Origin of the sequence: Mucilaginibacter flavus (assembly GCF_030409315.1) — a bacterium.
GTDB lineage: Bacteria > Bacteroidota > Bacteroidia > Sphingobacteriales > Sphingobacteriaceae > Mucilaginibacter > Mucilaginibacter flavus.
In genome coordinates this window covers 230,686-288,356 of record NZ_JAUFPS010000041.1, presented here as the reverse complement: position 1 = coordinate 288,356, position 57,671 = coordinate 230,686, and the positions used below count along the sequence as shown (strand labels likewise).

Sequence of the window (57,671 nt, the reverse complement as noted above, 5' to 3'; positions counted from 1 at the left end):
CCGGTTTTTGTAGTTAAAAATTCTATGGAAACCAAAATATCGCCCGAAACGAGGACATGGTAAGCAGAGAGATCAACACTTACTTCCTGAATTTCTGACTTATTATATTTCCCGATAAATCCCGTAATCTGTTCTTTAACCAGGTTAGAGTCAATAGGCAATTTGCCGCCCATGTGATAAACATTCACCTTAAAGGCAATACTATCACTGGCGCGGTTTTTACAATGAAAAGTAAGTTTAAGTAACTCAACCTTTTTATGACCGGCATTCATGCGGATACCAACCTGGGCACCCTTTACGGCATCAAACGAAGTATTGGTTGATCCTTCCCGCGATTTATTACCAATGGTTTTGGTTTTATCTTGTGCGAAAGCACCTGTTATAACAAAGGCAAGCAAACAGGTGATGAATATTTTAAAAGCACAGGCTTTAATTTGATGGTAAAAATGATTTTTCATAAGGCTATATGTAATAATATGATATCTAATTAACTGGAAGACGATGCTTTACCAAAATTGGTTGCATCGCAAATCAATAATTAGTTTATAGCCTTTTTAGCATCTATTTTTTTACCATTTTAAAATGTTTGATGCCCGCTTCTTCAAACTCAGCACCTTCGGTTTCAAAACCAAATCTTTTATAAAGTGATACCGCCGGCGTTTGCGCGTGAAGGTATACATAAGTCGCATCGGCAGGTAAATCATCAAGCACGGTTTGCACCATGGCCTGCCCTACGCCAAATCCCCTGAATTTGCTGAGCACCGCAAAACGCTCCAGTTTGTAGCCTTTATCCGTTTTTCTCCAGCGGCATGCGCCTGCCGGTTCACCATCAACGGTAGCTAAAAAATGAGTTGATACATCCTCATTTTCCCATTCCAGTTCAGGCGGGCAATTTTGTTCAACAACAAAAACTTCGCGCCTTAGTGCAAATACAACGTCAAGGTCGGCTTGGATATTAACTTTTCTTACTATGGTTTTTGCGGGCATTTACGTAGTGTGGTTTTGAATTCAGGTGATCTAATTTACTGATATGGTTCGCCTCCGCGGCATCTATAGAGTGTGTACAGGTGATATCATCCTCTTCCTCGGCCAGTTCTGATAATTGCACATAAAATTTGTGCAGCTGGTCAAGTTCTTTCTCGTTCAGATCCTCAATATCAACCATACGATTACTCGCACCCTGATGTGAAGCCAGCAACTCATTCAGCTTTAAATGTATCGCTTTTGAATCCTTGTTTTGCGATTTCTGAATCAAAAACACCATCAGGAAAGTAACAATGGTGGTGCCGGTATTAATAATTAACTGCCAGGTATCGGAATATTTAAATATGGGCCCGGTTATACCCCATACAATAATGATACCTATGGCAATTAAAAACGCCGCCGAACTACCGGTAGCTATGGTTGCCCAGTTGGCAAAGCGTTCAAATAAATTCTTTTTTTTCTTAACGTTGTCTGCCATTTTACAATTATTAGTGGTGTGGGTTACGCTAAGTTATAAACAACAAAGCGCCGTTACAACAAATGTAACGGCGCTTTGTTAGTTTTTGATGAATATTACAATTTGCTGTTCACATCAACGCAGTTAAGGTCTTCAAAAGCAGCAGCTAACCTTTTTACAAAAGTTTCTTCGCCTTTGCGTAACCATACGCGTGGGTCATAGTATTTTTTGTTTGGAGAATCTTCCCCCTCTGGGTTACCAATCTGGTGTTGCAGGTAAGCTTCTTTTGAAACGTAATAATCTTTAATACCTTCCCAGTATGCCCATTGCATATCGGTATCTATATTCATTTTAATTGCACCGTATGAAATCGCTTCACGGATTTCTTCCTGGCTCGAACCTGAACCACCATGGAATACAAAGTTGATAGGTTTATCGGCAGTTAAACCAAATTTTTGTTTTACATACTCTTGTGAGTTATGCAAAATAACAGGCTGTAATTTTACGTTACCTGGTTTGTAAACGCCATGCACGTTACCAAAAGCAGCAGCCACTGTAAAACGGTGACTAACTTTTGAAAGGTGCTCATAAGAATATGAAACCTCTTCTGGCTGGGTGTATAAACGCGAGCTATCAACATCAGAGTTGTCAACACCATCTTCTTCACCACCTGTAACGCCCAATTCAATTTCAAGTGTCATGCCCATTTTGGCCATACGCTCCAAATATTTAGCGCTGATCTCGATATTTTCTTCAAGAGGCTCTTCAGAAAGATCAAGCATGTGCGAAGAGAACAACGGTTTACCGGTTTCTGCAAAGAATTTTTCGCCATGATCAAGCAAGCCATCAATCCACGGTAAAAACTTCATCGCGGCGTGGTCTGTATGTAATATAACAGCAACACCATAGTGCTCTGCCAATAAATGAACGTGCTTAGCTGCAGAAACGGCACCTAAAATACAGGCCAGCAGTTTTGAATTATCTAATGATTTGCCGGCGTAAAACTGCGCGCCGCCATTTGAAAGCTGAATAATTACCGGTGAGTTTACCTTTTTTGCGGTTTCCATAACTGCATTAATGGTATTTGTACCAATAACATTTACTGCCGGTAAAGCAAACTGATGCTTTTTGGCCGCTTCAAATAGTTCTTGCACCTGATCGCCGTGCAGAACACCTTTATAGTTTTTTAAATCCATGAGCTTTTATTTGGGCCTCAAAGCTATAAAAATTCTTGGTTTTTGGTAAGAAATGATTGAATATTAACATTTTGTTCAGCAAAATTGGCAAATGTATATTAAAACGGTAGTGAAAATAGGATAAACGGCATATTTTAATCCATTTTAATAAATAAAGGCCACCTTTTTTACAAATTTCATATAAAACCATCACTTAGGTTTTTTGTTAAATAATTTTAGCGAGTAAGTTTTTTTATCTGTTAGTACTTGTTTTAATATTTTTCGTTTCTTTGTAGTCAATTGAAAGAGTTAGACATAGATATGGCGTGGTTTAAACGAGAGTTGAAAGGGATAATTACGACTACTGAGGAAAAGAAGGAAGCCCCCGATGGCATCTGGAATAAATGCCCCAATTGTAAAAAACCTTTACACTATTCTGAGCAGGTTGAAAATCAATATGTTTGCCATTACTGTGGCTTTCATCTGCGTATAGGTTCGAAAGAATATTTTTCTGTTTTATTTGATAATAACGAGTTTACCGAGTTATTCCCTGATCTTACATCCGGTGATCCACTACACTTTGAGGATACCAAAAAATATGTAGACAGGCTTAAAGAAACCCAATCAAAAACTGGTTTAAAGGATGCTATCCGCGCCGCTGTTGGTAAAATAGACGGACAAGACATTGTTATAGCCTGTATGGATTTTAATTTCATAGGTGGCTCGATGGGATCTGTAGTAGGCGAAAAAATAGCCCGCTCTATTGATCATAGCATTGCTAATAAGATGCCTTTTATGATGATCTCCAAATCTGGGGGTGCCCGTATGATGGAGGCCGCGTTTTCATTAATGCAGATGGCCAAAACATCGGCTAAGCTGGCTTTACTGGCGCAGGCTAAGATTCCGTACATCTCTTTATTAACAGATCCTACAACAGGTGGTGTTACTGCCTCATATGCCATGCTTGGCGATATCAACATTGCCGAGCCAGGTGCATTAATTGGCTTTGCAGGCCCAAGGGTTATTAAAGAAACTATTAAAAAAGATCTTCCTAAAGGTTTCCAAACTGCCGAATTTGTCCAGGAACACGGTTTCCTTGACTTTATCGTCGACCGCAGGGAAATGAAAGAAAAATTAGCCTCATTTTTAAAAATGATGAAGAACTAAGTATTTCATCAAGATATTATAAAGAAGGCTACCCGGTTGAGGTAGCCTTTCTTATTTAGAAATTATCAAGCAGCGAGTTGACTGAGATGATCATTTAGATCATCAATGCGCTTAACATCATTGAAAAAATTTATATTCCTTCGGTGCCTGGCTCATGGCCTACCATACGCCCGGTAGTTCTACCTTGTGGGCGACTTGCAAAATCTGTTTTGGCAGGACCTACAGAAGGAAATTCATGTTTGTTTGGCGGGGTTACATCGGTCTGTTCGCTATATGAAGCATCCGCGCTCCTATCGGGCTGATCTACCTCTGCCTGGCTATGTTTGCCAATGCCTTCTTTCCTTGTTTTGCGTTCTTCAGGAGTTTCGTTTGGATGTTCGTCTGTTACTTCAAACTCTTCATCCAAATCGTCGTCATCATCTTCCAAATCTGCTTTTCTTCTATTGGCGTTACTACTGTTCTCTGAAAATGAATTGGTATTTTCAAAATTACTGTCCCGGTTTTCCCAGGTTTCATTATGCATATTCATAGGTTTTAATTTTAGTTGTTAATTAAATAACCTATAAAAACACCTTATTGTTTTCTAATTAAGAAAATAACTTTCAGTTAAATGTGCAGATATGCAGATTTAAAATGTGCAGATGATTTCTTTTAGATGAAAAATAAGGGGGAAAAGGAATAAAAAAAGGAGGATGAGAAGCCTAAAGAAGCTTACGAAGTTTAAAAAACTTCGTAAGCTTCTTTAGTAGAATTACTATACATTTACCAGGCAAAGTTCTTTTACCTTGGCAACAGTAAAATCCACTTCCTCTTTGGTATTGTATTTAGAGAATGAAAACCTTACCGATGGGCGTGATGAGCTTGCGCCAATAGCAGTAAGCACGTGCGAACCAATATCGGTACCAGAGCTGCAGGCGCTGCCTCCTGAAGCCGAGATGCCGGCAATATCTAAGTTAAACAACAACATATCGGCCATTTCCATTTCCGGGAAGGCTACATTCAATACAGTATACAAGCTTTTGTCGGCATCAGTTTCTCCATTGAAAGCAACGCCGGGAATCTCGTGTGTTAGTTTACCTAACATGTATGATTTTAAGCCCTGAATATGAGCCTGGTGCTGTTCCATTTCGGCGTAAGCTAACTCAAGTGCTTTGGCCAGGCCAACAATGCCGTAAATATTTTCGGTACCACCACGCATGTTGCGTTCTTGTGATCCACCGTAAATAAATGGTTTAATTTTAATTTTATGGTTGATGTGCAGGAAACCCACACCTTTAGGTCCGTGTAATTTATGACCGGCGCAAACTAAAAAGTGAGTTTTCAATTTACTTAAATCATGTTGGTAATGCCCCATAGTTTGCACCGTATCGCAATGATAAATAGCGTTATAAGCCTCACAAAGATCCCCAATACGGCTCATGTCTGATAACGTACCTATCTCGTTATTGGCATGCATGATAGATACCAGGCTGCGCTCATTATCTTTTAGCAAAGTTTCCAGGTGATCGTAATCAACATTGCCTTTGCTATCAATATTAACAAAACTCAATTTGATAACTCCCGATTTTTCTAATGCCTCCAGCGTGTGGAGCACGGCGTGGTGTTCAATATGGCTGGTTATTGCGTGTGTAAGTTTATGATCGGCGATACTACATCGAATGGCAGTATTATCGGCTTCAGTACCGCTTGAGGTAAAGAAAATCTCGGCAGGCGAAGTATGCAATAGGTTAGCAATCGTTTTGCGCGATCTTTCAATCAGCGTACGTGCCTCGCGCCCATGCGAGTGAATTGATGACGGATTACCATAATGGTTTTCCATCACTTTATACATTTCCTTTAAAACTTCGGGGTCGAGCGGCGTTGTAGCAGCATTATCAAAATAAACACGCATCGTTTGGCAATTAATGAATTATAGAATTATTGAGTTACTGAATTAAATTGATCCTCCTCAAATCAATAATTCAGCAACTCAATAATTCAACAAATGGGTCAGTTAACTTGTAAAAACTACTATTGAATTTATAACTTAAATATTGGGTTATCCTCTAACTCAATAAGTCATTAAATCAATAACTAATTTAAAATCTCTTTAATATCAGCGATTATTTTATTCGCCAGGCCGTTTGCAACTGTTTCTGAATTGCCTTCGGAGTAAATACGAATAATCGGTTCAGTATTTGAACGGCGCAAATGTACCCATTCTTTATCAAATTCTATCTTCAGGCCGTCAATTGTTGAGTGTGGCTGCTTCATGTATTTCTGCTCTACCTTGGTTAAAAGAGCATCTATATCCATTTCTGGTGTTAAAGTTATTTTGTTTTTGGAGATAAAATAACCCGGGTATGACTTACGCAAGGTTGAAACGGACTTACCGTATTTGGCCAGGTGGGTTAAAAACAAGGCTATACCCACCAATGCATCACGGCCGTAATGTATTTCAGGATAAATAATGCCACCGTTGCCTTCACCACCAATAACCGCGTTAACGGCTTTCATCTGGTTAACCACATTAACCTCTCCTACTGCTGATGCATGATATTCGCCACCAGCGTTTTCGGTAACATCACGAAGCGCGCGGGTTGATGACAAGTTTGATACGGTGTTACCTAAATTATTTTGCAATACATAATCAGCAACGGCAACTAAAGTGTACTCTTCACCAAACATGTTACCATCTTCACAAACAAAGCAAAGACGATCCACATCCGGATCGACAGCTATACCCAAATGCGCCCGCTTATTTAAAACTTCTTTTGAAAGCGCGGTCAGGTTTTCTGGTAACGGCTCCGGATTGTGCGGAAAATTGCCATCCGGCTCACAATACAATTCGTGAACAGTTTTAACGCCTAAAGCTTTCAATAAAGCTGGCACAAAAATACCGCCTGTTGAATTTACACAATCAATAACTACACTAAAATCTGCTTTTTTAATGGCCTCCACATCAACCAGCGGCAAAGCCAATACTAAATCGATATGTTTTTGAAGCCAGCTATTATCCTGGGTTACTTTACCCAGATCATTTACATCGGCATATTTAAAATCGCTGCTTTCGGCAATTTCTAAAACTTCTTTACCATCGGCGTCACTTATAAATTCGCCATCGGCATTAAGTAGTTTCAGGGCGTTCCATTGTTTTGGATTGTGACTGGCAGTAAGGATAATACCACCACCGGCTTGCTCCCCGGTAACTGCCACTTCAACCGTAGGGGTAGTTGATAAACCAAGATCAATCACATCAATACCCAAACCCTGCAGCGTACCAATAACCAGGTTATTAACCATTGTGCCCGAAATACGCGCATCACGGCCGACTACGATCTTTTTGATCCCCGATTTTTTAACCGCCCAGGCGCCATAGGCCGAAGTGAATTTTACAATATCTAAAGGTGTTAAACCATCACCAACAGCACCACCAATGGTACCACGTATGCCCGAAATTGATTTTATAAGTGTCAAAGTTCTTATTGTTTTTTGTACCGCAAAAATAAACTATTAAACCAATAGCGATGTACTAAATGTGGAGTTTCTGCAAACGTTTGCTCATTAAAAGGCCACAAAAAGCAACTGATTATCGCTGCCTTTTTATAACAGTGGCAGCATTGTTTTATTACTACAGCAATTAAATAATCATTAAGCTGTAATAACTGCATGGTTGTAAAAGTTGTTTTAAAGGAATTGATAACTTTGGGCAGAAATCATACTTATTTAAATTACATCGATGCCAGAATTTATTTTAAACCTCGACCGGCATTTATTTTATTTCATTAATCACGACCTTACCAATCCGTTTTTTGATGTGGTGATGCCTTATCTGCGCAACCCCAAATTCTGGATTCCGTTATACATTTTCATTATCGGCTTTTGTTTATGGCGATACGGTAAAACCGGGGCAATCATCATCATCTTGTTAGCAACCACGGCGGGCTTTGCCGATTTTACCAGCGCCAGCATCATTAAGTATAACGTAAAACGGTTGCGCCCTTGTCGTGATCCTATTGTGAGCCAAACCGACATTGCTCGCGTGCCCTGCGGAACGGGATATAGTTTCCCATCAACTCATGCTACAGATCACTTTGCTATGGCTATATTCATGTGTATGCTGTTTGGCAAAAAATGGCGGTGGATTTGGTTTTGGGCTATCCTCTGGGCCGGTCTTATCAGCTTTGCGCAGGTATACGTTGGCGTGCATTTCCCGGTAGATGTAACCTGTGGAGCTATTTACGGCTCACTGGTGGGCATCTTATTTGCTTATCTGTTTAAAAAAATACAACCTGCTTTTTAATGGAGCTTTGGAAAGTTTTAATCCTGTTTTTCAGCGCATCGCTTGGTGGGCTATCAGTGTTCTTTTTTAAGGGCGACAATCATAAAATGCTAAAACTGGTTTTGTCCTTTAGCGGCGCTTACTTATTCGGCATTACCGTGTTGCACTTAATCCCGGATGCTTACCACGGTAACGACAATTATGTTGGCGTATTTATATTGATTGGTTTCCTGTTCCAGATTGTGTTAGAACAATTTTCTGACAGGATTGAGCACGGCCATATGCACAAGCACGTGCATGATGTAGCAGTTTTCCCTATCGGGATTATGGCAAGCCTTTGTCTCCACGCTTTTTTGGAAGGAATGCCGCTTGCACAAGGCGGCCAGGATCAGTTGGTTTACGGCATTGCCTTGCATCATATCCCCGCGGCGTTCGCTTTGGGTACAGTGCTGTTAACTAATAAACAGGGCAAACAAAAAACGATATTTTTTATCCTTCTTTTCGCGATAATGGCCCCCGCAGGGTACTTTTTCAGCAACGCGTTAAGCCGGGGTGATATTGGTAACCTGCAACACTATTTCAACAGGATCATGGGAATTGTAATCGGTATTTTTCTGCACATATCAACCACTATCCTGTTTGAATCAAGCTCTGACCATAAATTCAATATGCGAAAAATGATTGCGGTGTTGCTTGGCGTAGGGATAGCATTACTGACATTCCTGGGCGAGTTATAAGCCCAGCCCCCTATAAAAAAGCATAATAGAAAACTATTATGCTTTTAGATCATGCAAATCAAAAGTCCTCTCCTTTGGAGAGGATTTAGGTGAGGCTTATACTCTCCAGCATCTTAATATACAATTCAACCCCCTCCCTGATCTCATCAACATATACAAACTCATCGGCGGTATGTGAACGCGCCGAATCGCCGGGGCCAACTTTGATAGATGGGATATCCAGTAACGATTGATCTGAAGTAGTTGGCGAACCATAGGTTGTTCTGCCCAAAGCGATACCGGCCTGAACAATGGGGTGCTCTTTAGGTATCGAAGACGGTTTCAGGCGAATAGATCGTGGTTTAACATCGCTGCTTACATGCTCACGGATAATCTCTAAAACTTCTTCATTACGATAGGCATCAGTTACCCGCACATCAACCGTAAACACACAACTTGCAGGTACCACATTATGCTGCGAACCGGCGTTTATGATAGTAACCGACATTTTTATCGGCCCAAAAACTTCCGATTCTTTAGGGAATTTAAAGCTGCGGAACCATTCAATATCGGTTAAAGCTTTGTAAATGGCATTTTCGCCTTCTTCACGTGCAGCATGCCCTGCCCTGCCATGAGCTGTACAATCTAACACCATTAAGCCACGTTCGGCAATGGCTAACTGCATCAGGGTAGGCTCTCCTACTATGCCAAAATCCAATTTACCGAGGTCGGGAATGATCAGTTCAAGACCGTTAACGCCCGAAATTTCTTCTTCGGCAGTTGTAGCCAGGCAAAAGTTGTATTTAAGGCCTTCACGGTCATGAAAGTAAAGAAATACCGCTATAAGTGATACCAGGCAACCACCTGCATCATTGCTTCCTAAGCCAAATAGTTTACCATCCTCTATTTTAGCATCATAAGGATCGCGGGTATAACCAGAGTTTGGTTTTACAGTATCATGGTGCGAGTTAAGCAATATAGTTGGTTTAGCCGGATCAAAGTGTTTGTTCCAGGCCCAGATGTTGTTAAGCTTGCGATGCGTGGTTACGCCATGCTCCTTTAACAACTGATCAATAACGTCTGCAGTTCGGTCTTCCTCTTTGCTAAAAGAAGGTATAGCTATCAGTTGCTGTAGTAAGGTAACGGCCAGCTGGAAAAGATTATTAGTATCGGTCATAGATGTTGGGTCAGTCTACCCATTAGTTTAGCAGGCAAAATTAATAACTTTTTATAGATGTGCAGATATGCAGATTTCAAATGTGCAAATGTGCGGATTTTAAATGTGTAAATTTCAGATGTGCAGATGAATTTTGTCTGAACCGGAATTAAGCAGATTTTTTCGATTGACAGGATTTTGATTTGGACACAAATTGCCGCTTGCAAATCAAAATCCAAAAAATCTGAGTAATCTGCTTAATCCCGGTTCAGACAACATCATTTTCAAATCCTCAAATTTTCAAATCAAACAAATCATCTGCACGTTTGAAATCTGCACACCTGCACATCTACTCCTCCTCCATTTTTGAATGCTTACGGGTATCCTTCATGGTAATATAAAGCAGTAACGATAGCGCGATGCAAATGGTAACATACCAGTAAAACCATTGGCCATGATGTAGTATTTTAAAGCCCAAGGCAACATACTCTGCCGACCCACCAAATATAGACACAGCGATAGCATACGGAAAACCCACCCCAAGGGCACGGATATTTGCGGGAAAAAGTTCGGCCTTTACCACGGCGTTTATGGATGTATAGCCGCTTACAATAATCAATGCCGCCAAAATAAGCGCGAAGGCTACCCAGGCATCTTTAGTACCGCTAAGCAATGTTAATATGGGAATAGTTGTAAGCGTACCCAATACACCAAAACCTATCAGCAATGGTTTGCGCCCAATTTTATCAGATAGCAGACCAAACAACGGCTGGGCCAGCATAAAAACTAAAAGGGTAAGGCTTGATATTAATGTTGCTTCAGCTTTACTGAAACCCGAGGTATCTACCAGAAACTTTTGCATGTAGGTGGTAAAAGTGTAAAATGCCAGTGTACCGCCGGCTGTTAACCCAATAACAGTTAATACCGCTTTAGGATGTTTTGCTAACTCAGCTAATGTGCCATGCGTGGTATCCGTTTTACCTTTTTCGGCCGAAAAAGATGACGACTCCTGTAAGCTACGACGCAGATACATGGTAATAACGGCTAAAAAAGCACCTATGCCAAAAGCAATGCGCCAGCCCCAGTCATGCAGTTGCTGTTCGGTTAAAAAAACGCGTTGTAATATGATTAACAGGCCCAAAGCAAGTAACTGGCCCATAATAAGGGTAACATACTGAAAGCTTGAATAAAAACCCCGGTGTTTACGGCCCGCCATTTCACTTAAGTAGGTAGCGCTTGTACCATACTCCCCGCCTACGCTTAAGCCCTGAATTACCCTGGCAAGTACCAATAATATTGGCGCGGCAACACCAATGGTTTTATAGCCCGGCGTTACGGCAATTAAAAACGAGCCTAAACTCATTAATAAAACGGACACCGTCAGGGCTTTTTTACGACCATGCTTATCGGCATAAGTCCCCATAAGCCAGCCTCCTATTGGTCGCATTAAAAAACCGAGGGCGAATACCCCTGCGGTATTTAAAAGCTGGGCTGTTTGATCGCCTTTAGGGAAAAAAGTATTGGAAAAATAAAGTGAAAAAGCCGAATACACATACCAATCGTACCATTCCACTAAATTACCAAGTGAACCACCGATGATGGATTTAATACGGTCGCCCGTTGTTTTGGGGATATGTGCGGTTGAGTTAGTCATAATTTGGCGTGGTGTAGATTAGAAGCTAATGTACTACAATCAAAATTAGCGCACAAAAAACTTAATTAACCTAACCCAACTAAATCAACCACTCACTATATTAGCCCATGCTTTTCACCGAAGACTTTTTGCATTATGTATGGAAATTCCGGTTGTTTGATCGTACCGATCTGCAAACAGAAGATGGTGAAGCGTTAGAGATTTTTAGTACCGGTGTTCATAATACCGATTCGGGACCGGATTTTCAAACTGCCCGGGTCAAAATTGGCGATACCCTTTGGGCCGGCAATGTAGAAGTACACTTATCGGCTTCCGACTGGCAAAAGCATGGCCACACTACCGATAACGCTTACGATAACGTGATTCTGCACGTGGTTTACAATAACGATTTACCTTTAGAATTAGCTAACAAGCGTAAGGTACCAACCCTGCAACTGAAAGAAAGGATACCGGCAGAGTTATACGCCCGCTATCATCAAATGGTATTTGGCAATCAAACTATTATCCCATGTGAAGCGAGTATAGGCGGCATTGAAGGTCTTATTATGCAAAACTGGCTTACGCGGGTACTTGTTGAAAGGTTGGAAAAGAAATCAGCAGCTGTTGAAGCCGCGCTTATTGTGAACCGGGGCGATTGGGAAGAAACCTTTTACCAGTTTTTAGCGGCCAACTTTGGTTTTAAAACAAACGCGCTCCCTTTTGAACTCTTGGCAAAATCGTTACCGCAACTTACCCTCGCCAAGCACAAAAACAACCCCATGCAGGTTGAGGCACTCATATTTGGCCAGGCTGGGTTTTTAGAAGGAGATTTGAAAGATGAATACCCGCTTAAGCTCAAAAAAGAACATGACTTTCTGCGAAAGAAATACAACCTTAAACCCATAGAAAATCATTTATGGAAGTTTATGCGTTTACGACCACAAAACTTTCCCACGGTAAGGCTGGCACAGTTTGCGGCGCTGATTGTAAACTCCAATCACCTGTTTTCAAAAATATTGGAGATTAAGGATATTGATGCCTTGAGAAACCTGTTTGCATCTATCAAAACAAACGAATATTGGGACGATCATTTTCGGTTTGATGTTCCATCAAAATCATCACCTAAAACCATGGGTGCTGCATCTGTTGATATTTTGCTGATTAACACCCTTGCTTTATTCTTATTTAGCTATGGCACACACCATAAACAACAATACTATGTTAGCCGGGCGTTAAAACTGTTAGAAAATTTACCAGCCGAAAAGAACAATATTACCGATGATTTTGTTACCTTAGGGTTGAAAATTACAAACGCGTTTGAATCGCAGGCACTGCTGGAATTAAAAAATAATTACTGCAATTACAAGAAATGCCTGCAATGCGGCGTTGGTAATAAAATATTAAAGCTTAGCTAACATGCTGCAAAGAATCCTTACTTTTTTTGAAAGATACTCCTTTGGTGTATGTACGTACCTTGGCGAAAGATTTAATGTATCCATAGCCAAGATCCGCTTGTTTTTTATATACTCTTCTTTTTTAGCTGTAGGTTTCCCCTTGATATTTTACTTTTTTGCCGGTATCGTGTTAGATATCCGCCGCTATGTAAAACGCAGCCATACAAGGGCTACCGATCTTTAATCAGCCGCCCTCAGTCTATCTCTTCATTGCTTTAGGCTGATATGAATTACCTGTCCGCCACCGGATGATAGTTGAATATTCAACATGGTAGCATTATTTACCTCATTAATTTCTTTTATAAGATGATCCGGATATTGTTCAACATCCCCGGCATCGCTGTAAACTTCAGCTTTATAATTTCCGGCTGCTAAAAAATCAAGCTTTACAGGCAGGTTTTGCGCGTCATGATCGGTAATGGCACCGATATACCAATCAGTTCCCTTTCGGCGCGCTATAGCTACATATTTTCCGACTTTGGCGCTTAGTACTTTGGTTTCGTCCCACGTTGTAGGCACTTGTTGTAAAAACTCAAAACCGGGCTGCCCAATGTAATCATCAGGCGCGTCGCATACCATCCCTAAAGTGTTTTCAAGCACTACGTACATAGCCATCATGTGGCAACGTGTTCCCAATACATACGGGCGGGTATAATGTACTTTAAAAGTTTTAGCATTTGCAGCATGAAAGCCGCCTAAGTGATAATCTGTTGAGCCTGCCAGCATACGGGTAAACGGTATATTGATGTCGGCATCGGGTGTTACAATATCATTCCATTTGTCGTTTTCATAATTCAGGGTTCCCTCCCGGGTAAATTCATTTGGATAGGTACGACTAAGCCCTGTCGGCTTATAGGCACCATGAAATTGAATATGCAGCTTATGTTGAGCGGCTTTTTCTAATATCTCGGTTTGCATATTCACCATCTCCTGGTCGTCACGGTCCATAAAATCGCACATTAAGCCTTTTACGCCCCATTTCTCGTACTGAGTAAACGCTGCATCCAGTTTAAGATAAAGTGCCGCCCAATGCACCCAAAAACGAATCCCCACTCCCCTTTTTGCTGCTGAATCACAAACCTGCTGCATATCTAAACCGGGAACCGCCCGGGTTGGGTCGGCATTGGGGCCGGGCTGAAATCCGGCTCCGTCGTTTACATACCACTCGTGCAGGCCATACTCTACAACCGAATGATATTCAATACCATATTTGGCGCACCAGTTTACATAGTACATCTGGGTATCGTAATTATTGCCGGGCGCAAAAGAGGTATCGGGTATGGCGTTGCCATTCCACCATGGGAAGGTAGTTTTACCCGGCTTAATCCAGGAAACATCCTTGACGCGGCATGGCGGACTTAAACTGGTTAAAATATTTGACTCGATAAAAGCGCCCACCCTATCGCTAATCATTATTACCCGCCATGGGCTGCTGTGTGGTAAGATAGCTTTAACTTTAATATCCGGTTGTTTAGGCAGTGGCGATAATCTACTCTCCAACAATCCGTTATGCTTAATCAGATACATCCCGGCGTAATCAAGCAAAGCGGCTTCGGTAATAGCCATGTAGTTGCCGTTAGGGAATTCAAATAAGGCTGGCATATCCATTAGCGTATCGGCCTTTAAATCCTTCAGCTTTACTTTGGTATAAATCCCTTCGTGCGATGTGGTATAGTTCATTCGCAGCAAAGCTGTCACCTGCGGATTTTGCGTTAGGTTAAATGTATTGATCTCATCGGTAACATTAACCATCGCTAAATCGCCTTGTTTGGGTATAACATACCTGAAAGCCGCGCCATCATTAAAAACCCGTACTTCGATATTCAAATTCCGCTTAGTGCCGGATAATTCTGAAACCGGAATAACTACACTATTGCAATCGCTATGCACCTTGCTTGTTTTACCGGTGATGAGTTGATAATCTTCTGTAAGATGTTCCATTTTTACCGGCGAAATGAACAAATCATGATTAAAACTACCACCCTCTTTAAAGCTGATGTTTAAGCGTGACTTATCAACCATTACGGTATTTTTATAGCTAACCTCATAAAACAAACCAGCCTGATCTGTGCTTATCGTAAATTTGATCCTGACATCGGGCGATGATATGTTGATGATTTTATTTGCAAAACAGTTGGCACACAACAATACAAGCAAAGCACACAAAGCACTGCGAAACACTGGCATATCGTATTAGGTTTTAAGAGGATGGTTAAAACCTAAATGTAGATAATAGCGCGAAAAGAAGCAATTAAATTAATTTAAGGGGTGGATTAAACCAGCATACCGGTGATGACAGCATCCTGTAGGTTACGCACTTTAAATTTGGGTTTGTAACAGTAATGAGCCAGCTGTTTTACCCAGGTGCTATTGTAACCAAACATCATTTTTATAACCCTTACCCTGGTAGAGCCTTTTGGATAGCCGTATTTATACCAGGTAAATTTTGATTGATCGATATTAAACTGATCGGCAAAATCGGCAAGGAACAGGTCTATCTCAATATCAAAAATATCCAGGTCGAGATCGATACTGGTATCCAGGCATAAACTGCGCGGGTCTACACTCCTTATTTTATAGCGATTGCAATAATCAACAATAAATTCTTTTAAAGGAGGTAATACATCTTCCATCAGTTGAATAGCTTTGATCATTTTGGTTATAGGACGTCAATAAAAAAACAAAGGTTGCATGGTGGAGACTTCTTTTTTGAAAAAAGGTTACCAAAATGCTGAAATTATTGAAACGGTTGTTTTAGTAGATATCTTAAAACGATGATACTGTGGAAGTTATTTTGAAAGAAGAGAAAAATTATTCGGCGCCCTTATCGGTGACTTTTCTTTTGGAGATAACAAGTCCTGTAACTACCAGTACGGTACCTAAAATAGCATAGATGGTAATTTTTTCGCCCAGCAACAGGTAACCATAAGCATAGCCGAATACAGGCGTTAAATACAGCCAGGTACCGGCCGTAACCGCATCCTGCCCCACAAGATAAAGCCATAACTGGTTGGCTACAAATGAAAGCACCACAATTAACCAAAAAAGCGACAGGAAAAAATTAAGGTCGAAATGCTGGATATGATCTTGTTTAAACAAAGGGCAAAATGGCAAGAGCAGTAATCCCCCTACAAATACCTGCCATATATTGAACGATATATTGGGTAAAGTAATATTGAGCGTTGAAAAATAAACACTGCTTGAGGCATAGGCCAAGATGTAAATGAGCAGTAAAACTATACCTATGGGTTTGATGCTTGCATTAGGCAACGCCGCAGCCGAAGCCAGGATCAAGCCGGAAAATGCCACCAGCATACCGATAATTTCAAAACGTGTTAATCTGCGTTTTAATATGATTGATGAAAATAAGGCGATAAGCAAAGGAGCCACTGCGATAAACAACATACTGATACCCGCTGATGCGTAACGCTGAGCCGCGAAGAAAGAACCAAGCGTAAGCGTAGAACATAAAAAGCCATAAATTACGATATGTTTCCATTCGCTTTTTAAAGGCCAGAAGCGTTCTTTTCTGAAGAATGCGAAGATAGGACCGAAAATTAAACCCGTACAAATAAACCTTACGCTGGCCAACATGAGTGCATCCGCGGAATGGATACCAAATTTTACCGCTACAGAGCCGGTAGCCCAAAGAATACTAAATAACAGCCCCGGTAAAATCTTTTTAAACATCAGCTTTAATTAACTGTAAAGGTAATTTATAAAGCTTAATAAAGTTAGATTTGGATTATCTCTTCTGTAAAGAGATAACAAAATAATCGCCCATATATTTCCAGGGCCAGCTACTTTTTAAGCGATCTTCCTTTGCTTTCAGAAAACTATATGCTTTGGGGTGCTTTTCGGCAAAACCTTCTATGTATGACGGTGGGACGATAGTACACAACCCTTCTACGCCCAATACATTAAATGATTTATGTAACGTATTGATAATAAAAGACGGTTTATAATAAAAACATTTAAAATACGAGCCTTCAATGTGCGCTGTTCTGCCCTTGCCGGCAAAAAAACGCCTCGTAGCAGTTTTAAATTTGCCTTTAAATATCAACAGCGTTTCCCAAAGGCAAAAAGGCGGAATAATAACCATGGCTACTTTCCCACCGGGTTTAAGGAGGGTATCAAAAGAAAGCAGCACTTTTTCCAGTTCGCCGGTGCAATTAAGGCCACCGAAATTGGAAAAAATATAATCATACGGACCTTGATTTTTGAGCTGATCTAATTGGGTATAGGAACAGGTTTCAAAACTGATCAAATCCCGGTAAGGTTCTGATTTCTGGCTTAAAACACCTTGCATACCTGTCGATACGTCGGTAGCATGCACGTGATGACCTTGTTGCGCAAAATAGATGGCATCCTCGCCGGTACCGCTGTTCAGTTCTAATATTTTACTGCCTGGTTTAAGGTATTGCATAACATGCTCCCTAACCCGCCCCCGTTTGTAATTGATAATGGTATTGGTAGAATAAATTTCATCAAACACCACCGACTGCCTGCTGAAAGCATCCGAAGCATCCGTTTCATTACCTAACATAACAGACTGATTCATATCGTCTTTTCCAGTTTATCTAACTTAAACCCTTCTATTAAAGTTGCCGGAGCATGGTATAAAAACGATGCCGCTTTGCGCAACCGTTTCACGTTGGGTTTGAACGGGTCTTTTAATAACTTAAGCAGGTTATATTTAGCTAAATGAGCGTGGTAGTTTTGATGAACATACCTGTGCAGTTGCTTGTAGTAAGCCGGCGTGAAGGTATTTTTAAACATCAAAGCCATTTCATCGCTATCGGTCCAGTTTGTTTTTTGCAGTAGATCGGCTTTTACTTTTTCAAAAAATAAAGTGCCGGGTAGTGGGTACGATACTGAGATCCCTATTTCGTGTGGCAACAGGTCATTAATCATGCTGATGGTTAAACCAATGTCTTCCCGGGTTTCGCCGGGATAGCCAAACTGGATAAAGAACGATGGTTTAATATCGTGCTTTTTCATCAGTTTGGTAGCGGTACCAATCTGCTCAATGGTCGTTCCCTTATCCATCGCGTCCAGTATCCGTTGCGAACCACTTTCAGCACCTATCCATACGTTTTCGCAACCTGATGACGCCATTGCCAGCACCTCTTCATTATCCAACAATAAATCGGCCCGCGACTGGATCTTGTACCTCAGTTTTAATCCCTCCTTTTTTACCAGGGCGGCAAACTCTTTTACCCAGCCCGGCTTCAATCCAAAAATGTCATCACAAAACCAGATATGATCCATATTGAACATCTGCTTCATTAGCTTTAGCTCCTTGATCACATTTTGCGGACTGCGCGAATTATAGCGGTTACCATAAATAGGCTTTGCACACCAGTTACATTTAAAAGGACAACCACGTGTTGTGCCCACATTCATCGAAAAATAACCGGCATGGCTCAGCCAGCTTTCCCGGTAAGGGGTAATATCAACCAAATCCCAGGCTGGTAGTGGCAAACTATCGAGGTCTTTTAAAACAGGGCGCGCTGGGGTTTTTAAAGGAAAGTCATTTTGATGGTATGCCAGCCCCTGTATGTTTGAAACATCGGTAACACCGTTTTTGATAGTGTTAGTCAGCTCCAGTAGCGTTTGCTCTGCTTCGCCGATAATTACATAGTCGGCACCTTCTTGCAGGTATTCTTTGTAGCGATCTGTAGAGTCGGAGCTGGAAACAATGACGGTACATCCTCGCTGTTTAGCCAGCTTACACATGTCAAAAGCTGCCTCGCGCATGTTGGTGAGGCACATTTTGGTGAGGTAGTTAAATCCATCATCATAGATCACAAAAAAGCCGGGTTTTAGCTTTTCAATAAGCGGTACTACATCATTGGCGCTATGGCTAAACATATTATCAAAAAACGAAACCTGGTAATCGTACATCCGCATGTTCGACGCGGCATACAAAGTACCCAGTGGCGCATAAGGTTGCCCAATAGCCCATTGCTTAGGATCAAACCTTAAAAAATAAGAGTGGGTAAACAATATGTTATTCAACTGCTCCATATATAATTAAGACAGGTGAGTTAAAGGTGAAAGATTAAGCGAACAAACGCATTTTACACAGGTTGGGTTGGTCGAGGTATTCAACGTGCGCCTGAAATTGATTGCCTCCGGGCTATTCAGAATTTCATGCAGCGATTTATCCCTGATATTCCCCATCGAATCCATAAAAAAACAAGGCCGCACGGTGCCATCAGCCTCTACCACGGTAGATACCCACGGCGCGTTACACTTTTTAAAGGGGAAAGCATTTAACTGATAAAAAGCCGCGTAATAATTATAGACATCCATGATCTTTTCCCGGCTCTCCGCAATAAACCGGTTATCAAACTCCTGTTCAAAGCGGATGTATAGCTCATTGATAACTTCCTTAAGTTCGGGCAGTTCATTTTCCGATATCAGGATCTCGTGCTGCTTGGGTTCTTCCCAGGCTTGCTGGCGGTTAAAGGCGTGGCTGCTTACATCGGCAGGTAAAAAGCTTACCTGATTAAGGCCCATCTTTTTGACTTCGTTGATAATAGCCGGCCAGTTGCGAAAGTTAAGTCGATGAATTACCGTACGCCCGGTAATACGATAAGCCGGGTTTAGTGTTTTGATATGCTCCACCCCTTCTTTTAGTTTTCTAAAGGCGTTGGGAATGTTTCGGATCGCGTCATGCAGCGCTTCGTCACCATCAATGGATACAATTACTTCGCTCACATATTTTAAAATGTTTTCGGCATTGGCCTTTATAGATAAGCCTGTAGTAAGCAATACTACGCTGATGCCTGCCGATTTCAATATCTTACATAAAGCGAAAAAGTTGGTATTGAGCAAAGCTTCCCCGCCAGACATCAACACCTGCCTGGTACCCAGTTTTTTTAACGATGCCAGTAAGCCGGTGATATCCGCCTCGGTCAGTTGCTTTAGATTTTTGTTATCCTTCCATATATCGCACATTACACAGCGGCAATTACAAGCGCTGTGAGGCATTAAAATAACAATAGGTAAGGCCGATATCCTGTGCGTTTGCAGGGTACGGTAGCGCTTATAAGTATGTAATACGGCTTGTGCGTTCATGGCTTAGGGTTTCAATTTTATCCAGTAAAAAATCCCTTGTCTTTTAAGCCGGTTTAGCAGCGTAGTAGGATCATATAACACCTTATGCCTAAAATGCATCACATCCTTCAATAAATGATGAAAATAATATTGTGCCATTTGTGGGTACCCCAAAGCAGCGAAATAGCCAAGGCTTCGTTCGCCAGCTACTTCAAGTTCGGCGGCATGGTAAAAATGGGTATCTATTATGTGTACCCTACCATCCTCGTTAAGTAGCGCGAAGGCATTTTTCATAACATCTTTCAATACAGGGAAATATTGGATAGAAGCGGCAAAAACAATCACATCAAACTTTACTCCCTTTTCAAAACTATCTGCATTAAACGCGCTATGTATAAATTTCAGGTTGGATTTTTTAAAAACCCGTTTAGCCTGGTCAATCTCTATCCGATTGGGGTCAATACCGGTTACTTTGGCATTGGGAATGGCTGCAAGCTTAGCTGAAAGCCAGCCGTTACCACAACCCACCTCCAGTATATTCAGGGCACGGTGCCGTTTTTCAAGAAAAGCGATCAACTGCGCGGCCGAATGTTTTCTTAATTTCCACTCTTTATAATATCGATGACCTGCTTCTATATCCGGCAGCCTGGCAAGCTGCTTATCGGTGTATAAACGCCCTTCCTTATCGCGCACGGCAACGTACATTTCTTCAAATGCTTCTGTTGCAGTTGCACTGTTGTTGGGGGTAATATCAGTTACAGTATTCTTCAATTGCATAATCAGTTAAAATCCCTGGATCTCCGGCTGGCGATACTCCCACAGCCTTTGCAGCAGTTTTATTTCGTAAGGATATTTATACAGGTTTGCCTTGTAGCGGATGGTTGATACAAACTTAATGGCCTTTCTTTTCAGCTCATTCAGCTTAATATCGGTAACCGTTGGGTATACACCGTTAAGCACGGTTTCAAAATTCCTTATCTTATCTATCATATCGGCGGTTAGCCAGGGTGTCAAAGGGTTTTTTCGCAGGTCGAAACTTTCCCAGGCCGGGCTTACCCAGTCGTCGAGTGTTTGCGGGTATTTAAAACCCTCGGCCTCCACCTGTCTAAACAACTCCGAGCCTTCTGTTGGTACCGGCGTGTAGGTGTAAATCACAATCTCGGTGTTGGGGTTCACCGCTTTCACTTTTTTTATAAAGTTAATATCAAAGTCAATCTGTGCCTGTACTTTCTCTGGCGATGACGCCGGAGTACCTAACACAAACGAATATTCCGGGATAATATCAAATTTCTTCAACCGCTCGGCAAAACGAATGATCTGTTCTCCGGTTTGGGTACCGCCTTTGTCCATCTGCAACAGAACCTCATCGTTGCCACTTTCGGCACCAAAAAAGATACACTTACAACCAGATCGACGGATAGCCTCCAGCGAGCTATCCTTAAACTTATCCATGGTATCAATGCGGGCCATGCCCCACCATGTCATATTTTCGGGTTCTATCAATTTGGCAAATTCAACGGCGCGTTTTTCCGATACAAAAAAGTTATTATCATGAAACTCAATAGCATCCGCGCCGTATTTATCCTTGATGTATTTAACATCCTTGTACACGTTTTGCGCCGATTTTGCTTTCCAGCGAGCCTCATAAATAGGTACCACCGCGCAAAATGAGCAGGTGAACGGGCAACCGATACTGGAGTGATATGCCATCGTATGCTCCCCCAAATAGGTTTTGCCCAGGAATTTTTGCAGCGGATAAAAGTTGCCCAACTTATCGTAAGGCAAGGGCGGTAGCGAATCCTGATCTAAAAGATCTTCTTTAATGGTTTTGGTGATCTTTCCATCTACCTTGTAAATCAGGTTTTTAATAAACTCATACGGCTGGTGCTTTTCAAGTGCATCTATCAGTTTAGGAAAAGCGTTATCACCGGGGCCGTTAATGATAAAATCAACATAGCCCGAATCTAAAACCGCTTTAGGCTGGTTTGATGGAAAATACCCCCCCCAGATCATGGTAGTACGCGGATATTTTTCTTTAATAGCTTTTGATATTGGCAAAGCCTCCTTTAACTGCGGCCCAGGCATTACCGTGAAACCCAGGTAACCAAATTCGCCGGTTTTTAAATAGCTTTCTATCTTTTTCCAGGCATCGGCCTCGCAATTACCATCTACAATTACCCATTCGTATTTGCCATCAACAGATGCCGCTATGTTTAAAATAGAATTAGGAATGCGGTACTTGGCATTTGCGCTTTTAGGATTGTAGAGTAGTATCTTATTCATAAAATATCGGTTTTTATGGTAAGCGATGGGCTGTTACCCCCACCGCGCCCAAACCCAGATCAACAATTAAACTATTCATAATACACTACGGGCATTATTTACCGGTGGTTGCCTTGCTTAATAATAAAAACACCGGGCAACCCCGGGGCATTGTCATTCGTTATTGCTATAAAACCTGTACTATGCTGGCTACCATTAAAAATTATATTAAAAGCAAGGTAAACCATCCTACCGTTACCGAAAAAAGCGTAGTAGAGGCCTACGATCTTTGGGCGAGCGATTATGATATGCAGCCCGGCAACTTAATGCTGCATCTTGATGAAAAGTTATTTGCCGGTTTAATTGAAGAAGTTAAAATAGATGGCAAACACGTTGCGGATATTGGATGCGGTACCGGCAGACAATGGCCGGCTATTTTCAGCAAACAACCGGCAAGCCTTACCGGCTTTGATGTATCTGGCGGGATGTTGCAAAAACTGAAAGAGAAATACCCGGCCGGCCATATCAGCCAGATTACCGATAACCTGTTTTCCAATATTCCTGATGCTTCTTTTGATGTAATTGTTTCGACGCTTACCGTGGCCCATATCGAAAATATTGAAGAAGCCTTAATCGCGTGGACGCGTTTATTAAAACCTGGCGGCGAAATTATCATTACCGATTTCCATCCCCATACCCTGGCCTTTGGCGGCAAACGTACTTTTACCCATGATAATACTTTAATGGCGGTACGCAACTATGTGCATCCTATTTATACCATTAAAGATATTTTAACCAGCAACGGTTTTTACCTGGTAGCCCAACAGGAAATTAAAATTGACGATAGCATGCGCTCGTTTTATGAGGCTGCAAACGCCCTGCACGTTTACGAAAAATACCACGGCTTCCAGGTTATTTACGGTATCCACTTAAAAAGGGACTAATGGTACTGCAAAATGTTCGGCTGGCAGATAGCGGGCAACTGGTAAACGTAAGGCTTACCGGTGCTAAAATAGCGGCGATAAGCCCGGCACAATTGGAGACTGATGACAACCTGCAACTCTATTTTGACGACTGCATCATTTTTCCCGGGCTGATCAACTCTCATGAACATCTTGATTTTAACCTGTTCCCACAGTTAGGAAACCGAATTTATAACAACTACACCGAATGGGGCGCTTACATTCACAAAGAATTTAAGGCCGAAATAGCCGCTATATTACAGGTACCGCAACACCTGCGTGTACTGTGGGGAATCTATAAAAATCTGGTTTGCGGCGTTACCACAGTTGTAAATCATGGCGAAGTATTACGGGTAGATAACGCGCTCATCAACATCATTGAAAACACACACGATCTGCATTCCGCCGCGTTTGAAAAGCGATGGAAGCTGAAACTCAACAATCCGCTAAAACGAAAATTGCCGGTGGTGATCCACACGGGCGAGGGTACAGATGAAATAGCTTTTAAGGAGATTGACAGCCTGATTAAGTGGAATAAACTTGGCAGGGATTTGATTGGCATTCATGCCGTGGCCATGACTCCTGCGCAAGCTCCATTTTTTAAAGCGATTGTGTGGTGCCCGCAATCAAATTATTACCTGCTTAACAAAACGGCGGCTATTCAAAAGCTGAAACCTTTTAGCAATATCCTCTTCGGTACCGATTCTACCCTCACAGGCAGCTGGAATATTTGGGATCATATTAGTATGGCCAGGAATACGGGCATGCTAAATAACATCGAACTTTATGAAGCCCTCAATAAAACCGCCGCCCGCGTTTGGCACACCAACAACGGCGAAATTGCAGCCGGCAAAGCAGCCGATTTGGTTATCGTAAAACCCGCAAGCAAACCCGTTGATCCAAACGCTTTTTACGCTACACAACCGGCGGATATTCAACTCATCATCCACAATGGCAACATCCGCCTGTTCGACCAGCAATTATTGCCTAAATTAGTTGCTAAACTTAAAGGAAAGCAGTTTAGCCTCATTCATTTAGGGGAGAGCTACAAGTACGTTGAGGGGAATTTAGGTGCTTTAACAAACGATATTCAGTCTTATTTACCAGACGCTGCTTTTCCGTTTACGTTTATACAGCAACAAATATTTTAACCTTGATCAAAGTCGTCGACCTTATTTACCATTCACATTTAAATTATTCAAAACCTACCGATGTTTTGGACAATCATGCTCCTGCCCTAAGTTTTGCATCATACTTAAAAGATAAACTCGATTTTATTTTTGTAAAACACGCTGGTTTTGAACAGCACGTAGTCATGGATGACATCCCCTATTATTTTTTTAAGGGTGATAATAAATTCTGGTCGGTTTCATTAAAAACACACCGGTTTATTAAGCGGTTAAAGCCCGATGTTGTTATAGTGCAAGGCCTGGTTTTCCCGGTTCAGGTGATGTTTTTACGGCTGTTTTGCGGTAAAAAGTTCAAACTTATTATTCAGCACCATGGCGAATTGCCTTCCAAAGGAATTAAAGGCCGGCTGGAGAAAATAGCATGTAGCATGGCCGACGCTTTTTTCTTTACATCGAATGGCAATGCGGAAATCTGGAAGCAAAAAAAAATCCTCGCGCCAAATGCCAACGTACACGAAATTTTAGAGGCCTCCACCGGTTTTAGACCGATAGATAAGCAGGTAAGCAAAATGTACACCGGCGTCAAAGGCGATAACAATTTAATTTGGACTGGTCACCTAAACGCCAATAAGGACCCGCTAACGGTAATTAATGGTTTTGAACAGTATTTAGCCGCAAATGCCGACGCCAAATTGTATATGATCTATCAAACCGACACCTTGCTTGCCGATATTGAACAAAAACTGGCAAGCAACCCCGTTTTATCTAAAGCTGTTATTTTGGTTGGTAAAATCCCCAATGCCGATATGCCTTACTGGTTTAGCGCGGCAGATTTTTACGTATCTGGCAGCCATAAAGAAGGCAGCGGCTATGCCTTGTTAGAAGCCATGGCCTGCGGTTGCATCCCGGTTGTCACCAATATCCCATCGTACCAAAAAATTACCGCCAATGGCGAATACGGCTTTTTATACAACGTTGGTGATGCTGAGGCGCTGGGCAATACTTTAAAAGCCTTGCAGGGAATGAATCACGCAAAACTATCGGCTACGGTATTGGCGCATTTTGAACGGAGTTTGAGTTTTAAAACTATTGCTAATGACTTGGTGGAGATTTGCGAAAAGATGGTTAAGTAAAAGAATTTAGAACTTTACCTCCCGCGGGCTTTCAGCCCGTGAGGTAATATGGTTGCAGCTTTCAGCTGCACTACTACATCAAGGTAAACGGAAGCCAAAGGCCTCCTCCAGTTTTACCCACGAGTTACGCTGCGCTAACCTCGCGGGAGTTAAAGGTGGCACCTACGGAGCCAAAATCGGGACGAGACATGATAGCTATAAACACGAAACTCCGCTGGAGTTGTAAAATACAGGCTACAGCGTAGCCCCGTGTTTATAGCATAGATAAATACTCATGTTTTGGCTCCGTAGGTGCCACATCTATTTCTGCGCTATATTTCAACCAGTTGAGCATAGTAATTACAGCTTTCAGCCCCACTACGCCTATATGCTTAGATTAATATTTATCTGTGATTCTTCTTTCCAAAAAATCGAGAAAATCATGAGCATACTTTCTGGGTTCCGATGGGTTATTATATACCTCGTACTCGCCATCTAAATCGGGATGCGACAAGTCAAAGAAAAATATTCCATTTAAATCGCTATATTGTATAACAAGTTGACTGGTGTTAATCAAACCATTTTCCCTGTTAAGTTCATTAACATAAACAATATCACCTCCGGAAATTCCCGGAGTCTCATAAATACTGAATATTTCTTCACCTTTAATTTCTCCCCCTCCATAATTATTTAGCCACCAAATGTAAGAAGGTGGAAAAGTGACGCCCAAAAGCTTCTGCACAATTGCTATCTGTGACTGTGAGGGGCCGTCGCCTGCTCCATATTCGCCCAAATTAATATCGCCACTATTGGCTTCAATCAGCTGTTTTACGGCATCATATTTATTCATTTTATTTCCGGATCATGATAATATTTACTTCGCTCCCGCCGTCAAATAATTGGCCAAAGCGTTAATCCTCCCCGCAACCACGCCAATCTGTTCCTTAACCTCCGCCCAATTGCGTTGCTCTATAGCTTCGCGGATACCAGGTACAGTTTTAACGCCATAGCCGGTGTAAAAACCAGGAGCGTAAATGGTGTGTTTATACCAGCCGCGGCGAGGCAGGCCTTCTACGGTAAGTAATTGTTGCTCGGCCTGGTAAAGTAGTTTATTCAGTTTATCGTGGTCGCCATCTTTTAATACTGATGCGCTCCAGTAAACGGCCAGTTTATCGGCACTCTTTTTCAGGGAATCCAGCGCGCCTGTAAGCGGTTTAAAATCTATCGGCGGAACGGTATCTTTTGCCACGGGCGCCTTGAACTGCACTGTCGGATCGGCAGCAAGATTATAGGAGTTGGCTTTAATCAATTGGTTATCAATTTTGGTGGCCTCACGGGCATCATCGGTCAGTTTGGTAAGCTCGGTAGCATATTTACTGATGGTAGCCTGTAAACTGCGAAAATCAAAAGGTAAAACATCTGCATCGGCCATACGCAACACGGTGTGACCGGCGGTTTCGCTTAAGGCTACACCATAAGCAAAATTGGAATCTTTAAAGCGGGTATAATCATCAAAAGAATCGTAAATAGAATGATACTCACCGCCACCATCTTCGCCACCAAAGCCAAAATCAAGTGTAGGGATACCTAAATGTTGCAGAAAAGCCGAAAAATCAGAACCTGAACCCAGGGCTTCCAACTTTTCGCCTTTGCTTTCCAGTATCTCTTTTTTATCCCCGGTTGATTTAGCATTTACCAATTTCATGGCCTTTTTCCTATCGAACACACTTACTTTGGTTTGCGGATCAGTTACGCCCTGGGTGACCTCGTCAATTAAACTTTCAAGCGCCTGTGAGCCGCCCGCGCCTAAAAAGCCGCGCGCATTACTATCTGAATTGATATAAACCACCGCTTTTTGCTGTAATTCTTTATCGTGTCCCTCGGCGTACTCGGTTGAACCTAATAAACCGGGTTCTTCGCCGTCCCAGGAGCAGTAAACAATGCTACGTTTAGGTTTCCAGCCTGTTTTAAGCAAATCGCCCAAAGCTTTTGCTTCTTCAATCATGGCGGCTTGTCCGCTTATCGGGTCGTTAGCACCATTTACCCAGGCATCGTGATGGTTGCCACGCATTACCCATTCATCAGGATAAACTGCTCCTTTAATTTTAGCGATAACATCATAAGCTGGCACCAGATCCCAATTAAATTCCGTTTTAAGATGTACAATTGCCTTACCGCCGCCAACATGATAAGTAATAGGCAAAGAACCGCTCCAGCCTTCAGGAACGACCGGGCCATCTAAAGCGGCAAGCAGCGGCTGGGCGTCATGGTAACTAATAGGAAGCACCGGAATTTTTAATATCGTAACCGCGTCTTTTCTCTCCAGGCGTTTGGCATCTTTGGTAGCACCAACACCAGGTGTCAACGGATCGCCGGGATAGATAACCATATCCATCACCGAACCGCGCTGCACACCAAATTCGTTTTTATAAGCGCCTTTAGGGTACACATCACCCGCCGAATAGCCATCATCTGCCGGATCGGAATAAATGATACAGCCAACAGCGCCGTGCTCATAAGCAACCTTAGGCTTAATTCCACGCCATGAACGACCATACTTGGCAATAACTATTTTCCCTTTTACATCAATACCCATCGCCGCCAGTTTTTCATAATCACTGGGCAAGCCATAATTTACAAACACCAGCTGTCCGCTTACATCACCATCGGCACTCCATGCGTTGTAGGTAGGTAATTGGTTAGGCTGCCCCGATGTAGCATCCTGCTGTAAGGCTGGTTCTTTCAACAAGGCAGTATAAGTATTTGGGCCGGTAAGTTCCAACACCCTGGTTTTAGGCGTTGGGAACAATACGGTGTAGGTTTCAATATGCGCATCCAAACCATAGCTTTTATACATTGCCAGTATTTTTTCGGCAACCGCTTTACTGCCCGGCGAACCCACATTATGCGGAAATGCCGAAAGATCTTTAATGGTTTGCCCAATCCGTTGGGCGCTCAGGCCCTCGTCGAATGTTTTCTCGGCGGCCAGTTGCTTAGCCGATGATGCCGGGGTAAAACCCATTAATGTTTTTTGCTGCGCGAAAGTGGTGGCTGATAAAGCCAGTAGGCCGAGTGTAAGAGTTTTCTTCATTGCAAACAGTGTGGTGATGCGTGAAGATAATGAAAAATTTGGTTTGATGGCTGGGTGACGACCTATGTTTTTCAAAGGTTTACTAAACCTCCACCGGCTAATGAAAACAAAGCTGATAGCCATCGGAATCTTTCAAATAAATAGCTTTCCAGCCATAGGTGGTTATAAAAGGCCCGGTAGCTTTAATTCCCTTGTTTTGCAGATGTGCATATAAAGCGTCAGTTTCCCGGCAGCCGAAATAGAAGGTTATATCTCCATGCGAGTCAATCCTCAATGGATTGGGCGCGGCTGGTCGGTTTGCCTTTTCATAGGCTGTATTGAGCATAAATTCAATATCATTAAGCTGCAACAATACCCAATCAACGTCATAACCCTCTCCTGATGAATATTTAATCGAAAAGCCGAGCACATCCCTATAAAAAGCCAGCGCCACCGGCATATCAAAAACATGAATGTACGGTGCAACTCCGTTAATATTGAATGGAAGTCTGTTGGCTGAGTTATCCATAATACACTGTATTGATGCCGTTTATTAAAAATAAGGAATGGTTATTTAAAAACTCCGACAGCTAATATTTATGGTTCAATCTTCTTAATCACACGGCACGGATTGCCAACAGCCACTACATTGGCCGGGATATCTTTAGTAACCACGCTCCCCGCCCCAATAGTGGTGTTATCGCCGATAGTTACACCCGGGCATACAATTACACCGCCGCCCAGCCAAACGTTATTGCCTATGGTTATCGGTGCAGCGTATTCAGGCCCTTTAATTCGTTCTGATGCGATGACGGGATGATAAGCAGTATACAGTTGCACATTAGGGGCCAAAAAGACGTTATCGCCAAAAGTTACCTTAGCGCAATCTAAAATGATGCAATTAAAATTCAGAAACAGGTTATCGCCCGCAAAAATATTAAAGCCATAATCGCAGTAAAACGGCGATTGAATATCAATAGCGTTCGTAAACCCGCCAAGCAAGTCTTTTAAAATAGCACGCCTACCCTCTCTATCATCATAACTAATGGCATTATATTGCATAAAAAGCCGACGGGCTTTTGAACGACCGGCAACCAGTTCGGCATCACCGGCATCGTAAAGTTCGCCGGCCACCATCTTTTCAAGTTCTGTTTTTTGCATATTCAAATATATCACAATGGGTTACTACCCTATTGTCAAAGTAAAATATTATTATTTACTTTGTTAAACAAAGTACTTTTATGTTTAAATTTCACAGAAGCTATTTTATCTTAACCATTATACTTTTCACAGCAGAGTGTTTAATTGGTAAATACATGCACGACAAGCTAATAAGACCTTATGGCGGCGATTTTTTGGTAGTAATATTGCTTTACTGCTTTATTAAAAGCTTTTTAAACAAGGCATTTTTACCCGTTGCTATCGTGGTTCTTTGCGTTGCCTATGTGGTAGAGATAACACAATATTTCCATCTGATCAAACTACTGGGCTTACAGCACTCCACTCCCGCGGCCTTAATATTGGGGACTTCCTTTTCGTGGACAGATATTTGTTGCTATACGCTCGGTATAGCATTGGTAGTAGGCATCGAAAAAATAAAACTGCAAACAGGTAAAACAGAAATTAGCAACGTATGAGCGAAGTGAAATATTTTGTAAACCAAGATTCGATAGTGCGAAAAATTTGGGGCAAGGCCGATACTATACTATTTATTTTCGCAGGTGCCGCGGCCGAATTTGCGTTAAACAAAGCGGTAGACTGGCTGTACTTTACCGGCAAGTTACCAGCCGACCCTTTGAGGCGATTATTTTCGACAGTTGAATATTCCAGACAGATCATTTTTTCGAGCGAGGAGAATGCTTTTAAAGCGATAGACAGGATCAACATGATTCATAAAGGTGTTGAAAACAGCCGGGGTTCGCAAATTCCGGATTGGGCGTACAGGGATGTTTTGTTTTTGCTGATCGACTTATCCATCCGTTCCTATGAATTACTGGAACATAAACTTAGCGAAACAGAAAAAGAAGAAACTTTTAAGGTATTTAATAATGTTGGTATGCGGATGCATTTGGCTGGTTTGCCGGCAAATTACAAGCAATACCTGCGAATGCGACAGGAACATTTACAACAGGACTTAATCAGCAGCGATTTCACCATCGACCTTTATCACCAATATAAAAAACACCTTGGCACCCCTCGCTACCGCGTATTAAAGCAGGCCCAACTGTTAGTTACCCCAAAAGCGGTGCATGAGCGGCTTAACTTAGGCCGTCTACCATGGTTGCAACTGGTAATTTGGGGCTATAAATTTTTACGATTAATTAAAGTAGAAGCTTTTTTGCGCAATGCCCTGTTGCCTACTACTCACAAAGCGCAAATCATCAATATGGATAATCCTTATCGTTCAAGCTCCAGTTTCTCTTCATAACTCAATTGAAGGGTATCTGCAACAACAGCCACAGTAGGCCTTAGCGATAAATAAATAACCATTAAACAAACCGCTATAATTATAAAAAACAGGTTGCCGGTAAGCAGGAAATTCACAATGGCAAATAACGCTGCTCCTTCAAACAGCGCCGACCTTACGATTATCGCCGATTGAAAAAGCCTTAGCTTTTCTGCCAGAGAATAATTTCCGTCGACAGCTTTTTGCACGTAGCCCGATGTTAGCTTTTTAAAAATAAAGATCCCTGCGAACGCGCAACAAATTGCAAAAGCTGGTACAAAATAAAACAGGTTATATTTTGCCGAATTTGCCAGGTCAAGGTAAATGGCATTGGTATTTACAAAAAAAGTAACCGCGACAAACATCAACTGCCCGGCCAGCAGCGCAAAATAAATGATAGTGGTTGATCGTAAAATACTTTTTGGATCGAGGTTAAGCGGTTGCTTGCTGTACATGGTCACAATAGTTTTGGTAACGCATATTAGGCATAATTTGTGATTATCAAGTCGTTCTCAAATACCCAATGGCGATATTAACCGTTAATACAATTTCTATTATTAAAGTAAAAGCCCCTTTGCCATATGGCAGAGGGGCCTTTACTTTAATAATATTGCTATCAATTATTGACCGTCATCGCCGAATGTATAGGGCAGGTTATCAAAAGTACCTAATAAGATTTGTGCTATTTCTATCGAAACATAATTACCGTTGGCATCATAATTAACCTTTTTTGAGGTAAATGAATAAGTGCCTGTTATTACCTTTTTAACGGTATCTATTGATGTAATGGTTGCCGTACCCGAGCCGTTTTCTACAGTACCCGTTTGTACATAAACATACTGACCGGCATCATTTCTTTGCAAAGTGTAGTAAGCCATATTTAGTTTGCCTGTGTCGTCAACCTTAAAAACGGTAGCTACCGGAAAACTGTTGGTATTAGTACTATTGGGCACATTGAGGCTAAATCTAACCTGTTTAAAATCAACAGAACCAAAAACTGAAAAGGTTTTTACTTTAGTTGTGGCATTATAAGAAATCCTGGCCGTTACCGTATCAGGATACCATTCAACACCGTTGATGTTTGCAGCCAGAATTTTATCAGATGTGGTAGAAGCAGAAGTAACAACGTCTTTTTTACAGCTTTGGAAATATATAGCCGGGATAAGTAACAGAACAATAAGTTGAATTTTCCTCATATATAAAGTTTGTGCAAATGCACTTTGCATATTTACTGCAAATAACGCTCTTTGCGAATTAATAATTACAACCAAAGTTAATTTTTTCACATATTTTAACATTCGGCAATTGAGGGCTTGCATAATTCATGTTGATATTTTGGCAACATTGATTTTATTTAGGCATCTTAGGCGCATAAATTATAAACATGATTAACGTAAACGAATATTTTGAAGGCTCGGTAAAATCACTGGGATATACGAGTGCCGAAGGTAAAAGCACTATTGGTGTAATTGAAAAAGGCGAATATGAATTTGGCACATCAAGCCACGAAACTATGACCGTTATTGAAGGCCAGTTGGATGCCCTGCTACCCGGCGAAAGCGAATGGCAGTCATACTTAGGCGGACAATCATTTGAGGTTGAAGCAAATACCTCATTTAAGGTAAAAACCCATGTGCAAACTTCTTATTTGTGCAAATACAAATAAGCAATGCAACAGCTTGCTTAAAAACAGCCGATTAAGATAGCCAGCACCAACTATTACCGTGTTAAGCTGTAATAATTTATTAGTAACATTTAATGTGATCAATACTCTAAATATTAATTAATCAATTTTAAAATGGATACATCACTTATTACAACCAGCACCGGCTTAGATGGCTATCGTGTTGTTAAGCATTTAGGCGTTGTTAGAGGTATTACCGTACGCAGCCGCAGCGCACTGGGCAACATAGCAGGAGGTTTTCAGTCGCTTTTTGGCGGTCGGCTTTCTATTTATGTAGAGCTTTGCGAAAATGCCCGCGAAGAAGCTTATCAATTATTGATTCAGCACGCGCAGGCAATTGGTGCCAACGCCATCATCAATATGCGTTACGATGCCAATGAAGTAATGCAGGGCATCACCGAAGTGCTGGCGTATGGTACAGCTGTTGTAGTTGAAAAAGTATAAATAAAAAGGTGTGGTAGTTAAAATTTACCACACCTTTTTGTTGAAACTGAATAAAGGATATAGTTTACTTCCCATTACAACAATACCCAAACAGAAAGCCCCGACTTTATTGGCCGGGACTTTTGAATAGCGTTATTTTTATTTTAATGTTACTTTAATTAAAGTACGATAGTGGTATAGTTTTCCAAAGGCCATGTGCAAGATGCCCTATCAGCAATTCGTAGATGAGATAAACCGGCCACATGAGGTAATGGATCAATAATAAAATTGGCGAATGGTTATAATGCCAACTGATCATTAAAGTGTACAAACCTAATACGAGGTATAATATACTGGTGTCCCTGGTTTTCATTCTTCGGATATATTTTAATCTAATTTAAAAAATTACTTACAATTAGTCATATTGTAAATCACTTTATAATCTGCCGCGGCATCAGTTTGCTCTTTACCTGTTTTGGTCTCGTATTTATAGGGCTTTTGAGCAAGCGCGTTACCCCGTAACTGAAACTCTACAGTCATAGTATCTGGTTTGCCTTCCTGGTTAAAAGTCCATAGGGCTTTAATGGCATTACCGGCAAGGGTGCCCGTTAATGTGCCTTTTCGGGCATCTTTTTCCTTAGGAAGCCATTGCATGTTGCCGGTAACTTTATCATCATTAATAAGCATGCTTACTTTTGTTGTATCCTGGGCTTGAGTGCCGTCTGTGTGAAAAAAGCAGTACTGCATGTTCACAGCCGGTGTGCCGGGCGCGCTGCTAAGTTGTGTATCTGCCGGCGCAATTTTTGTACCGGATGTGTCATCGGTACTGTTATTACCGTTTCCGGCGCATGATGCCATCATTCCCACTGCCAACATGAGGTATAAGTTAATTTTCATAGGATTTTTAGTTGTCAACTTTGATGTATGACAATTAAAAATCAAAAAGGTTCAATCACAAAGTGCAGAATTTTAAATAGAATTAAGCATCCTCAAACATACGATGCTTAAAAATGATACAACTGTATATGTTGTATGAAAATTACAATTTGTTATGTAGTGTACCATTCAATTGCCACACTACATAATATTGTAAAGCGAAAAGAAATTATGCTTTCTTTTCGGGAGGGGTAGATACAATTTCGCCAAATTCATTAACGTAAGCCATCATGCTTTCCAGATCGCCACCGCCACCATTTTGCTGACGCTCTAATTTACGCTGCTCTTTATCTTCCTTCTTTTTCTGACGATTTTTTTCGAGTTGTTTTTTCATGAAAGTTGCTTGCGATTTAGCCATGTTTTATCAAAATTTAGTTAAACAATGCGCTTTTCCCGGTACTCACCACAATCAATCAAAATCAACGGAACTAACGTTCGGTATCGGGTAATATATGAAGAGGATACATCAATTAATTCCGGGCAGCAACGGTATCAGCGGGGATAAAATGAAACCTGATCAATAACAATTGACGAGTGGATGGCTATGAGGAAATAGCTATAAATTTCCGTTTGTTATGCAAATATACGAAAATTTTGCAGCTTTAGGTAAACCTAAAGCTGCTGCAGGGCACAAGCGTTTTTATATCTCAAGCTACAACGTTTCGAAAACTTCATAGGCCTTTAACAGCGCACTAATTCTTCCAACAATGCCACCTGCGCCACATTCATTTTTATTTTGGCTTGCTCAATAGTAAACCAGTCTCCCCTATCCACCTCGGCAAAGGATTGCTTTTTGCCCGATTTTGGGGGCCACTCCATTTCAAACAAATTGCTTTTAATTTGATGCTGGTCTATATCACCCTCCACCGCCCAGGCGTGTATAATTTTACCGCTTTTTTGTTTAACGGGTAATAGCGCTCTAAAATCGCCAACTATATAATGCCCGGTTTCTTCATAAAACTCTCGCCTGGCTGCATCCAAAGGTTCTTCATCGTCTTCATACTCTCCTTTGGGAACAGACCAGCTGCCCTCATCTTTATTTTTCCAGAATGGGCCGCCCGGATGTACCAGGAACACCTGTAATTGGCTATCAACTTTTCGATACAGGAGAATCCCGGCGCTTTGTTTGGGCATGGTTAAATTTTAGTTACTGTTAATACAAGCATAATTAATATTTGTTATTTTTATATCGAACCCAAATCCTAAAAAATATAACTATGGCCGACGAAAGATGGAGTAAATTTAAACTTACTGCCGATTTTGATACCGATGTACGCAGCATTTATGAAGCCTGGGCTACGCCGGCAGGTTTAGAAAGCTGGTTTTTACGCAAAGCCGATTTTTTTGCCATAGCAGGCAGGTTACGGGATAAGGAAGAATTTATAAAAAAAGAAGACACCTATATCTGGTATTGGCATGGCTATGATGATAACAGCTTTGAAAACGGCCAGGTACTGGAAAATAACGGCACCGATTTGCTCAAGTTCACATTCTCGGGCGGCAGCGTTGTAACCGTCGATATTCAAACCAAACTGGGCTTAACTGTTGTTGAGCTTACCCAGGAAAACATTCCCGAAGAAAGCGACCCTGCTAAAAACCTGTATGTGCAATGCCAAACCGGCTGGGTATTTTACCTCGCTAATCTTAAATCGGTTATCGAAGGTGGTAAAGATTTACGAAACAAACGCTTTGATCTGGCCAGCAATTTCAAATAATTTAATCCCCGGCTGACAAACATGCCGCGGTAATATTTTAGCTTTGCTCATCAAAAATTCGTCTACTTAAGGATTAGCAAGCTTCATGTTTACAGGAATAATAGAAACTTTAGGAAAAATAACCGATCTGAAACACGATCAGGGGAATTTACATATCACGGTCGAATCGGCCATTGCGCACGAGTTAAAAATCGATCAATCGGTTGCACACAATGGTGTTTGCTTAACCGTTATAGCCCTTGGCGATGGTTTCCATACCGTTACCGCCATTGAAGAAACCCTCAATAAAACCAGCCTTGGCCACCTTAAAGTTGGCGAACCGGTAAACCTGGAACGCTGTATGCAAATGAACGCCCGCCTTGATGGGCACATTGTACAGGGTCATGTAGACCAAACCGCCGTATGCACGGCATTTAAAACTTTAGACGGCAGCTGGGAGTACACCTTTGAATACGATGCCGCAAATGGCAACGTAACTGTCGAAAAAGGTTCTATTTGCGTAAATGGTATTAGTCTTACTGTTGTAAATTCAAAGGCCAATAGCTTTTCTGTAGCCATTATTCCGTATACCTTTGAGCATACCAACCTCCATAATGTAACTGAAGGCTCGGTGGTGAACCTGGAATTTGACATTATTGGGAAATACGTGGCCCGTTTAATAAATCGTTAAGCATCAGATAGCTTTATTGGATAATTCTTTTATCCTTGATTGCGCGTAAGCCACATACTTTTGTTGCTTGCCGGTAAGTTTGCTGCTCATAAATTTTTTGTAATACTTCACGGCCTGTTTTTTGTCTTTAATCTCGTCGTCATACATGGTAGCCATCAGGTAATAAATAAGGGGCTTTTCATCAAACTGTAAAGCTTTTTGGTAGGCGAAGATGGCGGCCTTAAATTTCTTTTTAATATCATAACTATCAGCCATTTCGGCGTAGTAGTCGGCTATATTGGGCGAGATGCCGGCTTCAATTGCCTTGCCAATATTTTCTATAGCTGCCGATTGATCTTTAAGCATTTTAAAATCAAGCGCGGCGATATAGTAACTGGTTTCAGATTGATTGATTTCGGGGATTCTTTTAAAAGCGTCAATACTGCATTCGTACTCCTTTAAATTATAATAGGCCGATTCAAGTTTGGTTAACACCATTCCATTTTCGGCCCCTGCGGCTATCAGTTTAAGACAAGTACTTTTTACCACATCGTATTTTTTTTCGGCATAAGTTAATTTAAGCAGGCTTTGCAGCAATACTATATTTTCGGGGTCAGTGCTAATGGCGATACTCAACACTTTTTCGGCCTGGTCAAGCAGTTTCAAATTCACGTACATATCGCTCAGGTCGGATGCCACATCTGCCTCGGCCGGGTTAAGTTTATTGGCTTTTTGCAGGTAAGCTACCATACCCTCATAATTACTTTTATCCTGTTCTATTTTAGCCAGCTGCTTAAACACCAAAAAGTTAGTAGTGTCCTTTTGCGCCAAAATTTTATAGTAGACTTCGGCCTTTGCGTTATTGCCTCTACGCAGGTTGATTGATCCTAAACTATACAAAACACCGTTATTTGTAGAATCAATAGCATAAATCCTTTGGTAATACCCTTCGGCATCTGGCAGCTTACCTGCCATGTTAGATGTATAAGCCAGTTTACTTAGCACCTTCACATCGGTTACAGGTTCGGGATATGTTTTTTTAAGCAGATCGGTTGCTTCCGCGAAGCGCTGGTTCTGGTAATAATCTAACAATTGAGCATCGATGGCATTGACAGATTGCTGCGCAAAAACCGGTGTTAATAAACACATAAATAAGGCAAGGATGATGGTGCTTTTCATATCAACTAAATTATTAGTTATAGATGAAATATCCAAATGCTAAACAATTTTTATTATTTGGAGTTAAGCTTATATACTAAAAATTAAAAAACATACTACTATGGATAAGTTAAAGAGATTCGGACTAATGGAAAAAATTGTCCATGAACTGGAAGACTTGAAAAACAGCCAACAGGCCATTATAACCAAACTGGCCAAAATTGAGGTTGATAATATAGAACTTGGCGATAAACGCCTGGAGAAAGACCTGCCCGAAATGCACCAGCGTGTTGCTGATAACCTTGACACTATTGCGGCCATACTGGAAGACTTTGCCAGCCAAACCGAAAGCTATAGCGACAAAAACAATATAGCCGCCCTGCGTGAACAGGAAGCAATTGACAAATTATAAAAGAAAAGCCCTCGAAATCGGGGGCTTTTCTTTTATAATTTTTTCTCTCTTTAATATTAAAGACTTCCGTTTTCCGTATTCCCGGGAAATTTATCAAACAAAACCTTCAACTGCTTTGCCAGCTCCGGATAGTCGTTTATTACGTTGGTGCGTTCGCTCGGATCGTATGACAGGTTAAAAAGTTCGGTTACAGTTTGCTGTGGTTTGCTTAAAATACCACCGCTGCTGTTTTCGGCTTTAACTTCGCGGTATTTCCAATCGCCCTGCCTTACAGCCTCACAAATGCCGTTATTTACATAATAAATTTCGCGGTGTTTTGGATGGCGTGGCGCTTTGCCCAGTAATACGTCAGATATGGATTGACCATCGAGGGTTCGGCCTTTGGGCAGCGGCGCGTTTGTCCATTGGGCAAGGGTTGGCAGTACATCCAGGTTGCTAACCATGCTGGTAACGGTAGCATTTACAGGCGTATGCCCTTTCCAGTACACAATAAATGGCTCACGCACTCCACCTTCATAGCTTTGGCCTTTGCTGCCGCGGAAGACTCCCGCTGTACCTGCGTCCCAGTGTTTGGTAGCACCATCACCTTCCATGCGTGAAGGAAACTCTATCCATGGGCCGTTATCGCTCGAAAACATAAAAATGGTATTATCGGCTAAACCCTGTTTTTCCAGCACTTTCCAAATCTCGGCCAAACTGGCATCCAGTTGCTCTATCACGTCCCCCAAATGTCCTCCGTCCGACCGGCCTTTATTCTTTTTTGACGACGCAAACGCCACCGGTAAATGCGGCATATTATGCGCCAGGTACAGAAAAAATGGTTTGTCTTTTTTCTGTTGTTTAATAAACTTAACAGTCTCTTTAGTATACAGATCAACTAACGAGGAATCGGCGGGTTTTATAACCTCGGGCTTATGGTTACGGAAAATCTTTAACGTGGTATCGCTTTGTACATACGGTGCATGATAATCATGGCTGTATAATAAACCATAATATGAATCAAAACCCTGTGCCATGGGATGATTATAAGGCATATGATCGCCAAGATGCCACTTGCCTATCATTGCAGTTCTATAACCTACGCTTTTTAGCATCTCGGCAATGGTTACTTCCTGATCTGGCAAGCCTAATTTTGAGCCAGGGGCAATTGGATAAGGCAGGTTCATACGGGATGCATACCGACCAGTCAACAACGACGCCCGCGAAGGTGTACACGATGGGCTTGATACCACGTAGTTAGTTTCCCTCACTCCTTTCTGCGCCATTTTATCCAAAAAAGGCGTTTTAATAACCGGGTTGCCATAACAGCTCAAATCTGAATAGCCCATATCATCGGCCAAAACAAAAATTACGTTTGGCCTTTTTTGCGAGTAAGCATTCACACTGAGTATTATCCCGGTTAAAATAAGGGATAGCTTGAGGAGAATTTTAGATTTATACATATTTACCAAACTGTTATTTTCCATGTGGTTTAGGATATACATTGTTTGCAGCAGCCCACTGGTGCCACATACCAACCATCCGGTTTAATTTATCGGGATATTTATGAGCTACATCATTAATTTCAGTTTCATCGGCATTAATGTGGTATAAATTCCAGGTGGTATCATTTGATAGTGATACTGCTTTCCAACCATCATACCGCACATAGCGCGCGCCATAATGTTCGTTGAATAAAGCCTCATCGGGGCGGATAATACCCTTAAATGACGATGCGATGCTTTTACCCTGGGTTGGTAACACAGCATGCCCCTTGTAGGTAAGCGGGTATTGGGCTTTAGCCAATTCAACAAACGTGGCCATAAAATCTTTCACGTGACCTAACTGGTTAGATAAACTGCCGTTTTTTACGGTAATCCCTTTAGGCCAAAAAGCAATCATCGGTGTATGCACACCTCCCTCATATGATTCGGCTTTCCAATACCGGTACGGCGTGTTGGCTACATTGGCCCAGCGGGCACCGATGGAAGCGTACGAAGTTTCCAAACCGGGCAATACCTGCTTTTTCATATCGTAAACAATTTTTTCGCCAGTGCGGGTTTGATCCGGGCGATCGAAGCCGGGGCCGTAAGCAGTGCAATTTTCATTACTCGCACCATTATCGCTCAAAAATACAATGAGGGTGTTATCAAGTTTACCGGCATCCTTTAAAGCTTTAATAATGCGACCAATGCCCTGATCCATCCTATCAATCATAGCAGCATGTACAGCCATAGCGGCAGCATCCCATTCTTTATCGGGATTATTTTCCCAACTCAATTCGTTTTTAAAACGCGGTGATAACGGGGCTTTGGCAGGATCAATAATACCGGTCCTAACCAGATTACGATAACGCCTTGCGCGAATGGTATCCCACCCTACTTTATACGTATCTTTATATCTGGCAATATCCTCTGGCAAAGCCATCAGTGGCCAATGCGGGGCATTTTCGGCAACGTATAAAAAGAACGGTTTGCTATCCTTGCTAAAGTCTTTGATATAAGCTACCGCAGTATCATTAATGGCATCGGTATGGTAATAGTTTTTAGGTACGGTTTTAATGGGCGTAGTGCCGCTTACCAGGCTAAAGGGATCATGATAATCAACTACGCCCCAAATAGTACCAAAAAACTTTTCGAAGCCTCTATTGGTTGGATATTGTGCTAATGGCGAAAATATTGGGTAATAGCTTTGATGATTAAGCCATTTTTGCTGTTCTTTTGGATCTTTTTGCCCGATGGTATTGCTCACATGCCATTTGCCCGACATGGCCGTATGGTAGCCGGCCTCTTTCAACACCTCGGCAAGAGTAACAGAATTTTCGGCCAAATGACCAAGATAACCCGGTTCATCCTCTACATCAGTCATATTACCGATGCCGGCCTGTTGATTATAAAGCCCGGTTAAAAGCGATGCCCTTGTGGGACAACAACGGGAGGTATTATAAAAACGGGTATAACGGATTCCATGACCCGCAAGGTAATCAATATTAGGCGTATGAATTTCTGAACCATAGCAGCCAATGTCTGAAAAGCCCATATCATCGGCAAGAATCACTACTATGTTGGGGCGGGTATCTGCAACCTTTGCTACAGTTGGCTTTTTAGGGCGTGTAAAAAACACAAAAAGCGAGGCAAATAATAAGCCTGCAACTGCTAAACCAATTCTTTTCATATCAACAGGTAAAGATGATGGATTGAAGCTATCCTGCTTGATAAGAATAGCATGCCGCTAAAAATACAGTTTTGACTTTTACCTGCGTGTAATAAATACGATAGATTTAGTATATATTTTTTTCCGAGTTGTCTTATCCCACGAGGTATTTTACACCGGGAATTTTACTCATGATATAAACCAGCAACCAGGCCAGCAGGAAACAAGCCAAAGCTATCAGCGGGATGCTGATCAAAGGCGAAAACATGGCGTAGTTAATATCATTCAGATCAAAAAAATTAAGCACCAGCGCGTGGCTCAGGTAAATGCCCAGGGTGTATTTAGATGCGTTATCAAAAACGCTTTTTATCTTAGGGTTAAGCTGAACTTTAATGTATTTAGCCATCAACAAGGCGCTTGCAGCGAACACAGCCACAACGGGGCCAACAGGCTCATAGAAGAAGGTTTTTAGTTGATGGTCTTTTACCTGCAGGTAATAAGTTCCTTCCGTAATTAAAATCACAAAGAATATAAATACCACAGCCGCAAGCACCGGGATAGCGCGAAAGTTGAACTGTTTGTAAGTAAGATAATATCCCAACACCAGGTAGCCTATATAACCCGTAAAATTATGAAGATCAATAGCAGCGTTGAATTTGCTAAGATACGGCGTGCCGATAATCAGGGTTAAATACCAAATCACCAGGAAGTATAGCAGTTCTTTTTCGGTGGCATTTTGTACAAATTTGCTTAAAACAGGAATGATGAGGTACAAACCCATCAACTCATACACGTACCATAAATGATAATAACTACCACTGATAAGCTGATGCAAAACAAATTTGGTATCGGCCCATATATCCATGGTAAAGGTGATCTCTTCGTTATACAGGCGGTAGCCTATATAAACCAGGCTCCAGAAAATGAAGGGCAGTATGAGTCGACCAATTCGTTTTTTGAGGAAATCGCGCAGCTCATATTCGCGGTTTAATGATAAGGCTCCGGTAATCATCACAAACACCGGTACCGCGAAACGTACAAGCGCGTTGTAAATATCGCCGGTGATCCAATCCCACTGGGATGTTCCTTTAATGGCGAAAAGCAATGGCGAAGTGGTATGCAACACAATCACGGCAAACATAGATATCAAACGTAAATTATTGATCCAACCGATGTTTTGTTTATTATGCAGACCAGCAGCTTCGCTAAATTTCATCGGATAAACATATACAATATTTTGATGCCGTAAAAATTTACCGCCTCAATAAAGAATCAGCAAAACCGTAGCTCGAAGATTTATTTTTCACGGGTAATTTCAACGCCGTCTTTTATTGCCGCTTCAAGTACATCGATATTGATATCTTTTAATTTTTTGAATTTAATGCAATAACCCGTTACGCTCGCTTTGCCTAACTTTTCACGATAAGTTTGGGCTAAGTACGTTTTATCTTCAATACCAAGAATATAAACCGAAATCCCGGTTGTATTGGTACTCATGCCAATCTGATAAAATTCCCTCGTTGTTCCATCAGCATATTTGATGGTATAAAGCCCATAACCTATGTTAGGATTGCTGACAATTTTATTCTCGCTGTTTCTACCATCTAAGAACCATAATTTACATCCAGGTAAAGCATTAAGGATACGCCTGTGCAACTCCTCCATGTCATTACGTTTAGGTTCGGGCTGACTGGTAATGTAATTTTCAATTTGCTCTGGTACGTTCATATCAAATATTAATTAATGGGTTGTTTAATTGTCCTTTAAAACCTTGCACTATTTTAAAACTCAGAACTTCAAGCTAATATGCCATCCCAGTGTAAACGTTTTTAATAGGGTTAACATAACTTAACATATTTTGAATGTGTTTTTAATAAATAATTGATAATCAATTATTTATATTTTTTACATGGTTAACATACATTCCCTTGCCATATGAGGTATTCAACCCGGATCAGCCAATAAAAGTAAATTATCCTTTGATGCTTATATCGGCCAGGCACTAAGCATATCCCGTTAACTATCATTTAAATAACGGCTTATTGTCGCTAATAATTTAGATGCATTTGCCCAGTATGCCATCCTATATCTCGTCTCTGCCATCTTAAAAATACTTACCTTTGTAAAATGCCGCGTAAGTTATTAACGTCCTTACTGCTTATAATCATGATTCTCGCTTTTCAACTAAGCGGGATAAAGGCGTATGCGGCTACCGGTAAACAACAAACCACTAAAACCGAGGCAGCTAATGTTAAACAAAGTGTTCATCATAACCAACTGATAGCCGAAACCGGGACCGAAATTCATTTACCGGCGTTACAAATTACAGCTTCGGCAGATGCTTGCTTAACTTCAAACACAGCGCTTAGTTTAACCCAAGTTACTGATCTTTATTTAAATAATCGGTTAACAGTACCCACTTCCCGGTTTTACCGGCTCATTCTTTTCCCCTTTCACGGCTTCTGGTAAAGCTTGCTGATTTTATTACATTTTATTAGCGCGCTTTTATTAGCGTATTTATCAATTTTAATTTATCAGCATGAACCATATAACGGAAAATGCCCTGGTTGCGGGCGTTTTATTATCTATTGTACTTATACCAGTGGTGATCATCACCCGTAAATCAAAACAAAAACGCATAGCCGCTTTAAATCAAAGGCTTCAAAGCGTGGCAAATGAACACCAATTGAGTTTAACCCGCACCGAGTTGCTTGGCAACAAAATAATAGGTTGGGCACAAGCAGGTAAAGCCCTGTTGTTTGGCTCGGCGGAAGGTATTGCTATTAATGATTTGAGCAAGGCCGCACGCTGCTATGTGCTTAAAAGCATGAACGGCAATGCGGTAAAATCAATAATACTGCAAGTGGCAGATCCTGTTAACCGCCTGGTTTGCAGCATTCCGTTTTATGAGCAGTTTATGGATAACGAACTTGCTCTAAAACAGCTTGAACAGCAAGCTAAAGACTGGGAGCAGTTGCTCAACAACCAGTTTCAGAAGTAAACAAAAACCCTTCCTGGTTATAGCCGGGAAGGGTTTTTAGTTTTATAATAATTACTTTTTATTAAAGGTGATGCCAGGCCAGTCATCCGTACGGAAAGGTGATGCGGGTAAATTGGCCCCGTTGTATAAATTACATACCGGGTTAATACCCCAGGCATACCTTACCGCCACCGGTTCGGTTACCTGCGGACTACTCACTACTACCTTATCGCCCACTATTGTAGCATCGGCCCAGTAAAACTTCTGGTCGGCACCGGCAATGGCGAAGCCCTTGATGGGTTGGCCATCGGGAGTTTTAAGCCCGCCGGTAGCAAATTGGAATGAGAGGGTGACCTTATCTTTATCTACCGAAAACTTCTTAAAAATTGGACCAGAATAATCTATGTTTTCGCCATACGTTTTGGCCAGCGCTACAAGCCCTAACCTGCGCCCTACTTCCTGTTTATTTTTGGGGTGAATATCAAAACCACCCAAATCAATGGCTACGGCCATACCGGTGTTTGGCAGGGACAAGGTTCTGAGTTGTGCTTCACGTAATTCGGCCCAGTCAGATGCGCCGGGTTGAGTTTGGGTATAGTAGTAATTGGCCAATTGCACAAAGTAAAAAGGGAAATCGCCCCTATCCCATTGCTTACGCCAGTCTTTAATCATGGTTGGGAACAAATCCCTGTACTGATATGCCCTACCGGTGTTTGATTCACCCTGGTACCAGATAGCCCCTTTAATGGCAAACTGGGTAAACGGATTAATCATGGCATTAAATATCATGGTTGGCCGGTTAGGGCTTTTAGGATCTGTAGGAAACGACGGCATATCCCTTAAGTTTAACCCGATACGATATGGCCATGCACCGCTCAGCGGTATTTGTTCGCCAGCATCATTAGCCAGGAATAATTGTTTGGCATCGCTGTAAAAACCACCATTGCCGGCACCATCATATACCCTTACGTTGATGATATTCTCGCCGGCCTTAACCAGGTTACCCGGAATGGTGTAAACCCTTGGAGCAAGATAATTATTGGTTTCGCCAACCTTTTCGCCATTAAACCAGGTAATGTCGGCATCGTCAATAGATCCCAAACTCAGTTTAAGTGGTTTACCTGCCCAGCTATCGGGCACAACTACTTTTTTATGAAACCAAAGTACACCATCAAAATTAGAAAGTGTTTTTTCTAAAAAGCCAGGTAAAACCATTTCGCGCCATTTGGATACATCCTGATCCTGCCCTATCCATTTGGCTTTGCCCTCGCTATAACCCGAATCTTTTTGAGTAATAAGACTTTGCCATTCCTGAATTTTTACCTGGTATTCTTTTTGGGCATCGGCTAAATTCTCGGTTTCAATTTTGGCGGCGGCATCGGCAAAATCGGGCATAGTTTTCAGTGCCGGCCCGCTTGTCCAGGCTTCCGCTATGGTACCTCCCCATGAAGTATTAATTACGCCGACAGGGATATTTGTTTTTTTATACACCTCCCTTGCAAAAAAATAAGCTACCGACGAAAAATCGGCAACATAAGTTGGTGAACATTCCGTCCATCCCCCGTTGGCAACTTTAGCATCAGCCAAAGGAACGTTACTCGTTACCTGCACCAGGCGCAAAAGCCGGATGTTTGGATAATTGGCATCGGCTATTTCTTTTTCGTAATTATTGATCTTGCCCCAGCCCGCCAGCGGCATTTCCATGTTCGATTGGCCCGAGCAAACCCACACCTCTCCTATCAATACATTTTTTAATTCAATGGCTTCCCCATCAGATATGGTAATGGTATACGGGCCACCGTATGATGGTGTAGCCACTTTTATTTTCCAGCTGCCATCGGCACCGGTAATAGCGGTATATTTTTTACCAGACCAGGTTGTAGTAATGGTTACCGTTTTACCGGCATCAGCCTTGCCCCATATGGCGGCTTTAGTTTTTTGCTGTAAAACCATGTTATCGCTAAAGACAGATGGCAGGGTAACTTTTGCCTGGGCAAGCTGTAACGTGCACAACAAAGCAAGCGCTGTATTTAAAATGGGTTTAATCATAGGGTTGGTTTTGTTATTTATTGGTTGCTAAAGTTAGCATCTTACCTTAATACTTGTTGCTAAATTGATTAACTAAACAAAAAATATCGGTTTAGCAACAAAACCCGGCGTGTTGCCGGGTTTTGTTGCTAAACTTTTTTAATTCCCTCCAACCGAAATGGATGCGGTTGAGATGTGCGCAAATTCGCGAAGAACTTTCTAAAACCGACGAGAAACGAAGGAATGAATAATTGATTAAACCCATACCTCCGCCTTCCACCGATGTCATTAAGTTAAGAGATTGACAGGTTGCTCCATCGGAGCAAAAGCTTTGTAGCATGCGAAAATTAATATTTTTGCGTGCCGTAGGTACGCTACACAGGTTCCGTACCTACGGCATGGAGCATTATCTCTTGTTTTTTCTACAAAGCTCTACCCCCTATGGGGGAGAAAATCCTTAACTTAATGACATTGCCTTCTTCCCCAAAAAAAGGGATTGCAAATCCCCTAACTCGCTTCATTTGAACCTTACAGCTCACTACCTATCCCTGGTGTAAAACGAAAACTCTTCCATGGTCATGAAATCGCCGCCGCCCCAGTTAGTGAGCAGTTTAAAACGGAAATATCTGAATTTGGCCGTACCATTCGGTGCGGTAAACTCCTCACCTGCTTTGGCAAAATCAATATCGGCCTGTGTCATTTGCCCGACGGGTAAGCCAGATGGTTTAACAGAACTGTATGAACCAATTTTAGTCCAGCTGGCCCAGCTGCCGTCAGATGCCGGACTATTACTGCCGTATAGTTCAAATGTTTTAACATTCTGCAAATCGTACAACCTGTCATTGGCCTGCCAAACTTTAAATCTATCTATCGCTGTTGATTCACCAGCATCAAAAGTAAACCAGCATGGGATTTGGGATTGAGTTGCAAAGCCTGGAGGATTATAGTTTTCATCCCATAAATAATTTTCCAACCAGCCGTAACCCCCTTCTAATATATCCGTTGGCAGTATTACTATTTTAAAGTTGGCTTTTGATAGCTCCCTTTCAAATTTAGGCAGGGTAACTGACGATAAAGCCGGCGAAAAAGTTTCGAAGGCCGAAGAATCAGGTTTATATAATGATCGGTAAGTAAGCTGTGTACTTTCTTTAAAATCGGGTAGTTCGGTATTGGTTATTGTTGGCGGTACTATAATTGTTTTAGCAGCGCCGCTTAGGGCAATATAGTTAACTTCAATACCCAATTCCCCACCGGCAGCCGCGCCCCAGGCAATTTCAATTTTATTGCCATCGGCAGATGGAACCAGCGATTTTAAAGTGCGGTTAGTTAACGATGCCAGGTAACTTGGCCCATAAACCACACCCGAAGCGTTGCTTACTACCGATTTATGGTTTTGGCTATCATAAGTGTAAACTGTAAAGTTATAATTGCCCTCTGTTAAGTTGGGGATAATTATTTTGGCAGTATCCTTACCGGTGGTATGTGTAACCGGCGATTCTATGGAATCTAACTGGTTGTTCCAGTAAATTTTTACTTTGGTAACCAAAGGATCATTGCCCAAAACCACCGAAACCCTCACTTTGTTGTAGCCCGAGTTTACCAATACCGAGTCGGCCCGGCCGGGATAGGTGATCTCGCCGCCTTTTTCGTATTTCTTATACGCGTCGCCTGTTGTTTTGGTACATGAGCTTAGCCAGGTAAGCACGCCCAACATACACAACAGCGCAAAATATTTTATCGTTTTCATAATTTCAAATTGATGGTTAATTAATGTGTATCGCCCCACATCATAATCTCATAAAAATTCACATAAGTACCGTTCGACCAGTTTTGCAGCGTTTTAAACCTGATGTAGCGCACCTTAGGCGTATTTAACGGGAATGTGATTGTTTCGCCGGCATTGGCGGCATCAATATCGGCCTGCGAAAGCTGTCCTTCTGGTAAACCAGACGGTTTAATTTGGGTATGCGTGGTTAAAAGTGTCCAGCTACCATCAAAACTGCCATCGGGGTTGGGGTTGTTTGATCCCCATATTTCTACCACACGCGGGTTATGTAAGGTGTAAAAGTATCCCGGGCGCATAAACCAGGCCAGGCGGCTTAATTTGGCGGTTACTCCCATATCATAAGTAAACCATTGCGGCATACGGGCGGCATCACCGCTATGGTAAAAACCGTCCTGTGTGTTACCGTCAAATAGACCGGCAATGTTACCATTGTAGCCCAACGGCGCATCGGTTGGCAATACCACGCCCTTCATTTGGGTTCTGTCAAGCAATTGTTCAAACAAAGGCGTAACGGTAACTATCAGTGTATCTGATAAATTACCCCACCTATCGCGCACAAATACACCAAACTTAGTTGGGGTTGATGGCAAACCACGGGTTGAGAAATCACCTTTTTTAAGGCTGGTATAGTCGGTATTGATGGGTGAGAATTGCTTAAGCGAGTCATTAGTTAAAACAACAATAGCCAGGCTTTCCTCGGTACTGTTTGAAAACTTAACATTGATGCCGCCAAAATCGGGCGTTACCACCAAACTATCACGTACAATTTTTACCGATGGTGTAAGCGGATGTACCGTAACCACTAAGGGACTCGATACGTTTTCGCTTTTATCAACCGCGTACATGGTTACCTGGTAAGCGCTGGTATCGCCAAAACCTACAACGGTTAAATCGCTGTTGTACCTGCTTACCTTGGTTTCGCGCACCTCTCCCTTTTTTGTGATATAAGATGCCTTTACGTATAATAAATCGGCATCGCTGGGTACCTGGTAAGTTAGTTTTGCCGCGCCATGAAGGTTTTCAATTTTTACGTTGCTTACGGGGCCTGGTGCAACATTATCCTTTGTAACGGGACCAAGTTTATCCTGCTTGCATGAGTTAATGGCAAACACGCCCAAACCAATGCCGCAGATAAATAATATCTTTTTCATTATCTTATATTTTTGATGGATATAATTATTTGTTGACAACATCTTTAGTTTTACCAGCCAGAGTTTTGAACAAGGTTTGGATTAACCTGCAAGTTGTACTCCTTAACAGGCCAGAAATAATCTCGTGGGGCAACAAACTGCGGGTTATATAACAACACCTTACGGTTGTAATCTGCCGGCGTGCTTTGCAAAATATCCCAGCCATAAATTGGAGCGCTCAGCGTTTGCGGCGCGGTTTTCCAACGGCGCAAATCCCAAAAGCGACTGCCTTCAAACGCCATTTCAATGCCGCGTTCCTGGCGGATGATATCGCGCAAGCCTTCAACAGTAGTGTATTTGGTTGGATTGGTTGAAAAATTAGTCCATGAGCTTTCTACCGAATTTAAGCCGGCCCTTGCCCGTATCTGGTTAATATATGGCAGAGCGGCAGCCGAGTTACCCGATTCGTTTAACGATTCGGCATATAACAGGTACAGGTCGCTCAGGCGCATTTCCGGCCAGGGGTACGATTCTACAGTGGTATTAGTTGATGTATAAACCAAATTCCAATTCACCACCTTTTTTGTAAAATAGCCGGTAATAGAATACAAACGACTTTGCTTTTTGCCTGTGTACTGCCCCGATTCACTTTGAATATTGAACGTACCATTTTTCATAAACCAGGTTGAACCATCAAATGCCATATCGGCATAAAATCTCGCCTCGCGGTCAAAATGCAGCCCTACGGTTTGGTAACCATTTTGCATGCCTGCATCCTGGGCTGTAGTTGTACGCAACTTAAAGCGGTTGGCATAATCCCAGGTTTTATCTTCCTCAATGGGCACACCGTTTTTGGTATAAAACAGTTCGGCCATTTTCATTGGCGGCGCCATTTTACCCATCATATTCAGGTTAATATTGTTTGGATCTAACTGCGGACAAGCCCTTTGCTGCAGTGCGCCGGTTGGGTTACCCCCTGATGTTAAGCCCCATATAAGTTCGCTATTCCACTTTTCGCAAACCGCGTTACGGATATTCATTTCTAATTTGGTGGCATCATTAACCACAACAATACCCGGGTTAAAATAATATATTTTTAAACCAGCCGCTGTTGACGCGTCAATAGCTGCTTTACAGGCCGCCGCGGCACGGGTCCATTTGGTGGCATCATACGTTGGGTTAAAAAGCAGCTTACCACCGTTGCTTTTTAAACCGGCAAAATCGGTGTTGCCATTAAATAACGGACTTGCCGCTGTAACCAATACTCGGGCTTTAATTGCAAGCGCGGCAACTTTAGTAATACGGCCAAGCTCGGTTGAGGTACTGGTAATAGTTGCCGGCAAACCGGTATTGGCATCACCCGCGGCGGCATCATCAATGAGCCTCGCTATGTAGTTTACTACAGTATCAACCGGCTGCCTGTAAACTTTAAGTTGCTCTGGCGTTGCGGTAATGGGCAGGTTTTTATCTACAATTGGTATAGGCCCATACATTCGGAAAAGGTACCAATGAAAATAGGCCTTTAAAAACTTAGCCTCGCCTATCCACCGTGCTTTCAGGTAGGGCTGCAAATCGGTTACGTTGTTTAAGTTTTCTAAAAATATATTACAGGCCCTTATACCCTGCCAAAGCGATTTACCATCGTAACCATCCCAGTAGTTCATATAAGGATTGGCCCTGTTTTGATTACCGCGTGCAATGTTATACGGATCATTATAGGTGTAATCTTCGGCATTCATCGGCCAATAAGTCCAGGCCTCATCACCTCCGCTAAAGGCAGGGTTTTTATCGGGCTGGCCATCCTGCGGCAGATAAGCGTAAAGCGTAAATAAATATTTTTCGGCCTCGTTACGGTTAGCAAAGGCGTTATCAATAGTGGCAACATTATCGGGCACTACATCCAGGTAGCTTTTTTTACAGGATGATATGCCCACCATTACCAAAAACAGCATAGCAAGCCCCGCATATTTTCGACTTAAGAAATTTAAAAATCGGGTATGTATATTTAACAATTTCATGTTGATTTAAATTTTAACAGGCTTATAACTGAACATTTATCCCTACGTTAAACACCTTTTGAACCGGGTAGCCCAGGCCATTGCTGCCCTGCTCAGGGTCCCAAAGCTTAAAGGCGCTTATCAGGAACAGGTTAGTACCGTTGGCGTAAATCCTTAAGCTTGATATATGGAATTTTTTCAGCGCACGCTCTTTAATGCTGTAACCTATCTCTGCGGTTTTCATCCTCAGGAAAGCACCGCTACGCATCCACCAGTTTGACGGCTCGTTGTTGTTGGCATTTTCTGTTAAGCCTAAACGGGGCCATAATGCATACAGGTTACGGTTATCTTCAGACCAGTGATCTTTAGCAATAACATCAAGCAAACCATGTTGGTAAGGGCCATTAGCCACAAATGGCGATATGGCGTTTGGATCGATAAAGAACGACGACCTGGCCGATCCCTGGAAAAAGGTGCTGATATCAAAATTTTTGTAGCCGAAGGAGAAGCCAAAGCCATAAATGATCTCGGGCGTGGTTGGATAACCAAGGCCGTTAATCATATCCAGGTCGGTGATCTGTCCGTCGCCATTTAAATCCCGGTATTTGATATCGCCACCTCTTACCTCTCCGTAATTTTGTTTGGGCGAGTTTTTAACATCGGCGTCGTCAACAAACAAACGCTCGGCAACAAGGCCATAAACTTCGCCTAATGATTGCCCTACCCGCGATAGGTATTGTTCATTTGCCGGGTAATTTGGCTCTTCATTAACCAACAGTTTACTGGCCGCGTAGGTAAATGTACCACGCATTTGCAACCAGGCATTGCCAAAGCTTTTATTATAATCCATAGCAACATCAACGCCTTTACCTTCGGCAACCCCTACGTTGGCACTTACGGGAGCGGTTAAGCCCAGTGTTGTCGGAATATAAGCCCTTTGCATTAATATATTGCTGCGGCGTTCTTTATAAGCATCAATAGTGATGTTTAGGGCATCAAATAAGCCAAGGTCCATCCCTAAGTTGATTTTCTTTGATTTTTCCCAGGTGATGCCATCATTGGCATATCTTGAAATAGAAACACCCGGCCTGCTGTAGGCGTAGTTTTCGCCAAAATATGATCCGTAGCCACCATCGTTAAGGTTTACATTGGATAGGTAAAAGAACCTATCGTTGGGGTTACCTATCTGGTCGTTACCCACCAGACCATAAGTGGCGCGCAATTTTAAATTGTTGATTGTTTTTGATAAGCCCGAGAAAAATTTTTCGTTACTCACGTTCCAGGCAACACCCACAGACGGAAAGAAGCCATAACGGTTATTTTTTGCAAAGCGTTCGGACCCGTTATAACCAAAATTGGTTTCAAACAGGTACCGGTTATCATACCCGTAAGTTAACCTGCCGGATACGCCCTGGTTGCGAAATGGCAATGACGATTGCAGATCGCCGGCATTACCGGTAAGATAATTACGTTGAATACCAATAAGTAAACCGCTTACATTATGAACTTTATTAAATGTGCGGTTATAGTTTAGGGCTACCTCGCCGTACGTAGTGGTATTTACCGTTTTGGCACCTTCATTATAATTAAGGTATTCTGTAGCCGAGTTTTCATTTAGTAAAGTTAACACATAGCCTCTTGGATCGTTAATGGATGGGCTTGCCGCGTAATAGAAAGGATTATACTGCCTGCTCACGGTAAAGTATGAGTAGCGTTGGGTATAAACCATTCCCCGGGCAGACAAGCCTTCGGTAATAAATTTAAGATCCTGCTTTAATTCAAGCTGAACATTTAAGGTAGAGGTGCTGTATTGTTGAAAGCCAGATACCATATCGGCAAAAGGGTTATCATATACATCGCCGTTTGACCCTCTCGCCGCATTACCAAATAAAGGGTGTTTTACCAATGGCAGGTTAGAAGCCGGGAAAGTTGCCGGGAATAATACAGGGTTGGCATTCAAAGCGCTGTTAAATACCTGCCCGCCGCCACCAACAGGGCCATTGTAATCATCAAAGTCGCCGGATGTTCTTAAAATAGCTTCAGTAGACGAGGTAAGTTTTACGTTAATGTTGGAGCGGATCTCATAACTTCTTAAACTTACATTGTTGTTGAAATTATTACCCGTTTGCGCTTTTAAAACACCATTATCCTGGTTAATGGTGCCTGCTATATAATACTGCGCCTTGTTAACACCTCCGCTTAGGTTTAAATTGAGCCTTTGGTTATTGGTGTAGTTTTTAATAAGCTGCCCTATCCAGTTATTGCTTGGGTAAAGCAACGGGTTATTACCGGCCTGGGTATTATCAATTTTATTTTGCGTATAAGGCAGCGGAGCAAGCGGGTTACGGGTTAGCGCAGCTTCATTAGCCAGTTTCATGTAGGTGATATTATCGGCCAGGGCAAAATTTTGCGTATTTGACGATGTTGAATTTTCAAAACGCACGTTAAATTTAGTATCGCCCGCCTTGCCCGATTTGGTGGTAACCAAAATAACACCATTTGCACCACGGGCGCCGTACAATGATGAAGCGGCGGCATCTTTAAGGATGGAAAAGCCGGCTATATCATCAGGCTGTAAACGAGCCAGCGCGGTTGAGGTTGACTCCATCCCATCTATCAGGATGAGCGGGTCTATTTTACCAGAACCGAACGTGGTGATACCCCTGATAAAAAAAGACGCGTTATCGGCACCGGGTTCGCCGCTGCGTTGATACGATATTAAACCGGCTATACGACCGGCCAGCATGGTAGTTAAGTTACTGGTTGGGCCTTTAAGCTCCTTTGGGTTAATGGTAGTGATGGCACTTACCATGCTTTCCTTTTTTTGCGTACCATAAGCTACCACTACAACCTCGTTCAGGTCGTTTTTGTCATCAAGTAGTACTACATCAATAGTGCGCCGATCATTAACAGCGATTTCCTGTTTAACGTAACCTAAAAAGGAAAATACAAGTGTATCTGCCCGTTTAAGAACTTTGATGGTATAATCGCCTTGTACGGTAGAGATGGTACCAATTTTTGTGTGTTTAATGGTTACACTAACTCCGGGCATCACCAGCCCTTTGTTATCAACTATTTTACCACTTACGGTAAACGAAGTTTGCGCCCGGGAAACCTGCCCCAGTGCCAGTAGTAACATTAAACAACAAAGGTACTTCACCTTTAAATAGGTAAAAATTCTTTCATTCATAATTGGTTTGAGTAAAGGTTAAGTTATATTTTTATTATTTGTGTATACATAATTACATATTAAAAAATGAGAAACAAAATTTTTTACTTAAATTTTTTATTTACCTGTAAATATGTGCTTTAAATGGACTTTTCTCTTACAGATCGGTTTGAAAAATCGTCTTAATTGTTGTTTTAAGCATCAAATCATATTATTAAATGTAGATACATTATAAAATATTTTAAGAAGTTACTTTATATTGCATTTACCACGCTTTTTTTGTCGCTTAACGCAAAACGGGCCGCTTTCGCGGCCCGTTTTTACTTCAATAGTTTAAAGGATGTGATAGGTTGTAATATCTTATTTGTTTTTAGTAGCCCATTGCTTTAAAACGGTGATAGCGTCATACAAAACACCGGCTTCTCCCCTGAAATCACCAGAACCTTTGGGTGCTCCTGTTTGCACATCATACCATTCAAAAAAACCTTTATTGGCCAGCGCCCTATCCAGCATGGGCGATAACTCGGCGTAGGCATCTTTTACATAGCCATAACTAATCAACGGGGCCATCATACGGCCGCCAAACCAGGTCCAGTCGCCCCCGTTTTGGTAATTGTAGGGCTGCATGTTGGGGTATTGTTTGGCCGGATATGGCGGGTAAACCGTTATACCTATGGTGGCATGCTTTTCTTTACCTGCAGCGGCCATCATTTGCCTATTTATTTCCTTAACCTCGGCAGGCGTATTAAATCCGGCTATAATAGCGCATATTGAACCGCCAGTGTACAGGATTTCTTTTTCATTAAAATCGGGCGAGAATGGGCTTCCATTCAGGTAAATATGTGGTGTGTATTTTTGAGTAGTTTTATCCCATAGGTATTTGCGTACATTTTTTGAAGTAGTCGCCGCAACTTCGCTCCAATTTTGTTTTTCTCTATAAGCCTTCGGCTTCATGGCTTCAAAATCATGCAACGCTTTCACAAACATGGCGTTGTCATAAATATCAATAGTCCATTTTGTTTTATCATTGATAGCTACACCCCAGCCACTTTCTGATTGTACATCGCCCCAATCAATAGTAGTGGCCCCGGTAACCAAGCCATATTCTTTTGACCATCTGTCTTTTTGCAGGTAAATAAAAGCATCTTCCATACGCTCCAGCACGTTCTTGCCACCAATAACTTCATGAAGAATAGTTTTATCGCCGGTAACATCAATGTATTTTTTAACCGCTTGTACCAATGACGATTCCTGGTCGGTTTCAACCGTGTTTTTATGTGCCGCCCAACCACGCAGTAGCGGAGAGTAACGATACTTATACCCAACATTGGCTTTGGCACTATCTACCACCCCATCTACAATATTGCCGTCTTCGCCCTGGATTTTGAAAAACATAAGCAGGTTATTTTTCACTTCTTCTTTTGGGTGCGCCTTTAATGAACCTTTAATAAAGGTATTAAAATCACGAATCCAGACTTCGTTATAAGAGGTACCCGCAGAGAAACCAGAAAGCAATTTTACAGCGCGGGCCTGAATGGTATCTAAGCGGCTATCGGCTAAAATAGATTTAGCAAGAGCTGACTGGCTGCCAACCTGAGCATTAACATTTGAGCCTAAAAATAAAGACAAGGAAATAAAAACGGGCAAAATTAATTTCATGCAAACGGGATGTTTAGTTTTATGTGGTTTATAATAATGTAAGTGCCGGATGCAATTACATATATGTACAAACATAAAAACATAAACATAGATTCCAAATTTTCTGCACCTGTTTTTTTTCAAAAAAGCACATTTTAGCTATAAACTGGAATATACAACACTTTAAAGAGGGGCCTATTTTTTATAAAAGAACAGTATATACATATAAACATTATCATGTTCATTAAATAATGATTTAATTTGCAATACATATTATTTATAAAACCTTTACAAATACCGGGATATGAAACTTTCTATCGATCATAAAAGCGCCGTACCACTTCATATACAAGCCGAAAACCTGCTGCGTGAAATGATAAAAGAGCCCGAATATCAATCGGGCAAATTACTCCCAAATGAGGTTGACCTGGCCAAAATACTGGCTATATCCCGCACCACTTTACGCCAGGCCATCAACAAATTGGTTTATGAAGAGCTGCTTGTTAGAAAGAAACGACTTGGCACAAAGGTAGCTCAATCAAAAATGAGCTCAAAATCAATGAATTGGCTTAGTTTTACACAAGAAATGCAGGCCCGTGGCATCCCTATTAAGAACTATGAATTGCATGTGAGCTGGGTGTATCCTGATGATTTTATAGCTAATTTTTTTGATATCAAAACCGAAAAAAAGATCATCAAGCTGGAAAGATTGCGCGGCAATGCCGACGAGGCTTTTGTATATTTTGTATCCTATTTTCACCCCAGGATTGGCCTTACAGGCGACGAGGATTTTAAAAAGCCTTTATACGAAATGCTTGAAAATGATCACTCTGTAGTGGCCAATCTATCTAAAGAAGAGATCAGCGCCAAAGCGGCCGATAAACTGATTGCCGGTAAACTGGAGATTGACCCTGGTAGCCCCGTGCTATTCAGAAAGCGTTTTGTATTTGACCAGGGCGATAGGCCGATGGAGTACAATTTGGGCTATTATAAGGCCGAAAGTTTTATTTACACCGTAGAGAGCAGGCGCAACAGTTAAATTTTTATTAAATAACAAACGCTATTTGGAATTTAAGGGAAATACAATATGTTTGCACATTATGACATATAATGATTGTATGAGTAAAGATTCTGTTTTAAATGCCGGTTTTAAAGTTGACCAACAGGATTTGAGATCGACCAGGCAGTTTCTTATTCCAGCTCACAAAGAAACATCTACCGATACCAAATATGATATCTACCCCACCTTTAAAATTAACGAACCTATTTACACTGGCTTTGAAAGCCTTGCAACCTGGATAATAGCCCAGGGAAAAGATGTGGTAATTGACGGTTACTCGGCCGTGTACTGGGATATTTTTGTAGGCGAACTTAATGATGAACTTCACAGAAAAGGCGTTAATGTAAATTGGATAAACAGTAATACCGCTTTTAAATCTGAAGACGCCATCAATCAAATCATCTCCCCTGCTATGGGTGGGAATGACCCGCTGTTCGGCAAAATTTATGAAGGCAATCTTTCTGATTTTTTCGACTGCGCAAAGCTAAACGCTTTAAAACCCATTGAAGGGCAGCTCAACATCATATATGGCAGCGGGGCCGCATTGGCTAACTGGGATGCAGCTATGTTCTACATTGACGTTCCTAAAAACGAGATCCAGTTTCGTTCAAGGGCCAACAATATATGCAACCTTGGCGATAGACTACCCGCAGACCCCAAAATTCAATACAAACGTTTTTATTTTGTTGAGTGGCCTTTGTTAAACAAACACAAAAAACAACTG

At 41.8% G+C, this 57,671-nt stretch carries 57 protein-coding genes (2 of these 57 only partly in view); 19 read left to right on the top strand and 38 right to left on the bottom strand.

The genetic code is table 11. The features are described from left to right. From QWZ17_RS20460 to fbaA, 4 genes are all read right to left on the bottom strand, one after another. Positions 1-458, bottom strand: the 5' portion of a protein-coding gene (locus QWZ17_RS20460; RefSeq protein ID WP_290307166.1) for a hypothetical protein. Its footprint begins 130 nt before the window's first position; the window shows 458 of its 588 coding nt (coding positions 1-458); its start codon is at positions 456-458; its stop codon lies beyond the left edge, outside the window. 103 nt (positions 459-561) lie between these two features. Further along, positions 562-987, bottom strand: coding sequence for a GNAT family N-acetyltransferase (locus QWZ17_RS20455; protein WP_290307165.1), 426 nt, complete (start codon positions 985-987; stop codon positions 562-564). Next, positions 956-1,462 carry a low affinity iron permease family protein gene (locus QWZ17_RS20450; RefSeq protein ID WP_290307164.1) on the bottom strand — a complete coding sequence of 169 codons (507 nt, stop codon included), beginning with the start codon at positions 1,460-1,462 and terminating at the stop codon, positions 956-958. Before QWZ17_RS20450 ends, QWZ17_RS20455 begins: the two co-directional genes overlap by 32 nt. Positions 1,463-1,557: 95 nt before the next feature. Then, positions 1,558-2,637, bottom strand: a complete 1,080-nt coding sequence (gene fbaA, locus QWZ17_RS20445) for a class II fructose-bisphosphate aldolase (RefSeq protein WP_290307163.1) — start codon at positions 2,635-2,637, stop codon at positions 1,558-1,560. Between the two features lie 300 nt (positions 2,638-2,937). Here fbaA and accD point away from each other — a divergent pair, with 300 nt between their 5' ends. Beyond that, on the top strand, positions 2,938-3,783 hold the full coding sequence (accD, locus tag QWZ17_RS20440) for an acetyl-CoA carboxylase, carboxyltransferase subunit beta (RefSeq protein WP_290307162.1): 846 nt from the start codon (positions 2,938-2,940) through the stop codon (positions 3,781-3,783). Between the two features lie 130 nt (positions 3,784-3,913). On the opposite strand, the gene QWZ17_RS20435 is transcribed toward accD, so the two are convergent. The 3 genes from QWZ17_RS20435 to glmM form a co-directional block, all read right to left on the bottom strand. Then, the gene (locus QWZ17_RS20435) at positions 3,914-4,312 is read right to left on the bottom strand and encodes a hypothetical protein (RefSeq protein WP_290307161.1); all 399 of its coding nucleotides are present in this window, start codon (positions 4,310-4,312) and stop codon (positions 3,914-3,916) included. Positions 4,313-4,537: 225 nt separating this feature from the next. Further along, positions 4,538-5,674, bottom strand: coding sequence for a cysteine desulfurase family protein (locus QWZ17_RS20430; RefSeq protein ID WP_290307160.1), 1,137 nt, complete (start codon positions 5,672-5,674; stop codon positions 4,538-4,540). Positions 5,675-5,856: 182 nt separating this feature from the next. Next, positions 5,857-7,239, bottom strand: a complete 1,383-nt coding sequence (gene glmM / locus QWZ17_RS20425; protein WP_290307159.1) for a phosphoglucosamine mutase — start codon at positions 7,237-7,239, stop codon at positions 5,857-5,859. A 262-nt stretch (positions 7,240-7,501) separates the two neighbouring features. On the opposite strand from glmM, the gene QWZ17_RS20420 reads away from it, so the two are divergent. Continuing rightward, the gene (locus QWZ17_RS20420; protein ID WP_290307158.1) at positions 7,502-8,065 is read left to right on the top strand and encodes a phosphatase PAP2 family protein; all 564 of its coding nucleotides are present in this window, start codon (positions 7,502-7,504) and stop codon (positions 8,063-8,065) included. After that, positions 8,065-8,781, top strand: coding sequence for a ZIP family metal transporter (locus tag QWZ17_RS20415; protein WP_290307157.1), 717 nt, complete (start codon positions 8,065-8,067; stop codon positions 8,779-8,781). Before QWZ17_RS20420 ends, QWZ17_RS20415 begins: the two co-directional genes overlap by 1 nt. 85 nt (positions 8,782-8,866) lie before the next feature. Here QWZ17_RS20415 and QWZ17_RS20410 read toward each other — a convergent pair whose 3' ends face one another. After that, the gene (locus QWZ17_RS20410) at positions 8,867-9,937 is read right to left on the bottom strand and encodes a M20 family metallo-hydrolase (RefSeq protein ID WP_290307156.1); all 1,071 of its coding nucleotides are present in this window, start codon (positions 9,935-9,937) and stop codon (positions 8,867-8,869) included. A 328-nt stretch (positions 9,938-10,265) separates the two neighbouring features. Continuing rightward, positions 10,266-11,570: an MFS transporter gene (locus QWZ17_RS20405; protein WP_290307155.1), complete on the bottom strand. Its 1,305-nt coding sequence runs from the start codon at positions 11,568-11,570 to the stop codon at positions 10,266-10,268. Positions 11,571-11,677: 107 nt separating this feature from the next. Here QWZ17_RS20405 and QWZ17_RS20400 point away from each other — a divergent pair, with 107 nt between their 5' ends. Together QWZ17_RS20400 and QWZ17_RS20395 are read left to right on the top strand one after the other, a co-directional pair. After that, positions 11,678-12,964 (top strand): DUF2851 family protein, encoded by a 1,287-nt coding sequence (locus tag QWZ17_RS20400; RefSeq protein ID WP_290307154.1) that lies wholly within the window; start codon positions 11,678-11,680, stop codon positions 12,962-12,964. Between the two features lies 1 nt (position 12,965). Continuing rightward, positions 12,966-13,187 (top strand): PspC domain-containing protein, encoded by a 222-nt coding sequence (locus QWZ17_RS20395; protein ID WP_290307153.1) that lies wholly within the window; start codon positions 12,966-12,968, stop codon positions 13,185-13,187. A 23-nt stretch (positions 13,188-13,210) separates the two neighbouring features. On the opposite strand, the gene QWZ17_RS20390 is transcribed toward QWZ17_RS20395, so the two are convergent. From QWZ17_RS20390 to QWZ17_RS20355, 8 genes are all read right to left on the bottom strand, one after another. Further along, on the bottom strand, positions 13,211-15,190 hold the full coding sequence (locus QWZ17_RS20390; RefSeq protein WP_290307152.1) for a glycoside hydrolase family 97 protein: 1,980 nt from the start codon (positions 15,188-15,190) through the stop codon (positions 13,211-13,213). A gap of 86 nt (positions 15,191-15,276) precedes the next feature. Continuing rightward, entirely contained in the window at positions 15,277-15,657 is a 381-nt protein-coding gene (locus QWZ17_RS20385; protein WP_290307151.1) for a DUF1493 family protein, read from the bottom strand. A gap of 157 nt (positions 15,658-15,814) precedes the next feature. Further along, positions 15,815-16,693: a DMT family transporter gene (locus QWZ17_RS20380; RefSeq protein ID WP_290307150.1), complete on the bottom strand. Its 879-nt coding sequence runs from the start codon at positions 16,691-16,693 to the stop codon at positions 15,815-15,817. A 55-nt stretch (positions 16,694-16,748) separates the two neighbouring features. Beyond that, the gene (locus tag QWZ17_RS20375; protein ID WP_290307149.1) at positions 16,749-17,564 is read right to left on the bottom strand and encodes a class I SAM-dependent methyltransferase; all 816 of its coding nucleotides are present in this window, start codon (positions 17,562-17,564) and stop codon (positions 16,749-16,751) included. Beyond that, the gene (locus QWZ17_RS20370) at positions 17,561-19,033 is read right to left on the bottom strand and encodes a B12-binding domain-containing radical SAM protein (RefSeq protein ID WP_290307148.1); all 1,473 of its coding nucleotides are present in this window, start codon (positions 19,031-19,033) and stop codon (positions 17,561-17,563) included. Before QWZ17_RS20370 ends, QWZ17_RS20375 begins: the two co-directional genes overlap by 4 nt. Positions 19,034-19,039: 6 nt before the next feature. Continuing rightward, on the bottom strand, positions 19,040-20,089 hold the full coding sequence (locus tag QWZ17_RS20365; protein ID WP_290307147.1) for a radical SAM protein: 1,050 nt from the start codon (positions 20,087-20,089) through the stop codon (positions 19,040-19,042). Between the two features lie 3 nt (positions 20,090-20,092). Continuing rightward, positions 20,093-20,839: a class I SAM-dependent methyltransferase gene (locus tag QWZ17_RS20360; RefSeq protein ID WP_290307146.1), complete on the bottom strand. Its 747-nt coding sequence runs from the start codon at positions 20,837-20,839 to the stop codon at positions 20,093-20,095. Between the two features lie 12 nt (positions 20,840-20,851). After that, on the bottom strand, positions 20,852-22,351 hold the full coding sequence (locus QWZ17_RS20355; RefSeq protein WP_290307145.1) for a B12-binding domain-containing radical SAM protein: 1,500 nt from the start codon (positions 22,349-22,351) through the stop codon (positions 20,852-20,854). A 182-nt stretch (positions 22,352-22,533) separates the two neighbouring features. Between QWZ17_RS20355 and QWZ17_RS20350 the strand changes: the two genes are divergently transcribed. The 3 genes from QWZ17_RS20350 to QWZ17_RS20340 are packed head-to-tail and all read left to right on the top strand — an operon-like array spanning position 22,534 to position 25,555. After that, positions 22,534-23,274: a class I SAM-dependent methyltransferase gene (locus tag QWZ17_RS20350; protein ID WP_290307144.1), complete on the top strand. Its 741-nt coding sequence runs from the start codon at positions 22,534-22,536 to the stop codon at positions 23,272-23,274. Further along, a complete protein-coding gene (locus tag QWZ17_RS20345; RefSeq protein WP_290307143.1) occupies positions 23,274-24,443 on the top strand; it encodes an amidohydrolase family protein in 1,170 nt (389 codons plus the stop codon). The genes QWZ17_RS20350 and QWZ17_RS20345 overlap by 1 nt, the downstream gene beginning before the upstream one ends. A 2-nt stretch (positions 24,444-24,445) precedes the next feature. Then, on the top strand, positions 24,446-25,555 hold the full coding sequence (locus QWZ17_RS20340; protein WP_290307142.1) for a glycosyltransferase family 4 protein: 1,110 nt from the start codon (positions 24,446-24,448) through the stop codon (positions 25,553-25,555). Positions 25,556-25,931: 376 nt separating this feature from the next. On the opposite strand, the gene QWZ17_RS20335 is transcribed toward QWZ17_RS20340, so the two are convergent. From QWZ17_RS20335 to QWZ17_RS20320, 4 genes are all read right to left on the bottom strand, one after another. Beyond that, positions 25,932-26,384, bottom strand: a complete 453-nt coding sequence (locus QWZ17_RS20335) for an SMI1/KNR4 family protein (RefSeq protein WP_290307141.1) — start codon at positions 26,382-26,384, stop codon at positions 25,932-25,934. Positions 26,385-26,408: 24 nt separating this feature from the next. After that, a complete protein-coding gene (locus QWZ17_RS20330) occupies positions 26,409-28,625 on the bottom strand; it encodes a transferrin receptor-like dimerization domain-containing protein (protein WP_290307140.1) in 2,217 nt (738 codons plus the stop codon). A gap of 97 nt (positions 28,626-28,722) precedes the next feature. Further along, positions 28,723-29,133, bottom strand: coding sequence for a VOC family protein (locus tag QWZ17_RS20325; protein WP_290307139.1), 411 nt, complete (start codon positions 29,131-29,133; stop codon positions 28,723-28,725). Positions 29,134-29,201: 68 nt separating this feature from the next. Continuing rightward, a complete protein-coding gene (locus QWZ17_RS20320) occupies positions 29,202-29,765 on the bottom strand; it encodes a sugar O-acetyltransferase (protein WP_290307138.1) in 564 nt (187 codons plus the stop codon). An 80-nt stretch (positions 29,766-29,845) separates the two neighbouring features. Between QWZ17_RS20320 and QWZ17_RS20315 the strand changes: the two genes are divergently transcribed. Both QWZ17_RS20315 and QWZ17_RS20310 read left to right on the top strand, forming a co-directional pair. Further along, complete coding sequence (locus tag QWZ17_RS20315) at positions 29,846-30,241, top strand: ribosomal maturation YjgA family protein (protein ID WP_290307137.1); 396 nt, start codon at positions 29,846-29,848, stop codon at positions 30,239-30,241. Continuing rightward, positions 30,238-31,032 (top strand): oxygenase MpaB family protein, encoded by a 795-nt coding sequence (locus tag QWZ17_RS20310; protein WP_290307136.1) that lies wholly within the window; start codon positions 30,238-30,240, stop codon positions 31,030-31,032. Before QWZ17_RS20315 ends, QWZ17_RS20310 begins: the two co-directional genes overlap by 4 nt. On the opposite strand, the gene QWZ17_RS20305 is transcribed toward QWZ17_RS20310, so the two are convergent. Together QWZ17_RS20305 and QWZ17_RS20300 are read right to left on the bottom strand one after the other, a co-directional pair. Then, positions 31,002-31,505, bottom strand: coding sequence for a hypothetical protein (locus QWZ17_RS20305; RefSeq protein WP_290307135.1), 504 nt, complete (start codon positions 31,503-31,505; stop codon positions 31,002-31,004). The genes QWZ17_RS20310 and QWZ17_RS20305 overlap by 31 nt on opposite strands. 165 nt (positions 31,506-31,670) lie before the next feature. Continuing rightward, positions 31,671-32,246 carry a hypothetical protein gene (locus QWZ17_RS20300; protein ID WP_290307134.1) on the bottom strand — a complete coding sequence of 192 codons (576 nt, stop codon included), beginning with the start codon at positions 32,244-32,246 and terminating at the stop codon, positions 31,671-31,673. 188 nt (positions 32,247-32,434) lie between these two features. On the opposite strand from QWZ17_RS20300, the gene ppnP reads away from it, so the two are divergent. Both ppnP and QWZ17_RS20290 read left to right on the top strand, forming a co-directional pair. Next, the gene (gene ppnP, locus QWZ17_RS20295) at positions 32,435-32,716 is read left to right on the top strand and encodes a pyrimidine/purine nucleoside phosphorylase (protein ID WP_290307133.1); all 282 of its coding nucleotides are present in this window, start codon (positions 32,435-32,437) and stop codon (positions 32,714-32,716) included. Positions 32,717-32,848: 132 nt separating this feature from the next. After that, a complete protein-coding gene (locus tag QWZ17_RS20290) occupies positions 32,849-33,178 on the top strand; it encodes a YbjQ family protein (protein WP_147052092.1) in 330 nt (109 codons plus the stop codon). 154 nt (positions 33,179-33,332) lie between these two features. Here QWZ17_RS20290 and QWZ17_RS20285 read toward each other — a convergent pair whose 3' ends face one another. From QWZ17_RS20285 to QWZ17_RS20270, 4 genes are all read right to left on the bottom strand, one after another. After that, the gene (locus QWZ17_RS20285) at positions 33,333-33,530 is read right to left on the bottom strand and encodes a hypothetical protein (protein ID WP_290307132.1); all 198 of its coding nucleotides are present in this window, start codon (positions 33,528-33,530) and stop codon (positions 33,333-33,335) included. Positions 33,531-33,562: 32 nt separating this feature from the next. Next, positions 33,563-34,054 carry a hypothetical protein gene (locus QWZ17_RS20280; RefSeq protein ID WP_290307131.1) on the bottom strand — a complete coding sequence of 164 codons (492 nt, stop codon included), beginning with the start codon at positions 34,052-34,054 and terminating at the stop codon, positions 33,563-33,565. 208 nt (positions 34,055-34,262) lie between these two features. Further along, positions 34,263-34,451: a hypothetical protein gene (locus QWZ17_RS20275; RefSeq protein ID WP_290307130.1), complete on the bottom strand. Its 189-nt coding sequence runs from the start codon at positions 34,449-34,451 to the stop codon at positions 34,263-34,265. 323 nt (positions 34,452-34,774) lie between these two features. After that, positions 34,775-35,227 (bottom strand): NUDIX hydrolase, encoded by a 453-nt coding sequence (locus QWZ17_RS20270; RefSeq protein ID WP_290307129.1) that lies wholly within the window; start codon positions 35,225-35,227, stop codon positions 34,775-34,777. 83 nt (positions 35,228-35,310) lie between these two features. Between QWZ17_RS20270 and QWZ17_RS20265 the strand changes: the two genes are divergently transcribed. Together QWZ17_RS20265 and QWZ17_RS20260 are read left to right on the top strand one after the other, a co-directional pair. Next, positions 35,311-35,808: an SRPBCC family protein gene (locus tag QWZ17_RS20265; protein WP_290307128.1), complete on the top strand. Its 498-nt coding sequence runs from the start codon at positions 35,311-35,313 to the stop codon at positions 35,806-35,808. Between the two features lie 85 nt (positions 35,809-35,893). Beyond that, positions 35,894-36,478 (top strand): riboflavin synthase, encoded by a 585-nt coding sequence (locus QWZ17_RS20260; protein ID WP_290307127.1) that lies wholly within the window; start codon positions 35,894-35,896, stop codon positions 36,476-36,478. Positions 36,479-36,481: 3 nt separating this feature from the next. On the opposite strand, the gene QWZ17_RS20255 is transcribed toward QWZ17_RS20260, so the two are convergent. Further along, entirely contained in the window at positions 36,482-37,636 is a 1,155-nt protein-coding gene (locus QWZ17_RS20255; RefSeq protein ID WP_290307126.1) for a tetratricopeptide repeat protein, read from the bottom strand. 100 nt (positions 37,637-37,736) lie between these two features. On the opposite strand from QWZ17_RS20255, the gene QWZ17_RS20250 reads away from it, so the two are divergent. Beyond that, positions 37,737-38,027, top strand: a complete 291-nt coding sequence (locus QWZ17_RS20250) for a hypothetical protein (RefSeq protein WP_290307125.1) — start codon at positions 37,737-37,739, stop codon at positions 38,025-38,027. A 56-nt stretch (positions 38,028-38,083) separates the two neighbouring features. Here the strand turns inward: QWZ17_RS20250 and QWZ17_RS20245 are convergent, their stop codons facing one another. The 4 genes from QWZ17_RS20245 to QWZ17_RS20230 form a co-directional block, all read right to left on the bottom strand. Continuing rightward, positions 38,084-39,493 carry a sulfatase family protein gene (locus QWZ17_RS20245; protein WP_290307124.1) on the bottom strand — a complete coding sequence of 470 codons (1,410 nt, stop codon included), beginning with the start codon at positions 39,491-39,493 and terminating at the stop codon, positions 38,084-38,086. After that, positions 39,483-41,180 carry an arylsulfatase gene (locus tag QWZ17_RS20240; RefSeq protein WP_290307123.1) on the bottom strand — a complete coding sequence of 566 codons (1,698 nt, stop codon included), beginning with the start codon at positions 41,178-41,180 and terminating at the stop codon, positions 39,483-39,485. Before QWZ17_RS20240 ends, QWZ17_RS20245 begins: the two co-directional genes overlap by 11 nt. 133 nt (positions 41,181-41,313) lie before the next feature. Continuing rightward, entirely contained in the window at positions 41,314-42,375 is a 1,062-nt protein-coding gene (locus tag QWZ17_RS20235; protein WP_290307122.1) for an acyltransferase, read from the bottom strand. Between the two features lie 80 nt (positions 42,376-42,455). Continuing rightward, positions 42,456-42,887, bottom strand: coding sequence for a DUF1801 domain-containing protein (locus QWZ17_RS20230; protein WP_290307121.1), 432 nt, complete (start codon positions 42,885-42,887; stop codon positions 42,456-42,458). Positions 42,888-43,325: 438 nt separating this feature from the next. Between QWZ17_RS20230 and QWZ17_RS20225 the strand changes: the two genes are divergently transcribed. Then, the gene (locus tag QWZ17_RS20225) at positions 43,326-43,628 is read left to right on the top strand and encodes a hypothetical protein (RefSeq protein ID WP_290307120.1); all 303 of its coding nucleotides are present in this window, start codon (positions 43,326-43,328) and stop codon (positions 43,626-43,628) included. Positions 43,629-43,698: 70 nt separating this feature from the next. Next, positions 43,699-44,160 (top strand): hypothetical protein, encoded by a 462-nt coding sequence (locus QWZ17_RS20220; RefSeq protein WP_290307119.1) that lies wholly within the window; start codon positions 43,699-43,701, stop codon positions 44,158-44,160. Between the two features lie 51 nt (positions 44,161-44,211). Here the strand turns inward: QWZ17_RS20220 and QWZ17_RS20215 are convergent, their stop codons facing one another. The 6 genes from QWZ17_RS20215 to QWZ17_RS20190 all read right to left on the bottom strand — a co-directional run bounded on the left by QWZ17_RS20215 (position 44,212) and on the right by QWZ17_RS20190 (position 55,908). Then, on the bottom strand, positions 44,212-46,188 hold the full coding sequence (locus tag QWZ17_RS20215) for a sialate O-acetylesterase (protein WP_290307118.1): 1,977 nt from the start codon (positions 46,186-46,188) through the stop codon (positions 44,212-44,214). A gap of 517 nt (positions 46,189-46,705) precedes the next feature. Beyond that, positions 46,706-47,914 (bottom strand): DUF4998 domain-containing protein, encoded by a 1,209-nt coding sequence (locus QWZ17_RS20210; RefSeq protein WP_290307117.1) that lies wholly within the window; start codon positions 47,912-47,914, stop codon positions 46,706-46,708. A 20-nt stretch (positions 47,915-47,934) separates the two neighbouring features. Then, positions 47,935-49,104 (bottom strand): DUF5000 domain-containing lipoprotein, encoded by a 1,170-nt coding sequence (locus tag QWZ17_RS20205; protein WP_290307116.1) that lies wholly within the window; start codon positions 49,102-49,104, stop codon positions 47,935-47,937. Between the two features lie 50 nt (positions 49,105-49,154). Further along, positions 49,155-51,101, bottom strand: a complete 1,947-nt coding sequence (locus QWZ17_RS20200; RefSeq protein WP_290307115.1) for a RagB/SusD family nutrient uptake outer membrane protein — start codon at positions 51,099-51,101, stop codon at positions 49,155-49,157. A 22-nt stretch (positions 51,102-51,123) separates the two neighbouring features. Next, positions 51,124-54,270 (bottom strand): SusC/RagA family TonB-linked outer membrane protein, encoded by a 3,147-nt coding sequence (locus QWZ17_RS20195; protein ID WP_290307114.1) that lies wholly within the window; start codon positions 54,268-54,270, stop codon positions 51,124-51,126. Between the two features lie 339 nt (positions 54,271-54,609). Beyond that, positions 54,610-55,908 carry an MGH1-like glycoside hydrolase domain-containing protein gene (locus tag QWZ17_RS20190; RefSeq protein WP_290307113.1) on the bottom strand — a complete coding sequence of 433 codons (1,299 nt, stop codon included), beginning with the start codon at positions 55,906-55,908 and terminating at the stop codon, positions 54,610-54,612. A gap of 283 nt (positions 55,909-56,191) precedes the next feature. Here QWZ17_RS20190 and QWZ17_RS20185 point away from each other — a divergent pair, with 283 nt between their 5' ends. Together QWZ17_RS20185 and QWZ17_RS20180 are read left to right on the top strand one after the other, a co-directional pair. Beyond that, positions 56,192-56,926 (top strand): GntR family transcriptional regulator, encoded by a 735-nt coding sequence (locus tag QWZ17_RS20185; protein ID WP_290307112.1) that lies wholly within the window; start codon positions 56,192-56,194, stop codon positions 56,924-56,926. 79 nt (positions 56,927-57,005) lie between these two features. Then, positions 57,006-57,671, top strand: the beginning of a protein-coding gene (locus QWZ17_RS20180; protein WP_290307111.1) for a class I mannose-6-phosphate isomerase. It continues 1,146 nt past the right edge of the window; the window shows 666 of its 1,812 coding nt (coding positions 1-666); its start codon is at positions 57,006-57,008; the stop codon falls past the right edge of the window.

Bases quoted from the DNA above. Each gene is read 5' to 3' on its own strand.
- QWZ17_RS20205 (WP_290307116.1), bottom strand. From the start codon at position 49,104: ATGAAAAAGATATTATTTATCTGCGGCATTGGTTTGGGCGTGTTTGCC.
- QWZ17_RS20390 (WP_290307152.1), bottom strand. From the start codon at position 15,190: ATGCCAGTGTTTCGCAGTGCTTTGTGTGCTTTGCTTGTATTGTTGTGT.
- QWZ17_RS20280 (WP_290307131.1), bottom strand. From the start codon at position 34,054: ATGAAAATTAACTTATACCTCATGTTGGCAGTGGGAATGATGGCATCA.
- QWZ17_RS20300 (WP_290307134.1), bottom strand. From the start codon at position 32,246: ATGAGGAAAATTCAACTTATTGTTCTGTTACTTATCCCGGCTATATAT.
- QWZ17_RS20190 (WP_290307113.1), bottom strand. From the start codon at position 55,908: ATGAAATTAATTTTGCCCGTTTTTATTTCCTTGTCTTTATTTTTAGGC.
- QWZ17_RS20260 (WP_290307127.1), top strand. From the start codon at position 35,894: ATGTTTACAGGAATAATAGAAACTTTAGGAAAAATAACCGATCTGAAA.
- QWZ17_RS20235 (WP_290307122.1), bottom strand. From the start codon at position 42,375: ATGAAATTTAGCGAAGCTGCTGGTCTGCATAATAAACAAAACATCGGT.
- QWZ17_RS20240 (WP_290307123.1), bottom strand. From the start codon at position 41,180: ATGAAAAGAATTGGTTTAGCAGTTGCAGGCTTATTATTTGCCTCGCTT.
- QWZ17_RS20200 (WP_290307115.1), bottom strand. From the start codon at position 51,101: ATGAAATTGTTAAATATACATACCCGATTTTTAAATTTCTTAAGTCGA.
- QWZ17_RS20435 (WP_290307161.1), bottom strand. From the start codon at position 4,312: ATGAATATGCATAATGAAACCTGGGAAAACCGGGACAGTAATTTTGAA.
- QWZ17_RS20430 (WP_290307160.1), bottom strand. From the start codon at position 5,674: ATGCGTGTTTATTTTGATAATGCTGCTACAACGCCGCTCGACCCCGAA.
- QWZ17_RS20215 (WP_290307118.1), bottom strand. From the start codon at position 46,188: ATGATTAAACCCATTTTAAATACAGCGCTTGCTTTGTTGTGCACGTTA.
- QWZ17_RS20275 (WP_290307130.1), bottom strand. From the start codon at position 34,451: ATGGCTAAATCGCAAGCAACTTTCATGAAAAAACAACTCGAAAAAAAT.
- accD (WP_290307162.1), top strand. From the start codon at position 2,938: ATGGCGTGGTTTAAACGAGAGTTGAAAGGGATAATTACGACTACTGAG.
- QWZ17_RS20375 (WP_290307149.1), bottom strand. From the start codon at position 17,564: ATGAATCAGTCTGTTATGTTAGGTAATGAAACGGATGCTTCGGATGCT.
- QWZ17_RS20255 (WP_290307126.1), bottom strand. From the start codon at position 37,636: ATGAAAAGCACCATCATCCTTGCCTTATTTATGTGTTTATTAACACCG.
- QWZ17_RS20325 (WP_290307139.1), bottom strand. From the start codon at position 29,133: ATGGATAACTCAGCCAACAGACTTCCATTCAATATTAACGGAGTTGCA.
- QWZ17_RS20320 (WP_290307138.1), bottom strand. From the start codon at position 29,765: ATGCAAAAAACAGAACTTGAAAAGATGGTGGCCGGCGAACTTTACGAT.
- QWZ17_RS20450 (WP_290307164.1), bottom strand. From the start codon at position 1,462: ATGGCAGACAACGTTAAGAAAAAAAAGAATTTATTTGAACGCTTTGCC.
- QWZ17_RS20405 (WP_290307155.1), bottom strand. From the start codon at position 11,570: ATGACTAACTCAACCGCACATATCCCCAAAACAACGGGCGACCGTATT.
- QWZ17_RS20290 (WP_147052092.1), top strand. From the start codon at position 32,849: ATGGATACATCACTTATTACAACCAGCACCGGCTTAGATGGCTATCGT.
- QWZ17_RS20245 (WP_290307124.1), bottom strand. From the start codon at position 39,493: ATGGAAAATAACAGTTTGGTAAATATGTATAAATCTAAAATTCTCCTC.
- QWZ17_RS20285 (WP_290307132.1), bottom strand. From the start codon at position 33,530: ATGAAAACCAGGGACACCAGTATATTATACCTCGTATTAGGTTTGTAC.
- QWZ17_RS20410 (WP_290307156.1), bottom strand. From the start codon at position 9,937: ATGACCGATACTAATAATCTTTTCCAGCTGGCCGTTACCTTACTACAG.
- QWZ17_RS20315 (WP_290307137.1), top strand. From the start codon at position 29,846: ATGTTTAAATTTCACAGAAGCTATTTTATCTTAACCATTATACTTTTC.
- QWZ17_RS20185 (WP_290307112.1), top strand. From the start codon at position 56,192: ATGAAACTTTCTATCGATCATAAAAGCGCCGTACCACTTCATATACAA.
- QWZ17_RS20370 (WP_290307148.1), bottom strand. From the start codon at position 19,033: ATGGAGCAGTTGAATAACATATTGTTTACCCACTCTTATTTTTTAAGG.
- QWZ17_RS20310 (WP_290307136.1), top strand. From the start codon at position 30,238: ATGAGCGAAGTGAAATATTTTGTAAACCAAGATTCGATAGTGCGAAAA.
- QWZ17_RS20305 (WP_290307135.1), bottom strand. From the start codon at position 31,505: ATGTACAGCAAGCAACCGCTTAACCTCGATCCAAAAAGTATTTTACGA.
- fbaA (WP_290307163.1), bottom strand. From the start codon at position 2,637: ATGGATTTAAAAAACTATAAAGGTGTTCTGCACGGCGATCAGGTGCAA.
- QWZ17_RS20395 (WP_290307153.1), top strand. From the start codon at position 12,966: ATGCTGCAAAGAATCCTTACTTTTTTTGAAAGATACTCCTTTGGTGTA.
- QWZ17_RS20225 (WP_290307120.1), top strand. From the start codon at position 43,326: ATGATTCTCGCTTTTCAACTAAGCGGGATAAAGGCGTATGCGGCTACC.
- QWZ17_RS20350 (WP_290307144.1), top strand. From the start codon at position 22,534: ATGCTGGCTACCATTAAAAATTATATTAAAAGCAAGGTAAACCATCCT.
- QWZ17_RS20455 (WP_290307165.1), bottom strand. From the start codon at position 987: ATGCCCGCAAAAACCATAGTAAGAAAAGTTAATATCCAAGCCGACCTT.
- QWZ17_RS20400 (WP_290307154.1), top strand. From the start codon at position 11,678: ATGCTTTTCACCGAAGACTTTTTGCATTATGTATGGAAATTCCGGTTG.
- QWZ17_RS20250 (WP_290307125.1), top strand. From the start codon at position 37,737: ATGGATAAGTTAAAGAGATTCGGACTAATGGAAAAAATTGTCCATGAA.
- QWZ17_RS20355 (WP_290307145.1), bottom strand. From the start codon at position 22,351: ATGAATAAGATACTACTCTACAATCCTAAAAGCGCAAATGCCAAGTAC.
- QWZ17_RS20365 (WP_290307147.1), bottom strand. From the start codon at position 20,089: ATGAACGCACAAGCCGTATTACATACTTATAAGCGCTACCGTACCCTG.
- QWZ17_RS20415 (WP_290307157.1), top strand. From the start codon at position 8,065: ATGGAGCTTTGGAAAGTTTTAATCCTGTTTTTCAGCGCATCGCTTGGT.
- ppnP (WP_290307133.1), top strand. From the start codon at position 32,435: ATGATTAACGTAAACGAATATTTTGAAGGCTCGGTAAAATCACTGGGA.
- QWZ17_RS20330 (WP_290307140.1), bottom strand. From the start codon at position 28,625: ATGAAGAAAACTCTTACACTCGGCCTACTGGCTTTATCAGCCACCACT.
- QWZ17_RS20385 (WP_290307151.1), bottom strand. From the start codon at position 15,657: ATGATCAAAGCTATTCAACTGATGGAAGATGTATTACCTCCTTTAAAA.
- QWZ17_RS20230 (WP_290307121.1), bottom strand. From the start codon at position 42,887: ATGAACGTACCAGAGCAAATTGAAAATTACATTACCAGTCAGCCCGAA.
- QWZ17_RS20210 (WP_290307117.1), bottom strand. From the start codon at position 47,914: ATGAAAACGATAAAATATTTTGCGCTGTTGTGTATGTTGGGCGTGCTT.
- QWZ17_RS20380 (WP_290307150.1), bottom strand. From the start codon at position 16,693: ATGTTTAAAAAGATTTTACCGGGGCTGTTATTTAGTATTCTTTGGGCT.
- QWZ17_RS20220 (WP_290307119.1), top strand. From the start codon at position 43,699: ATGAACCATATAACGGAAAATGCCCTGGTTGCGGGCGTTTTATTATCT.
- QWZ17_RS20265 (WP_290307128.1), top strand. From the start codon at position 35,311: ATGGCCGACGAAAGATGGAGTAAATTTAAACTTACTGCCGATTTTGAT.
- QWZ17_RS20195 (WP_290307114.1), bottom strand. From the start codon at position 54,270: ATGAATGAAAGAATTTTTACCTATTTAAAGGTGAAGTACCTTTGTTGT.
- QWZ17_RS20335 (WP_290307141.1), bottom strand. From the start codon at position 26,384: ATGAATAAATATGATGCCGTAAAACAGCTGATTGAAGCCAATAGTGGC.
- QWZ17_RS20345 (WP_290307143.1), top strand. From the start codon at position 23,274: ATGGTACTGCAAAATGTTCGGCTGGCAGATAGCGGGCAACTGGTAAAC.
- QWZ17_RS20270 (WP_290307129.1), bottom strand. From the start codon at position 35,227: ATGCCCAAACAAAGCGCCGGGATTCTCCTGTATCGAAAAGTTGATAGC.
- QWZ17_RS20420 (WP_290307158.1), top strand. From the start codon at position 7,502: ATGCCAGAATTTATTTTAAACCTCGACCGGCATTTATTTTATTTCATT.